We start from the raw sequence: 48,307 nt of genomic DNA on the forward strand, positions 1-48,307 counted from the left end.
CGGCCCTCCAACATGGCCTCACGAAACTTCTTCGACCCGTTGGCGTTGGTCCGCTCACCGATCGCCAGGTAGGAGGTGTCCTGCCGGAACGGGACGTGTGCGTAGAGGGACGAGGCTCCCGGCTCCGACACCGGGCGCCGGTCCAGCACGGCCGCGCCCCGCACCCGCTCCACGATCTCCCGCAGGTGCGCGGGGGTCGTGCCACAGCAGCCGCCCACCAGCGACGGACCGTACTCCCGCACGAACTGCTCCTGGGCATCGGCCAGTTCGGTCGGCGACAGCGGATAGTGGGCCCCGTCGGAGGTCAACACCGGCAGGCCCGCGTTCGGCATGACGGAGATCGGTATCCGGGCGTGCCGGGAGAGGTGGCGCAGGTGTTCGCTCATCTCGGCCGGACCGGTCGCGCAGTTCAGGCCGATCATGTCGATGCCCAAGGGCTCCAGGGCCGTGAGCGCCGCACCGATCTCCGACCCCAGCAGCATCGTGCCGGTCGTCTCCACCGTGACCTGCACGATCAGCGGCAGGTCCACGCCGACCCAGTCCAGCGCGCGGCGGGCGCCGACCACGGCCGCCTTGGTCTGGAGCAGGTCCTGCGAGGTCTCGATGAGCAGGGCGTCCGCACCGCCCCTGATCAGGCCCTCCGCGTTCTGCTGGAAGGCCTCCCGCAGCGGCTCGTAGGCGATGTGGCCGAGGGTCGGCAGCTTCGTTCCCGGCCCCATGGAGCCGAGGACCCAGCGGGGGCGCCCGTCGACGGCCGTGTGCGCGTCCGCCGCGCCGCGGGCGATCCGGGCGCCGGCCTCGGACAGCTCGTACACCTGGTGCTCGATGCCGTACTCGGCGAGCGCGGCCAGGTTCGCCCCGAAGGTGTTGGTCTCCACGCAGTCCACGCCCACCGAGAAGTACGCGTCGTGGACGGAGGCGACGATGTCGGGGCGGGTGAGGTTGAGGACCTCGTTGCAGCCCTCCAGGTTCCGGAAGTCCTCCATCGACGGGTCGGCGGCCTGGAGCATGGTGCCCATCGCCCCGTCGGCGACGACGACCCGCGTCGCGAACTCGTCCCGCAGGGAACGCCTCATGTCAGCCCCCTCAGGTGGGGGACGAGCGTCGCCGTGCAGCCGACGCCGTAGGTGGTCCTGATCCGGTCCAGGAGGACGTCCCGGTGGAGCGGGTACTCCTGCGTCCCCACGTAGTCGAGGACGGTGGCCGCGAGCGCGCAGCCCAGTTGTGCCGCGCACCGCTCCGGCACGCCCCAGAGCGTCCCCGCGAGGAAGCCGGCCCGGAAGGCGTCGCCGACGCCGGTCGGATCGATGACCGCCGGCACCGGGACCGCGGGCACGGCGAGCTGCTCCCGGCCCTCGCCGCGGATGCGGACGCCGGCCTCGCCGTGGGTGGCGACCCAGGTGGTGACCCGGCGCAGCACCTCCGCCTCCGACCAGCCCGACTTCTCCAGCAGCAGTGCCGTCTCGTACTCGTTGGTGAACAGGAACCGGGCCCCGTCCACCAGCTCCCGCACCTGGCGCCCGTCGAGCCGCGCCAACTGCTGCGACGGATCGGCGGCGAAGGGGATGCCCAGCTCGCGGCAGGTCCGGGTGTGCCGGAGCATGGCGCCGGGGTCGTCCGGGGAGACCAGGACCAGCTCCAGTCGGCCGGTGCGCGCGATGACGTCCCTGAGGTCGATCTCGCGCGCCTCGGCCATCGCCCCCGCGTAGAAGGTGGCGATCTGGTTCTGGGCCCGGTCGGTGGTGCAGACGAAGCGGGCGGTGTGGAGCGACTCGCTGACCCGCACCGAGTCGGTGTCCACACCGTGGTCCTTCAGCCAGACCCGGTACGGCTCGAAGTCCGCCCCGACCGCGCCCACCAGGGTCGGGCGCAGGCCGAGGACACCGAGTCCGAAGGCGATGTTCGCTGCCACTCCGCCGCGCCTGACCTCCAGGTCGTCGGCGAGGAACGACAGGGAGACCCGGTCGAGCCGGTCGGCGATGAGCTGTTCGCCGAACCAGCCGGGGAAGGTCATCAGATGGTCGGTCGCGATGGATCCCGTGACAGCGATGCGCATGGTCCTCAGGCCCCTTCGTCCTGTCGGACGGCCTTCTGCAGGGCCTCCGCGCGATCCGTCCGCTCCCAGGTGAACTCGGGCCGTTCACGGCCGAAGTGGCCGTAGGCGGCGGTCGCCGCGTAGATCGGCCGCTTGAGGTCCAGGTCGCGGATGATCGCCGCGGGCCGCAGGTCGAAGACCTCGCCGACGGCCTCCTGGATCCGCTCGTCCGGCACGGTGCCCGTGCCGAAGGTCTCCACGAAGAGCCCGACCGGCTCCGCCTTGCCGATCGCGTACGCGACCTGTACCTCGCAGCGCGTGGCGAGACCGGCCGCGACGACGTTCTTGGCGACCCAGCGCATCGCGTAGGCGGCCGAGCGGTCGACCTTGGAGGGGTCCTTGCCGGAGAAGGCGCCGCCGCCGTGCCGGGCCATGCCGCCGTAGGTGTCGATGATGATCTTGCGGCCGGTCAGGCCGGCGTCGCCCATCGGGCCCCCGACCTCGAAGCGGCCGGTCGGGTTGACCAGCAGCCGGTAGCCGTCGGACTCCAGGGCGACGCCCTCCTCGACGAGCTGCTTCAGCACGTGCTCGACGACGTACTCGCGGACGTCCGGGGCGAGCAGTCCCTCGACGGAGATGTCCGCCGCGTGCTGCGAGGAGACCACCACCGTGTCGAGGCGGACCGGGCGGTCCCCGTCGTACTCGATGGTGACCTGCGTCTTGCCGTCCGGTCTCAGGTACGGCAGGGTGCCGTCCTTGCGGACCTCGGTCAGCCGCCGCGACAGACGGTGGGCCAGGGCGATCGGCAGCGGCATCAGTTCGGCGGTGTCGTCACAGGCGTAGCCGAACATCAGCCCCTGGTCGCCGGCGCCCTGGGCGGCCAGCTCGTCGTCCGTGCCCTCGACCCGGGACTCGTACGCCGTGTCGACGCCCTGGGCGATGTCCGGCGACTGGGCCCCGATGGACACCGACACGCCGCAGGAGGCGCCGTCGAAGCCCTTCGCGGAGGAGTCGTAGCCGATGTCGAGGACGGCCTCGCGCACCAGCTGTGCGATCGGCGCGTACGCCGTGGTGGTGACCTCGCCGGCGATGTGCACGAGTCCCGTGGTGATCAGGGTCTCCACCGCGACCCGCGAGGACGGGTCCTCGGCGAGCAGGGCGTCGAGGACGGTGTCGCTGATCCGGTCGGCGATCTTGTCGGGGTGTCCCTCGGTCACGGACTCCGAGGTGAAGAGGCGACGGCTCATGCCCGGCCCACCTCCACCTGCGCCGTGAAGAAGTGCCGCTCGATGGCGCCGAGGGTGCGGATGGAGTCGACCTCCAGGGTCTCCATCTGGATGGCGGTGCCGCTCTCCTGCTCCAGGAGGAAGACGAACTCGACGAAGGACAGCGAGTCGATGAGCCGGTTCTCGATCAGGTCGAGGTCTGGGGCGATGTCGGTGCGCTCGGGGTGGCGCTCCAGGATCCAGTTCTTCACCGTCTGCAGGCCGTCGGCCATGGTTGCTCTCCTTTTCGCTACTGCTCGGTCGCGTTGCTGGATGGGGAAGGGGTGGGGGCGACGATCGGGGCGGCCACGGCCACCGCGTAGTCCACGTCGTGGCTGATCGACACGGTGATCTCGGTGATGCCGGACTCGGCGGCCATCTCGGCGGCGGTCCGGTGCAGCTCCACGAGCGGCCAGCCGCCCTCGGAGCGGCGCACGACGATGTCCGGCCACGGCAGGAACCTGCCCCGGACCCGCAGGGTCTTGAAGGCCGCTTCCTTCGCCGCGATCCGCCCGCACAGGCTCAGGACGTCGAGCCCGGAGGAGGTGCGGCAGTCGGCGAGCTCGCCGGGGGTGAGCATCCGCTCGAAGAACCGCTCCCCGTACTGGGCGAGGAGCCTGCGGACACGGTTGACGGACACGATGTCCATGCCGAGGTTCGCCCACCCCAGGCCGCCCGCCGGCGGGGCGGCGGGACGGGCCGGCACGTCAGATCACCGGCCCGGCCGCGCCACTCGCACCGGCCGGCACCGGGGCACCGGCTTCGGCCCGCAGCCGGGCGTTCGCGTCGAGGACCGCGCGGGTGGCGGCCTCCCAGCCGCCGTGGCGGCGGGTCAGCACGGACAGCCAGCGCTCCAGGCCGAAGGCGACGCAGCTGGTGAAGGCCGGTCCACCGGTCGACGCCAGGGTGATGTCGCAGCGGTCGCCGAAGAAGTTCCGGTGCGTGTTGACCGAGGCGATCGCCAGGTCCTCGTGGAGGAACTCGTACTTCACCGGGGTGAGCCGCTGGAGGACCGCCTTCGAGCTGCCCCGGTCGAAGAAGGGGTCGCAGGCGGCCTCCTTGCGCAGCGGCAGGTCGAGCGCCGCCGCGAAGGCCTGGATCCGGCGCGTGAAGTCGGCCAGGTGGCCCTCGGCGTGCTCGCGCGCGCCGAGGGCGACGACCTCCCGCATCCGGAAGCCGAGTTGGCGGCGCATGCCCTCGTAGTGGGTCTCCTTGCGGAAGCACCAGGAGCAGATCGTCACGAGCGCGTCGTCGGCGACCCGGGTGCCCCGGTGGTCGAGGTAGACCGCGTAGCAGGAGGCGGAGGGCAGTCCGAGTGCGGCCGGTTCGAGCGCCTCGGCCGGGAAGCGCCCGGTGTCGACGTCGAAGGGCGTGGTCGCACGGCGCTCCAGGTCGAGCGGGGCGGCGACGACGGCCTGGTGGGGGAAGTTGTCGTAGTAGTCGAGCTCGGCCAGGTCGGCGGCCGGGAGCAGCGGGGGCATGGTCATCGGGCGGGCGCCCGCGGTCACGCCCCAGCCCTCGAAGGTGTCGTCGAGGAGCCGCAGCAGGCGGGTCCCCTCCGGGCCGAGCGAGGGCAGGCCCCGGGTGGCGCCCGGGTGGTCGCCCCGTGTCTCGCCCTTGGCGTCCCCGACGGTCGCGGGGGTCGTCACGGTCATGGTCGGTGCACCTCTCGGTAGGGAGGTTCCTGGGGGGCTCAGACGACGGGCAGGACGTCGTCGGAGAAGATCCCGGTCTTCAGGAAGAAGGCGAGCGGCTTGCGGATCGCCTTGCGCTCGTGGGGCCGGCGGCGCTCGTCGGCGACCAGTGCGTTGCGCAGGGCCAGCGGGTCGGGGATGCCGGCGTCGCGGTAGACGTGGGGGTTGTAGAGGGAGTTGACGCTGTAGACGACGTACCGCTTGAGGTACGCCTCCACCTCGCGGACCCGCTCGGCGCTCACGGCCTGGCGCATCCGCTGGTGGAGCAGGGAGACCAGTTCGCGGCCGAAGGCGATGTGCCGGGACTCGTCCTGGTGGTGGATGCGGTTGACCTCGCGGATGGTGTGGCAGAGCGAAGCGTCCTTCGCCATCCGGGAGTTGTAGTGGTCGACGAGCTCCTCGAAGAAGAGGATGCGGGTGAAGACCAGGAAGTTCTCGACCTCGGGTTCCCAGGCGGCGTCGGCGCGCATGGCGGTGGAGCCGTAGATCTTCTGGCCGTAGCGCCGGCAGAACTCGGAGAAGAACCACATGTGTTCGTTCTCCTCGCCGATGAAGTGGTGGAAGAAGTCCGAGGGGACTTCGAAGCCGGGCATGTGGATGCGGCCGACGACCTCGATGAGGAGCTCGCGGATGCCGTGCACATTGAGGCTGTAGAAGTTGACGGACTCCCACTTCGAGAGGCGCTGAAGCGTTTCCTCACCGAGGCTGTCGTAGTGCTCGGTGCCGTAGACGGTGAGCAGCTCCGGAGTCATCCAGAAGCGGTCCTCCTCCAGGCTCTCGGGCCACTGGAAGGTCTGGTACGGGTTGTAGTAGTCCTCGACGGAACGCTCGCTCAGCCGCTCCAGGACCTCCATGAACCGGTCGGTGACGGGCAGGGGGGTGGCGACGCCCATGTTCTCGCTCCTCGCTCGCTGACGGTGGGGTTACGGGCGGACTTCGTAGACCGCGTTGACCGGGGTCTCGGTGGCGCGCCGCCAGCGGGTGAAGCCGGCCTCCTCGGCGATGGCCCGGAAGGCCTTCTCGCCGGAGTGGTTGCCGAGCGCGTGGGGGCCGCGCTGCGCGACCGCGACCGGCAGGCACATCACGGCGGACAGGGCCATGAACATGCGGGCGGCGGGGGTCTGGGCGTCGACGTCCTGCGGGGAGACGTTCGACTCGACGAGCATCCAGGTGCCGTCCGCGTCCAGGGACTTGTGGACGTGCTGGGCGGCGGCGACCGGGTCGCCCATGTCGTGCAGGGCGTTGAAGAAGCAGACCAGGTCGTAGCCGCCGCCCGGGTAGTCGTCGGCGGAGGCGACCTCGAAGACGACCCGGTCGGAGAGGCCCGCCTCCTCGGCGAGCCCGCGGGCGATCGAGATGGCCTCCTCCGAGTAGTCGAAGCCGTGGACGGTGGCGTTCGGGAAGGCCCGGGCGATCAGCAGGGTGGTGTGGCCGACGCCGCAGCCGACGTCGGCGACCGTGCCGCCGGCGGCGAGCTTGTCGGTCACCTCGTGGAGGGCCGGCAGCCAGTCCGGGACGAGCTTGTGCTCGTAGGTGGGCTGGAAGAAGGAGCCCATGCCGGTGTCGAGGGCCGCGTCGTGCTCGGCCCAGCCGACGCCGTCACCGGTGCGGTAGGCGTCGACGAGCAGGTCCTCGGTGGCGTACAGCGCTTTGAGGGCGGTGAAGAAGCCCGCCGCGTAGGTCACCGCCTTCGGGTCGGCGAGGACCTCGACGTGGTCGGCGGGCAGGGTGTACGTCAGGGAGCTGGGGTGCCGCTCGACGTATCCGGCGGAGAGCTGGGCGTGCAGCCACTCCTCGACGTACCGCCCGTTCGTGCCGGTCCGCTCGGCGAGCTGCGCCGAGGTGAGCGGACCGTGCTCGGCGAGGGCCCGGTAGAGCCCGAGGCGCTCGCCGAGGGCCACGGTCAGGCCCCGGACGGCCGCGCCGGCGTCGGTGATGACCTTCTGGTGGAAGTCATGGGCGCTCATGCGGCCTTCTCCTCCTCGTGGGCGGGCAGATCGCAGGTGAACAGGAAGGAGCGGGGGACGCGCGGGACGGAGCGCGCCGGGACCGGGTAGGGCCAGCGGTCGAAGTCGGCACCCGGTTCACCGGGCTGCTTGACCTCCCGTACGGCCCAGCCGCAGTCGGCGAGCAGCGCCTCGGGCTCCTCGGTGCCGAAGAGCCACGGGTTGCCGTCCTCCTTGAGGGCGGCCATGAAGGTGCGGGCGAGCGGGTTCTCCAGGGCGGCCCTGGAGATGACGTCGCCGAGCAGCACCGAGCCGGGCGCGGCATGGGCCGAGAGGGTCGAGATGAGGGTGCGCACGGCCCGCTCGGGCAGGAAGAACAGCAGTCCCTCGACCACCCACAGGACGGGTTCCTCGCTCTTCCATCCCGCTTCCTTCAGCGGGCCGGTCCAGTCCTGGGTGAGGTCGACCGGGACGGTGACACGGGTGCGGCCGGTGGGCTGCGGCTCGTCCTTGAGCATCTCGGCCTTGGTCTCCAGGAGGGCCGGACGGTCGAGCTCGTAGACGGTGACGCCGTCGGGCCAGGGCAGCCGGAAGAAGCGGGTGTCCATGCCGGCGGCGAGGAAGACGACCTGGCGGATGCCGCGCTCCTCCACCGCCTTCACGACGGCCCGGTCGAGGTAGGTGGTGCGGATGGCGAGGAACGGCACGATGCCGCCGCCGTCGTAGCGCGCGAGCAGTTCGAAGCCGATCTCGTCGGCGACGGTGCGCGCGTGCGGATCGGCGAACAGCCGGTCCTCGCGCTCGGTCTCCAGGGCGCGCGCGGCGGCGGTCCACTGGGCGGTGCGGGATACGGCCTCCACAGGAGGTCCCCCCTTCACTTGGTTGCGGAGATTCGGACGGCCGTGTGCAGGGCCCGACGACGGGACGGCTCGTCAGGCGGTCATGGCCGGGACGCAGCTCTTGGCCGGTCGCGCGCAGGCGACGGGGTCCTCGGCCGCGGGCACCGACGACAGGTGGTCGGCCTCGGCGTCGGCGGGGCGCCGGCGGAAGATGCTGTGCAGGACCATGCTGAACACGGCCGTCCCGTCGGCGGCCACGAGCGTGCACCGCGGCTTGACGGTGCCGGTGGCGGGATTGAACGGCGACGGGGTGGCGCCGAGGACCTCGACGCGGGCGGTGAGGACGTCGCCCGGGCGGACCGGGCGGAGGTAGCGGACCTCGTCGATGCCGGGCGAGCCCGTGCAGGCGCTGTAGGCGAGGAGTCCGTCGACGTAGCGCCGCATGAACATCGCCTGGGTGTGGAACCCGCTCGCGATCAGCCCTCCGAACGGGGAGTCCCGTGCGAGCTCGGGGTCCGTGTGGAAGGGCTGCGGGTCGAAGCGCCTGCCGAACTCCAGCACCTCCTCCGCCGTGACGGTGACGGTGCCCAACTCATGGACGTCGCCGGGCCGGAAGTCCTCGAAGTAGCGCATCGCGCGCCCCCCCTGACCTTGAAGTCAACGTTTCCTGGCATCACCCAATCTACGAATCAGTCGTTTATTTTGTCAACCCAAAAGAAGGAGCAACCGCCTTCAGGAAAGGGCCTGTTCGAAGTCGGACCAGAGATCATGAACGGACTCGATGCCCACGGACATCCGCACCAGCCCGGGAGCGATCCCCGCCGTCGCCAGGGCCTCCGCGTCCAGCTCCCGGTGGGAGGTGGACGCCGGATGCGCGACGAGCGTCTCCACGCCGCCGAGCGAGAGCGCGAGCTTGGCGAGCCGCACCCGCTCGATGAACGCCCGCCCCGCCTCCCGCCCCCCGAGCAGCTCGAAGGAGAGCAGCCCGCCACCACCGGACAGCACCTTGCGGGCGGTGCCGTACGAGGGGTGGTCCACGCGCCAGGGGTGGTGCACGGCCGCCACCGCCCGGTGGGAGGAGAGGAGTTCGGCGAGGGCGAGGGCGTTGGCACAGTGCTCGCGCATCCTCAGCGGCAGCGTCGGCACCCCGCGCAGGGTCAGCCAGGCCGCGAACGGGTCGGCACAGGCGCCGAGTTCCACCGTGCGGGGCCACACCCGGCGGCGCAGCCCGTCGTCCGCGAAGACGGCGGCGCCGCCGAGGACGTCCGAGTGCCCGGAGAGGTACTTGGTGGTGGAGTGCACGACGACGTCCGCGCCGAACTCCAGCGGGCGGCACAGGACGGGCGAGGCCAGCGAGTTGTCGACCAGGCTCGTCACCCCGAGGGTGCGGGCGACGGCGAGCAGCCCCGGCAGGTCCGGCACCTGCCCGGTGGGGTTGGCGATCGTCTCCAGGACCAGGAGCCGGGCGGCGGGGTGCGCGGCGACGGCCTCGAACTCGTCCGGGTCGTCACCGGATATCCGGACGACCTCGATCCCGTACCGCTCGGCCAGGTCCGAGAGCACGGCATGGGTGCCGCCGTACAGGCAGCGCTGGGCCACCACCCGGTCGCCGGGCCGCAGCAGGGCGAGCAGCACCCCGCTGACCGCCCCCATCCCGGAGGCGAAGGCGATGGCGCCCTGGCCGCCCTCCAGGCCCGCGAGGGTCTGCTCCAGGGCCCGCACGGTCGGGTTTCCGCGACGGCTGTAGACGTAGCGCCCGTCGGGGTCCGCCATAGCCGCGGCCAGTTCGGAGGCGGAGTCGAAGGCGAAGGCGGAGGACTGCACGAGGGGTACGGAGAGCGGCCAGCTCCCGCTCTGCCAGGGCTCGTTGACGATGTGCACGGCACGGGTGTTCAGCTCCACGACGTTCCTTCCTGTTTCTGCAACGGGCTTCGGAGCCCCGGACCCCGGACCCCGGGGCCGAGCGCCCCGGACCCCGGGCGGGGGCGTCCGGGTACGGGAAAGGGGCCGCCCGACGTCCGGGGGCGGACATCGGGCGGCCCCTTCGGGGCGGGGTCAGGCGGAGACCTTCTCGCCCTGCGGGGCGGGAGCGGCGGCCTCGGCCGCGACCGCCTTGTCGCCCTTCATGACGAGGAGGGTGACGACACCGCCGACGGCGGCGATGATCGCGGCGCCGATGAAGGCGGCCGAGAAGCCGTCGGTCAGCTTCGGCAGGTTGCCGAGCTGGTCGGCGCCCTGCGACATGGCGACGGCGGTCAGCGCGGCGAGGCCGAGCGCGGAGCCGACGTTGTAGGTGGTGTTGACGATGCCGGAGGCGAGACCGGCCTGCTCCTGCGGGGCGCCGGACATGGCCGCGATCATCGCCGGGATGTAGGCGAGGGACATGCCGAGCGCGGCGACCAGCGAGGCCGGCAGGACGTCGATCAGGAAGGTGCCGGTGGGCGGGACGGCGGCGAGCCACACCAGACCGGCCGCGAGGACGAGCAGACCGGTGCCGATGAGCGGCTTGGCGCCGACCTTGGCCATCAGGCGGGCGGTGATGGCCGTCATGAAGATCATGAGGAGCACGGTCATCGGGAGGAGCGCGGCGCCGGAGGCGAAGGCGCCGTAGCCCAGGACCTGCTGGAGGTACAGGTTGAGGAAGTACCACATCGGGATCCAGGCGGCACCGAGCAGCGTCATCGCCAGGTTGGCCGAGCCGAGGCGCGGGACCCGCCAGACGCCGAGCGGCATGAGCGGCTCCCGGACGTTCTTCTGGATCACGAAGAACAGCACCAGGAGCAGGGCCGCGCCGACCAGTTCCAGGACGGTGCCGGCGGAGCTCCAGCCGACCTCGGGGGCACGGACGACCGCGAAGACGGCGAGCGCGAGACCGGCGGTGACGGCGACGGCACCGAGGACGTCGACGGAGCCTCGACGGGACTCGACGTCCGGGAGGAGCCTGGTCGCGGCGAGGGTCGCGAGGCCGATCGGGATGTAGATGATGAAGACCCACTGCCAGGCCGCCCACTGGGTGAAGACGCCACCGAGGAAGACGCCTGCGGTGCCGCCGGCCGGAGCGGCGGCACCGTACAGCGCCATCGCCTTGCCGAGCTCCTTCGGGTCGTGCATGAAGAGCATCATCAGCAGGGTCATCGCGGAGGGCGCGATCAGCGCGCCGCCGACGCCCTGGACGGCGCGGCCGGCGATCTCGACCCAGGCGGTCTGGGCCGCCGCGGCGAGCACCGAGCCGGCGATCATGACGGCCCAGCCGGTGACGAAGACCTTCCGGGCTCCGATGAGGTCGGAGAGGCGTCCACCGAGGAGCAGCAGGCCGCCGAAGACGATCACATAGGCGTTGAAGACCCACTGGAGCTCGCCCTGGGTGAAGCCCAGGTCCTTCTGCATCTCGGGGAGCGCGACCCCGATGATCGAGGTGTCCATGATGACCATGAACTGGGCGGCGGCGAGCACGACAAGTGCCCACCAGCGCCGGGGATTGACGGTTGACATTGCCCTGACCCTTCGCTCGCAACGGCCCCGGAGCACACCCCGGGCATACCCCTAGGGGGTACCTTCGCGGAGCACCGTAGCATACCCATAGGGGGTATGTAAGGGTGAGGTGAGGGGGCGTGGGAAGCACTCCCTCCGCCCGGCCGGCCGGGCAGAATGCCCCCATGACCGCCGAGGAAGACCGCGAGTACGAACCCACCGCCGAGGCCGGGCGCGAGCGCACGACGGGGCCCGCCGCGGAGGGCGGACGCACCCCCGAGGAGGAGGCCGCCGAAGGAACGACCCACGGCGCGGAACCCACCGCCGGGGACGGATACGACCGGGACCTCCTGCTGCGCTGGAACTCCACCCTCCTCGCCGCCCGCGCCGGACACGAGGGCCCCGACCCCACCCCGTACGGCCAGAAGCTGCTGTCCCGCTGGTCCGAGCCGCAGCGCCGCTACCACACGGTCACGCACCTCCGGGCCGTCCTCGACCGCATCGACGAGCTCACCGATCAGGGCGGGGAGGGCGGGGAGTTGGAGCTCGTGCGGCTCGCCGCCTGGTTCCACGACGCGGTCTACCGCCCGGACCGCTCCGAAAACGAGGAGCGCTCCGCGCTACTGGCCGAAAAGGCCCTCACCGAGGCGGGCCTCACCCCGCACGAGGTGACCGAGGTGGCCCGCCTCGTCCGCCTCACCACCAGCCACGACCCGGCCACCGGCGACCTGAACGGCGAGACCCTCTGCGACGCCGACCTCGCGATCCTGGCCACCGATCCAGATACCTATCGGGGGTATACGGCGGCCGTTCGCGAGGAGTACGCCTTCGTCCCCGAAGCCGCCTTCCGCGAGGGCCGCGCCGCGATCCTCCGCCACCTCCTCGACCTCCCCCGCCTCTTCCGCACCCCCTACGGGGCGGCGGCCTGGGAGGAACAGGCCCGCGAGAACCTGGAACGGGAACTGGCCGAGCTCACCGCACCGTCCCCCGAACCCCGGTCGTAGCCCTCCGTAGGACTGGAGCTCGACCAAGCGCCCCGCCGGATCGCGGAGATGGGCGCCGCGCAGGTCCGGCCCCCACCCGGGTCGGTCGGCGGGGGCGACGACAGGCGCCCCGCCGTGCTCCAGACAGCGGGCGAAGCCCCCGTCGACGTCCTCGACGCGGAGCACGAGCACCACGGCGTCCCCGGCCGCCCCGGAGCGGTCGGCCGGGAGACGGTCGGCCGGGAGACGGTCGGCGCCGAGGGTGACGGCCATCGCAGCACGGTCGAAGAGGGAGGACACCCCGGAAGCCGTCCCGCATCGCGAGACGCCCGCCACAGGAGGAATGACAGGAACAAAGCACGGGTTGGCCATGTCATGCCGTCTTCCTCCGCCGAGCCCGTCGCGCCCTCCTCCACCCCCTCCCCCACCACGGCGACTCCCCGCCGCATGCCGCTGGCCGTCTACATCCTCGGGCTTTCCGTCTTCGCGCTCGGCACGAGCGAATTCATGCTCTCCGGACTGCTACCGCCCATCGCGGAGGACATGAACGTCTCCATCCCCCGCGCCGGACTGCTCATCTCCGCCTTCGCGATCGGCATGGTCGTCGGCGCACCCCTGCTCGCCGTCGCAACGCTCCGGCTCCCCCGGAAGACGACCCTGATCACCCTCATCACCGTCTTCGGCCTCGGCCAGGTCGCAGGCGCCCTGGCCCCGAACTACCCGGTGCTCTTCGCCTCCCGCGTGGTGAGCGCGCTCGCCTGCGCCGGCTTCTGGGCGGTCGGCGCCGCCGTCGCCATCGCCATGGTCCCCGTCGGCGCCCGCGCCAAGGCGATGGCCGTCATGATCGGCGGCCTGTCCATCGCCAACGTCCTCGGCGTCCCGGCCGGCGCCTTCCTCGGCGAACACCTCGGCTGGCGCTCGGCGTTCTGGGCGGTCGGCGCCGCCTCCGCGATCGCACTCGTCGGCGTGGCCACCCGCATCCCGCACATCCCCCGCCCCGAGGCCAAGCCCCGCCTCCGGCAGGAGCTGAGCATCTACCGGGACCGCCAGGTCCTCCTCTCGATCACGGTGACCGCGCTCGCGGCGGGCGGCGTCTTCTGCGCCTTCTCCTACCTCGCCCCGCTCCTCACCGACGTCTCCGGCCTCGACGGGGGCTGGGTGTCGGCCGTCCTCGGCCTCTTCGGCATCGGCGCCCTGGTCGGCACCACGCTCGGTGGCCGCATCGCCGACGCCCACCTCTTCGGGGTGCTGCTCAGCGGAATCGCCGGCTCGACCGTCTTCCTGGCCGCCCTGGCACTCCTCGCCCCCCATCCGGTGGTCACGGTCCTGCTGACGTTCCTCCTCGGCGTCTCCGCCTTCTTCACCGCCCCGGCCCTCAACGCCCGGATGTTCAACGTGGCCGGAGCCGCGCCCACCCTCGCCGGAGCCACCACCACCGCCGCCTTCAACCTCGGCAACACCGGCGGCCCCTGGCTCGGCGGCACCGTCATCGACGCCGGCCTCGGCTACGCCTCCACCGCCTGGGCCGGCGCCGCCATGACGACCCTGGGACTGGCCGCGGCAGCGGTGTCGCTGAAGCTCCACCGGTCCCCCTCCCGCGTGGTGATGACGAGCCCGGCCGCACAGAAGCAGGAACGCCCCGCCGAAGCCCCCTGCTGAGCGGCCCGAAAACCAACTGCCGGGCCCCCGCCCGATGCCTAGGCTGACACGGTGCTGACGCGAATGATCATCCTCAACGGCGGCTCCAGCTCGGGGAAGTCCGGACTCGTACGGTGCCTCCAGGCCGTCCTGCCGGAGCCGTGGCTGGCCTTCGGCATCGACTCCTTCGTCGACGCCCTGCCCGCGGCGATGCAGGACTCCGAAGCGGGCATCTCCTTCGACGCCGACGGCGGAGTGGGCATCGGAGCGGACTTCCGGTCCCTGGAAGCCGCCTGGGCCGGAGGCCTCGTGGCGATGGCCCGGGCCGGCGCCAGGATCATCGTCGACGACGTCTTCCTCGGCGGACCCGCCTCCCAGCAACGCTGGCGCGAGGCCCTCGGCGACCTGCCCGTGCTCTGGGTCGGGGTCCGCTGCGAGGAGACGGTCGCCGCGGGGCGGGAGATCGCCCGGGGAGACCGCACCGTCGGAATGGCGGCGCAGCAGGCACGGACGGTGCACGAGGGCGTGCAGTACGACCTGGAGGTCGACACCACGCACACCGAGTCGATCGAGTGCGCCCGGACCGTCGCCGCCGCACTGCGCTGACGCGCCGGTCCCCGCCGCCCGAAAGGCCGCCGGGAACACCGCCCGGGCGAACGCCCCCGGGAACCGGCGGCCGGGATCAGGACGCCGGCCGGCCCTTCGGGCGCCGCAGCCCCGCCTCCGTGAGGCGTCGGAGCAACTCCTTCGAGCCGACCTCGATCGCACCGGCCGCCACCGCGTCCGCGTAACGGTCGGAGGGGATGTCGTAGTGGTCCCGTTCGAAGGCACGGGGCGGAGCACCGATCGAAGCGGCGAAGGCGTGCAGCTCCTCGAAGGAGACGTCGCTGACCAGGTGCGACCACATGCGGCCGTGGCCCGGCCAGGTCGGCGGGTCGATGTAGAGGGTCACGCGCGGGGTCCTTCCGGTCCGTTCACCTGCGGGCTTCCGTCACGCCAGGCCCCCCACCGGGGCCACCACCACGCCCTGCTTGCCACAGACCCAGTGCGGGTCCGGGCCGAGCTCCGGCTCCACGTCGAGGGCGTGCGGGTCGCCCGAGGAACAGACAGGGCAGAGCGGCCAGCGGCCGTACCGTTCCAGCAGGGCGTCCTGCACGTCCTGGGCGACGAGCCCGGCGACGTAGACCACCCCTTCGGGCCACTGCTCGACCCACCAGCGCCGGTGGGTCACCGCGTCCTCCACCATCGACACGACCTCTGCGGCGGCCACCTGCCGGGCCACCAGGTCGGCCAGTACCAGCGCGCGAGCGGCATGGAGCGCCTGCTCCACGGGGTCGATGTCGTCCATGCACTCATTGTCACCCGAGCCACGCACACGACAAGGAAAAGGGTTCGCCCCCTCCGGCACCGGCAACGACGCGGTCTTGTCGCCCCCTCGCGCCGAAAGTACCTTCCAGAGTGTGACCAATGACGTGAAGGAAAGTTTCAGCAGCGAGACGCCCCCCTCCCCCTCGACCCCACCGGCACGGGAGGTCCCGCCACCCGCCGCCCTCGCCGCCAAGGTGCGGACGCTCGCCCCGTCCATGACCCGCTCCATGCAGCGGGTCGCCGAGGCCGTCGCCGGAGACCCGGCCGGCTGCGCCGCCCTCACGGTCACCGGTCTCGCCGAACTCACCGGAACCAGCGAGGCGACCGTCGTCCGCACCGCCCGCCTCCTCGGCTACCCCGGCTACCGGGACCTGCGCCTCGCCCTCGCCGGCCTCGCCGCCCAGCAGCAGTCCGGCCGCGCCCCGTCCGTCACCGCCGACATCTCGGTCGACGACCCGATCGCCGACGTCGTCGCCAAGCTCGCCCACGACGAGCAGCAAACCCTCGCCGACACCGCCGCCGCACTCGACACCGTCCAACTGGGCGCAGCCGTCGCCGCCCTCGCCACCGCCCGCCGCATCGACATCTACGGCGTCGGCGCCTCCGGCCTCGTCGCCCAGGACCTCGGCCAGAAACTGCTCCGCATCGGCCTGATCGCGCACGCCCACAGCGACCCGCACCTCGCCGTCACCAACGCCGTGCAGCTGCGCGCGGGCGACGTCGCCCTCGCCATCACCCACTCCGGCTCCACCGGCGACGTCATAGAACCCCTCCGGGTCGCCTTCGAGCACGGGGCCACCACGGTCGCGATCACCGGCCGCCCCGACGGCCCCGTCAGCCAGTACGCCGACCACGTCCTGACCACCTCCACCGCCCGCGAAAGCGAACTGCGCCCCGCGGCCATGTCCTCCCGCACCAGCCAACTCCTCGTCGTGGACTGCCTGTTCACCTGTGTCACCCAGCGCACCTACGAAACGGCGGCCCCGGCCCTCGCCGCCTCGTACGAAGCCCTCGCCCACCGCCACTCGCCCCGCACCCGCTGACCCACTCGTTCACCGGCGCCGATGACGCCGCCGCACCGAAAGAGCCGCCTTGTCCCACACGTACTCCGCGCTCCGCACCGAACTCGCCGCCCTCACCACCGAGGCGTTCCGCCCCGAGCTCGCCGAGATCGACCAGCTCCCGACCCTGGACATCGCTCGCACCATGAACGGCGAGGACCACGCCGTCCCCGACGCCGTCGCCCGTCAACTCCCCGCCATCGCCGAGGCCATCGACGCCGTCGCCGCCCGGATGGCCCGCGGCGGTCGCCTCGTCTACATGGGCGCCGGCACCGCAGGGCGGCTCGGGGTCCTCGACGCCAGCGAGTGCCCGCCCACCTTCAACACCGACCCCTCGCAGGTGGTCGGCCTCGTCGCGGGCGGGCCCTCGGCCCTGGTCCGGTCGGTCGAGGGCGCGGAAGACTCCAAGGAACTCGCGGTGGCGGACCTCACCGCACTCGGGCTCACCGCCGAGGACACCGTCGTCGGCATCTCCGCCTCCGGTCGCACCCCGTACGCCGTCGGCGCCGTCGAGCACGCCCGTGCGCACGGCGCGCTGACCATCGGCCTCTCCTGCAACGCGGACAGTGCGCTCGCCGCCGCCGCCGAACACGGCATCGAGGTCGTCCCCGGGCCCGAATTCCTCACCGGCTCGACCCGCCTCAAGGCCGGCACCGCCCAGAAGCTCGTCCTCAACATGATCTCGACCATCACGATGATCCGCCTGGGCAAGACCTACGGAAACCTGATGGTCGACGTCCGCGCCTCCAACGACAAGCTCCAGGCCCGCTCGCGACGGATCGTCGCCCTGGCCACCGGAGCCCCGGACGAGCAGATCGAGACGGCGCTCACCGCCGCCGGCGGCGAGGTGAAGAACGCCATCCTGATGATCCTCGCCGATGTCGACGCCCCCACGGCCGCCGAGCGGCTCGCCGGGTCCCGGGGTCGCCTCCGCACCGCCCTCCAGGCCGACGGACGCTCCGACCGCTGAAGGCGGCACCGCCCCGCACCGGGGCCGCCCTCCCCCTCCGGGCGGCCCCTACGGGGGCACGGGCATCGACGCAGGGTTCGACGTGGGCTTCCGCGGTGCGGGAACCCACAGCGCCGTGAACCTCTTCGGCGGCTGCCGGCGTTCCTGCCGAGCGGAGGGGCGGGCGGAGTGGCGGGCGGAGTGGCGGGCGGAGTGGCGGGCGGAATTCCGCCACGCCGCTCTCCGCCGCGGGACCGCAGGAATCCGAGGGAAAGAACCGCGATGCCACGCAAGAATTCTGATGAAACCCTGAACCGAACCTCCCAGAAGGTTTCGCCCTGGCCCCTCACCACCCTCTTCGTGACGGCGGCAGCCGGCCTGATCGCGGCGGACTTCGCCGGCGGATTCGAAAGCGGCCCCCTGACGGGCGCAGCCGTCTCCCTGGGAATCGCCGCCCTCGTCCAGCGCGTGAACGGCTCACGGATCACGCTGCGCGAAGAAAAACTCGTGGTCATCGACCCGCTGATGACGCACACCGCGCCCCACACGGACATCGCCCGAACCTGAGGAGGGGGCGGCGGAACGCTGAAGATCCTCACGCACGGCGGAGGAGAGATCCATGCGACGCCTTTCGGCGGATCCCCGATCGGCAATTTCATCGACTCCACGGACAAGGCGATCGAACACATCACGAAGCGCACCGCCACAAACAGGTCCCGGGCACCCCGCAAACCGACGTCGAAGGAATTCAGAACCTCCCGGATCGCGACGCCTGTACCATCGGCGCAATGATTTGCGGAACGACGGCCGGCCTCCTCGGCCCATGACCCCACATCCGCCGGAGCCCACGGCCGATGCCCCTCGGGAGCGCCCCGGGCCCTGTTCGTCCCCGGGGCCCGGGGACGAACAGGGGGCGCAGGACCACGGCACGGACACCGCGCACCCCCACCGGGGCGGCAGGACGAACGGGGCCGCACCGGTCTCCTACCGGGAGATGGCCGAGGCCGCGGTCAGCCAGGCCGCCTACCGCGGACTGGAGGAACCGACCCTGCGCCCGGAGGCGGACGTCCGACGGGTCGCGTGGTGGCGGGTGCGAGGACTCCACCGGTCGCTGCACACGCTGCCCTACCTCGGCGTGCTCGCCATGAGCGCGTTCGCCGTGGACACCGTGCTCAGGTATCCGGACAACGCCCCCTTCTGGATCGTCTTCCTGCCGGTGGTCACCCTGGTGTGGACGGGGATCTTCCTGGCCGCCGCAAGGCGCACCCGACGCATGGCCAGGGTCGCGCGCCAGGAACCGGGGCGGACGGTGCGGTACCTGCTGCTCCACAGCTACACCTCGGAAGCCCCCTGGCTGGTGTTCTTCCCGCTCGACGGCGGGGACGACGCCGAGCCGATCGGAACGCTGCCCCTGCAGTACGGGCCGATCCGGCACCGTTTCCGGGACCTTCCGGGCCCGGTCGGCGAGGCCGCGCTGTGCGGGGACGCGACGTACCGGTCCGTGACCGTGCCGTGGATCGGCGACCGGGTCGCCTGGCCGTCCGCCGGATACGGCGAGATCGACCTGGACGGCGCGCACGACATGCGCTTCGTCAGGGAACTCATCCGTCCCGAGTGATCCGACCCGTCCGGACGCCACGGGGCCCGTCCCTCCGCCGAAACCACGGTGGAGGGGCGGGCCCCGGTCCGTCCGGCCGTACGGGTTGGCCCACGATCCCCTCGCGGCGACCACATCGTCACACCGCGATCTCCCCGCCCCGATCGAGCCCACCGTGGAGGACCTCCCGGTGAAGGCCGACACGTCCCGGTGCGCCCCGCACGCGGTCGCCCGCCGGTCACGAGTGACTCGCGCCCGATGGCGGAGCCGCCTCCCGGGGAGACCTGGCGGTGCCCTCGCCCCCCTGGCAGACTGACCGATCGTGCCCCTGCCAAGGGAAAGACCCGTACGGTTCCCCCTCCTGTCGGCCGTCGGGGTCAACGCCGGCTGGCACCTGGTCCTGTTCGCCGCCGCGTTCGGCCTTCCGCTCGGTGCCGTCGCCGGTCCGGTCGTGGCCAACCTGGCGGCCTGCATCGTCCCGTTGGCCGTGGTGACGTGGTTCCGGTGGTGGCGGGCGCCCTGGCTCTCGACCCCGTGGCCCCGCCGCCCCTTGCTCCTGCTCCCCGCGTACCTGGTGGTCGGCCTGGAACTGACCCGCGGGGTCACGGGCACGGCGAGCGCCCTGGCCGCAAGCGCGCTGCTGATGGTCTCGGTCGGGATCAGCGAGGAGCTGTACGCCCGCGGCGTGATGCAGGAACTGCTGCGGGCGCTGTCCCCGTGGCGCACGGCCCTCTGGGTCGCCCTGCTCTTCGGCCTCGGGCACGTGCTGTCCGGGCTCGTCTTCGGGCGCGGTCCGGACCACATCGCCTTCCAGGTGCTGCACGCCTCCGTCTTCGGCTTCGTGTTGGCCGCCCTGCGCCTGCACACCGTCTCGATCTGGCCGCTGGCCCTTCTGCACGCGGTGAGCAACTGGGTCAACTCCAACAGCCCGGAGCCGCTCCCGGTCTGGTGGGAAGCCCTCCGTCTCTTCGCCCTCACCGCCTACGGCGTGGTCCTCGTCCGGGCCCGCGCCCGGGAGCGGACTCCACCGCCCGTCCCGACCTCGACCCCGACCCCCTGAACCGGCCGGTACCGGCCCTTCACAGGGTCCGCACGTACGCGGCGAGCCGGTCGTACTGTTCCCGGACCCCCGCCTCCATGCCCGCTGCCAGGGCCTGGTCCCTGATCTCGTTCGAGGGCCAGAAGGAGGTGCTGGTCAGGGCGGTGCCGCCGTCGGGGGTCGCGTCGAAGGTGAGGGTGATGCGGACCGGGTCGTCGCCCGGCATCTGCTCGAAGACCTCCGTGTAGTCGAGCCGTTCCACCGGGACGACGTCCTCGTAGGTGCCGGAGAAGACGATCTCCTGACCGTCGGGGGCGGTCTGTCCCCAGCGCCAGGCACCGCCGATGCGCAGGTCGATGTCGACGACCGAGGTGGTCAGGGTGGCGGATCCGTACCACTGCCGCACGTGCTCGGGGCGCGTCCAGGCGCTCCAGACGCTGCTCGGTGGGGCGTCGAAGGTGCGGGTGACGACCAGCTCGCGGTCGGCCGGCGTGGTGAACAGGGTGACCATGGTTCCGACCCCTTCCCGGAGGAGAGCCGCTCCTTCCAGGATCCGCCGAACGCCCGAGGGCGGCACCCCCTGGTGGGGGTGCCGCCCTCGTTCGCGTTCAGCGATGAACCACCGATCCCGAAGGGATCAGAAGTCCATGTCACCGCCCGGCATGCCGCCCGGGGCGGCCGCAGCGGCCTTCTCCGGCTTGTCGGCGATGACGGCCTCGGTGGTGAGGAACAGCGCGGCGATCGACGCGGCGTTCTGCAGCGCGGAGCGCGTCACCTTCGCCGGGTCGATGATGCCCTCGGCGATGAGGTCGACGTACTCGTTGGTCGCGGCGTTCAGGCCGTGGCCGACGGGCAGGTTGCGGACCTTCTCCGCCACGACGCCGCCCTCGAGGCCGGCGTTGACCGCGATCTGCTTCAGCGGGGCCTCAAGGGCCAGCTTGACGATGTTGGCACCGGTGGCCTCGTCGCCCGTCAGGTCGGCCTCGAGCTTCTCGAAGACGTTCGACGCCTGGAGCAGGGCCACGCCACCGCCGGCGACGATGCCCTCCTCGACGGCCGCCTTCGCGTTGCGAACGGCGTCCTCGATGCGGTGCTTGCGCTCCTTGAGCTCGACCTCGGTCGCGGCGCCGGCCTTGATGACGGCCACGCCGCCGGCCAGCTTCGCGAGGCGCTCCTGGAGCTTCTCGCGGTCGTAGTCCGAGTCGGAGTTCTCGATCTCGGCGCGGATCTGGTTCACGCGACCCGCGACCTGCTCGCTGTCACCGGCACCGTCGACGATGGTGGTCTCGTCCTTGGTGATGACGACCTTGCGGGCGCGGCCGAGCAGGTCGAGGCCCGCGTTCTCGAGCTTGAGGCCGACCTCCTCGGAGATGACCGTGCCGCCCGTGAGGATGGCGATGTCGTTCAGCATGGCCTTGCGGCGGTCGCCGAAGCCCGGGGCCTTGACGGCGACGGACTTGAAGGTGCCGCGGATCTTGTTGACGACCAGCGTCGACAGGGCCTCGCCCTCGACGTCCTCGGCGATGATCAGCAGCGGCTTGCCCGACTGCATGACCTTCTCCAGGAGCGGGAGGAGGTCCTTCACGGAGGAGATCTTGGAGTTGACGATCAGGAGGTACGGGTCGTCGAGCGACGCCTCCATGCGCTCCATGTCGGTGGCGAAGTACGCCGAGATGTAGCCCTTGTCGAAGCGCATGCCCTCGGTGAGCTCCAGCTCCAGACCGAAGGTCTGGGACTCCTCGACGGTGATGACGCCTTCCTTGCCGACCTTGTCCATCGCCTCGGCGATGAGCTCGCCGATCTGGGTGTCGGCGGCGGAGATGGAGGCCGTGGAAGCGATCTGCTCCTTGGTCTCGACGTCCTTGGCCTGCTCGAGGAGGGCGCCGGAGACGGCCTCGACGGCCTTCTCGATGCCGCGCTTCAGGGCCATCGGGTTGGCGCCGGCGGCGACGTTGCGGAGGCCCTCGCGGACGAGCGCCTGGGCGAGGACGGTGGCGGTGGTCGTACCGTCGCCGGCGACGTCGTCCGTCTTCTTGGCGACTTCCTTGACCAGCTCGGCGCCGATCTTCTCGTACGGGTCCTCGAGCTCGATCTCCTTGGCGATGGAGACACCATCGTTGGTGATCGTGGGGGCGCCCCACTTCTTCTCGAGGACGACGTTGCGGCCCTTGGGGCCGAGGGTGACCTTGACGGCGTCAGCGAGCTGGTTCATGCCGCGCTCGAGACCGCGCCGGGCCTCCTCGTCGAACGCGATGATCTTGGCCATGTGAAGTGGTCCTCCCGGACATGGGGTGGATAACGCTCCAGGACCGCGCCGACGCCCGCGACGGACGGCCTCCGCAACTCCGCGTGGTTCCTTGCCCCACCCGGCCGGCGGCCTCGTCTGCTCGGTCCTCGTAGCACTCTCACCTTCCGAGTGCTAACGCCAATGATTAGCACTCGCCCTAGGAGAGTGCAAGCCGTTCCGGAGAACACCCAGGTACGCGGCGGGCCGGGCGGCGGGAAGGTCCGGGCGGCCACCCCGACGGCCGGGGCGGAACGCGTGAGGGGGCCGCACCCCTTCCGGGGTGCGGCCCCCTCGACGGCGTTGCGTCGGTGGCCGATCGCGCCGCGCTCAGACGGCGAGCTTGACCATGTCCGCCTGCGGACCCTTCTGGCCCTGCGAGATCTCGAACTCGACTCGCTGTCCCTCTTCGAGGCTGCGGTAGCCATCCATCTGGATCGCGCTGTAGTGGACGAAAACATCCGCACCACCGTCGACCGCGATGAAGCCGTAGCCCTTCTCCGCGTTGAACCACTTGACGGTGCCCTGAGCCATGCCTAACTCCCCTATTACTGGCCCTTGCGCGGGGCCGCACTTCACGAACCCCGGGTCAGACCCTGCGCCGGAACGCGTCGACCGCGGCTGAATGTATCTGTCCAACTGCCCTCTGCAACAGGTCATTCGACCGAGAATTCTGGGCGCCCCGGAAAGGGGAATTGGGGAGGATCCCCTTTTTTATGGGGCAAGTCGGGCCCGGCAAAGCGCACAGAAGGTACACAACGCACATGGAGTTTGGCTACTTCTTGTCGCGCGGGGACGCATTCTCATATGCGTCCGGCATGCGCGGCCGGGGGGACTTCCCCAACTCTACCGCGCTCAACCATGCAGAATTGCCCCTTCCGCTTATTGGCGCGGAAGGGGCAATTCTAGAAAGACGGGACCCCGGAAGGACGAAGGGACGGCTCAGCAGCCGCCGGCGACCGCCGGGATGATCGAGACGCCCGCACCGGCCGGCGTGGCCGTCTCCAGGCCCTGCTCGAAGCGCACGTCGTCGTCGTTCACGTAGACGTTGACGAAGCGGCGCAGCTTGCCCTGGTCGTCCAGGACGCGGGCGGCGATGCCCGTGTGGTTCTTGTCCAGGTCCGCGATGACCTCGGCGAGGGTCGCGCCCTCCGCCTGGACCTCGGACTGCCCGCCCGTGTAGGTGCGGAGGATGGTGGGGATGCGGACGTTCACGGCCATGTCTTCGTAACCTTTCAGTGCGCCAGGCCGGCGTCGCGGAACGCGTCCAGGCTCGGGCGGATGGTGGCGGTCGCCTGAGAGGTGTCGGCCACCGCGTCCAGGGTCTTGAGTCCGTCGCCGGTGTTGAGGACGACGGTGGTGAGGTCGGGGTCGATCAGACCGGCCTCGACGAGCTTCTTGGCGACGCCGACGGTCACCCCGCCCGCGGTCTCCGCGAAGATGCCCTCGGTGCGGGCGAGGACCTTGATGGCCTCGACGACCTGCTCGTCGTTCACGTCCTCCACGGCGCCGCCGGTCCGGCGGGCGATGTCGAGGACGTAGGGGCCGTCAGCCGGGTTGCCGATGGCGAGCGACTTGGCGATCGTGTTCGGCTTCTGGGGCCGCACCACGTCGTGGCCGGCCTTGAAGGCCGCCGACACCGGGGAGCACCCCTCCGCCTGGGCGCCGAAGATCTTGTAGGGCTTGTCCTCGACGAGGCCCAGCTTGATGAGCTCCTGCAGACCCTTGTCGATCTTGGTGAGCTGGGAGCCGGAGGCGATCGGGATGACGAGCTGGTCGGGGATGACCCAGCCGAGCTGCTCGCAGATCTCGTACGCCAGTGTCTTGGAGCCCTCCCCGTAGTAGGGGCGGAGGTTGACGTTCACGAAGCCCCAGCCCTCGCCGAGCGGGTCACCGATGAGCTCCGAGCAGAAGCGGTTGACGTCGTCGTAGTTGCCCTCGATGGCGACGAGGTCACCACCGTAGACACCGGCCATGACGACCTTGCCCTGCTCCAGGTCGTGCGGGATGAACACGCAGGAGCGGAAGCCGGCGCGGGCGGCGGCGGCGCCCACGGCGCCGGCCAGGTTGCCGGTGGAGGAGCAGGAGAGCGTGGTGAAGCCGAAGGCGCGGGCGGCCTCGATGGCCTGGGCGACGACCCGGTCCTTGAAGGAGTGGGTCGGGTTGCCGGAGTCGTCCTTGACGAAGAGCTTGCCGGGGGCGACGCCGATCTCGCGGGCCAGGTTGTCGGCCTGGACCAGCTTGGTCCAGCCGGGGTTCAGGTTCGGCTTCTCGGCGACGTCCGCGGGGACGGGCAGCAGCGGGGCGTAGCGCCAGACGTTGGCGGGGCCCGCCTCGATCTGCTTGCGCAGCGCCTCGGGGTCACCGGTGGGGAAGTCGTACGCGACTTCGAGCGGCCCGAAACAGAGCTCGCAGGCGAAGATCGGGCCGAGCGGGAAGACTTCACCGCATTCGCGACAGGAGAGCCCGGACGCGGGACCGAGGTCGACGGTGGTGGGTGCGACGGTCTGTACAGCCATGGAGGCGAGGCCCTTTCTCCTCATCTTTCCCATTGACGAGTTTTTCGCCATGAGACGGATTTGGCACCTTCCCTAGCCGGGGACCTCGCGCATGTGATGCGGCGCCCGTCGGACTTCACCTGGATGGTGGTCCGAAGACGGGTGACGAGTGACCGACTGGAGGGTTGCCGGGGCTTCAACGGGCCGTTTCCCTCTGCCCCTCTGGATGAGCGGTATTCGATTGTGAAGCGCGGTGGACTTTCGTTCCTGCGCTCCGACGCGGGTGGGACCCCGACGTGCATCGGGCATCCGCGTTGTTCAAGACTGTAACCGAAGGCCCGGACGCTTGGACCGGCCGTCCGAACCGCGAGATGGAGATCACGTGCTGGAAGAGGTGGAACGCTGGCTGGAGCGGCGGTCGTGGTCCATGGCGGACCGACCGCTGGAGCGGATCCTCGCCGCCAAGCGGAACACGAAGGTCAGCGTCGTCCTGCCGGCGCTGAACGAGGAGGCGACGGTCGGGGACATCGTTTCCGTGATCCGTCGCGAACTGATGACGGCGGCGGTGCCCCTGGTCGACGAACTGGTGGTGGTCGACTCGGGCTCCACCGACCGCACCGCGGAAGTGGCGGCGGCGGCCGGTGCGCGGGTGGTCGCGCGGGACGAGGTCCTCCCCCGCATACCGGCCGTGCCCGGCAAGGGCGAGGTCCTGTGGCGGTCCCTCATGGCGACGAGCGGGGACGTGGTCTGCTTCGTCGACGCGGACCTGCGCGACTTCTCGGCGGACTTCGTGACGGGGATCGTCGGCCCGCTGCTCACCGACCCGGACGTGGACTTCGTCAAGGCGATGTACGACCGCCCCTTCGGCGCCGGAGCCGACGGGCCCGCCCCCGGCGGGGTCCCCGGTCAGGGCGGTCGGGTGACGGAACTGGTGGCGCGCCCGCTGCTCAATCTGCACTGGCCCCAACTCGCCGGTTTCGTCCAGCCCTTGGGCGGCGAGTACGCGGCGCGGCGCTCGTTGCTCGAACAACTGCCGTTCCCGGTGGGGTACGGGGTGGAACTGGGGCTGCTCGTGGACGCCCTGCACACGGTGGGCCTGGACGCACTGGCACAGGTGGACGTGGGGGTGCGCAAGCACCGGCACCAGGACGGGCAGGCGCTGGGCAGGATGGCGGCGGCGATCTACCGGACGGCTCAGGTGCGGCTCTCCCGGGGACACCTGGTGCGCCCGAGGCTGACCCAGTTCGAGCGGGGCGCGGAGGGCTTCGAGCCGCGGACGTACGCGGTGGACACGGAGGAACGGCCGCCGATCGCCGAGATAGCGGAGTACGCGCACCGCCGCGTGGCCTGAGTCCCGAGGGGGTGGTGGCGCGGGCGCCCGGACGGCCCCGCCCCGCGGCCCGAAAGTGCGGCCGGCTCGCGTGGCGCGACCCCCGCGAGGACCGCTTTGCCTAGATTGCCGGTCCATGCGCTTCTCACACCACCACCCGGGCAGAGCCCTCGCGGCCGTGTGCGCCGCGGGCTCGCTGCTGCTGGCGGCGGGACCGGTCGCCGCCGGCGCGGTCGAGCCCTCGGGCCCGCGGCACCAGGGGGCGCCGTCCGGCCGCTCGGCCCCGGCGGACGGCACGGTCACGGGGTGCCCGACGCCTCCTGCGACACCACCGGCACGCTGCGCGGCGCCCCCCTCCGGCCGGGGCCCGGCGGAGGCGGCACCGGGGGCGGAGCGGTCGGCGCCGGTGGGGCGGGGCGGCGCCACGGCCGGCACCGGCGGCGGAGAGCGGCTGTGGCTGCTCGGGGCGCTCGCCGCGGCGCTGGCGGCGGCGGGCCTGGTGGCGAGGGCCGCGGTGCGCGGCCGGCGCGCCCCTGACCGGCCCTGAGCTGCGGCGACCCCGCGTGGCCGGATCCACCCGTCTCGTATACGTACGTTTGAGCGTTTCCGGGACGGGCTAGGTTCGCCACATGGCTACTGTGCTCGTGGCATCCAACCGGGGCCCGGTCTCGTACGTGCTCGGCGAGGACGGCTCGCTCGACGCCCGCAGGGGCGGCGGCGGCCTCGTCTCGGGGCTGAGCTCCGTCTCCTCGCAGGACGCCCTGTGGGTGTGCGCGGCGCTCGGCGAGGGCGACCGCGAGGCCGTGCGGCGCGGGACGGGCGAGCCCGGCGTGCGCATGCTGGACATCGATCCGGAGGTGTACGCCGACGCCTACGACGGCATCGCGAACTCGGTGCTGTGGTTCCTCCACCACCACCTGTACGACATTCCGCGCGAGCCGGTCTTCGACGCGGAGTTCCGGCGCCGCTGGGATTCCTACCGCACCTACAACCGGGCCTTCGCCGAGGCACTGGCGGCCGAGGCCGCGGAAGGCGCGGCGGTGCTGGTGCAGGACTACCACCTGGCCCTGGTCCCGGGCCTGCTGCGGGAGCTCCGCCCCGACCTGAAGATCGGCCACTTCACCCACACCCCGTGGGCGTCGCCCCCGTACCTGCGGATGCTGCCGGACGAGGTCCGGGAAGAACTGCTGTGGGGGATGCTGGGCGCGGACGAACTGGGCTTCCACACCCGGGGATGGGCGTCGGCGTTCCTTGGCTGCGCGGACTTCGACGGCGCGTCCGGGACGGCGTCCCCCGGTTCCCCGGGCGGCGACGGGCGCCGCCGGGTGACGCACCGGCGCCGGACGGGCCCGGAGCGGGCCACCCGGATCGGGACGTACCCCCTGGGCGTGGACGGCGAGGAGCTCCGGAGGCTGGCGTACCGTCCGGAGGTGGACGAGCGCCTGGCGCGGCTCCAGGAGGAGGTCGGCGGGCGCAGGACCATCGTCCGGGTCGACCGCACGGAGCTCTCCAAGAACATCCTGCGCGGTCTGCGCGCCTACCGGGAGCTGCTGATCGCCCACCCGGAGTGGCGCGACCGCGTCGTGCACCTGGCCTCGGCGTACCCCTCGCGCCAGGACCTCGACGCCTACCGCACGTACACGGCCGCGGTGACGGAGCTCGCGGACGAGATCAACGCCGAGTTCGGCACGGCGGACTGGCAACCGGTGCTGCTCTCGGTCGAGGACGACTTCACCCGCTCCCTGGCGGCCTACCGCCTCGCGGACGTGGCCCTGGTGAACCCGGTGCGCGACGGCATGAACCTGGTCGCGAAGGAGATGCCGGTGGTCTCGGAGCTCGGCTGCGCGCTCGTCCTGTCCCGGGAGGCGGGGGCGCACGCCGAGTTGGGCGAGGACGCGCTCACGGTGAACCCCTTCGACGTCACGGAGACCGCCGAGGCCCTGCACACCGCCCTGTCCATGTCGTCGACCGAGCGCGCGGACCGCACGAAGCGCCTGGCGGTCGCGGCCACGGCCCTTCCTCCGCAGCGCTGGTTCCTGGACCAGTTGGAGGCGCTCCGGGGATAGCCGGCGGCGCGGAGGACCCGGCGGGTGCGGGGCGCCGGGTCCTTCGGTCAGCGGTGATCCGGTTCCCGGTAATCGGTACGGACCCCTCCTCCTGAGGGGTCCTCTCGTGCCAGACTCTGCGGCGATCGTTCCCCCAGGCGATCCGTTTTCCCCCATGAGGCAAGCGGAAGGATCGCAAGACACGTGAAAAAGATTGTCGTGGGCATGACCGTCGGGTCCGCGCTCACCGCACTCCTCGCCGCGGGGCTCACCCCCGCCGCCGCACAGGAGGCCCGGGACGCCGCACCGACGGGTGCGCAGGCACACCGGCCCGACAACCGCCCCGGACCACTCACGAAGCAGCGCACCGAACTGCGTCAGAAGGCGATCGACCTGGTGGCCAAGGGCAAGGCCGAGGCGAACGCCGAGGGGGTCGTCGAGGTCGCGCCCGGCAAGTTCGCGGAGACCGAGACCACGACCGCCACCCGCCAGGAGAAGATCTTCACGATCCTCTCCGAATTCGGCGACCAGGGGTCCGGCAAGCTCGGCACCGCCCCCGGCCCGCTGCACAACGAGATACCGCAGCCCGACCGGACCGAGGACAACTCCAACGCCTGGACCGCCGACTTCTCGAAGTCCTACTACGAGAACCTGTTCAACGGCTCCGGCGAGTCCATGAAGACGTACTACGAGCAGCTGTCCAACGGCCGCTACTCGGTGACCAACACGGTCGAGGACTGGGTCAAGGTCCCCGGCAACGCCTCCACCTACGGCGACAACTCCGTGGAGGACTCGGGCGGTTCCTGGGCCTTCATCCAGGACACCGGCAACGCCTGGTGGGACGCCCAGATCGCGGCCGGCAAGACCCCCGCCGAGATCGACGCCCACCTCGCCCAGTTCGACGTCTGGGACCGCAACGACTGGGACCACGACGGCGACTTCGACGAGCCGGACGGCTACATCGACCACTTCCAGGCCGTGCACGCCGGCATGGGCGAGGACGCGGGCGGCGGCGCACAGGGCGAGGACGCCATCTGGTCCCACCGCTGGTACGTCAACGGCGACGACTACGGCCTCACCGGACCGGACGTCTCCGGGACCCAGAACAAGGCCGGCGGCGCCCGCATCGGACAGTCCAAGTACTGGCTCGGCGACTACACCACCGAGGGCGAGAACGGCGGACTCGGCGTCTTCTGCCACGAGTTCGGCCATGACCTCGGCCTGCCGGACTACTACGACACGGGCGGCGGCGAGAACTCCACCGCCTTCTGGACCCTCATGAGCTCCGGCTCCTGGCTCGGCCACGGCGACGCCGCCAACGCCGGCATCGGCACCCACCCGGGCCTCATGGGCGCCGAGGAGAAGCTCTTCCTCGGCTGGCTGGACCACGTCGACGCCCCGCTCGGCAGCAGCGGCACGTACACCCTCAACCCGGCGCAGCTCCAGGTCGCCGGCAAGGCCCAGGCCGTCCGCGTCCCGCTGCCGGACAAGACGAGCAGCACCGCCTACACCACTCCGACCTCGGGCAGCCACGCCTGGTGGACCGGCTCGGCCGACGGCCTCAACCAGGCCCTCACCCGCTCCGTGCCGGCCGCCTCCCGGATCACGGTCAAGGCGAGCGCCTGGTACGAGATCGAGGCCGACTACGACTACCTCTTCGCCGAGTACTCGCTCGACGGCGGCGCCAACTGGATCCGCGCCGGTGCGGCCGTCGACGGTTCCTCCAGCGGCCGGTGGACGACCCTGCGCTACGCGTACGACGCCCAGGGCAAGCCGTCCCTCTTCCGCTTCCGCTACCAGACCGACGGCGGCGTCCACTTCGCCGGCGCCTTCCTCGACGACGTCACCATCGGCTCCGGCGGCACCACGCTGCTGACCGACGACGTCGAGCAGGGCACCAACGGCTGGTCCGCACAGGGGCGTTGGAAGATCTCGACCGGTACCGAGACGGCCAGCCACCCGCACTACTACCTGCTGGAGAACCGCGAGTACGTCGGCAGCGACGCGCTGCTCGCCCAGGGCCCGTACCAGTTCAGCAAGGGCATCACGGCGCCCGACTGGGTCGAGTACTTCGCCTACCAGAACGGCATGCTGGTCTGGTACGTCGACCGCTCGTACGACGACAACAACGTCAGCGCGCACCCCGGCGGCGGCTCGGCCATGGCCGTCGACGCCCGTCCGGCTCCGTTCCGGTACCCCGACGGGACCGCGCCCAGCAACCGGCGCCAGCCCTTCGACGCGACCTTCGGCCTGGAGGCCACCGACCCGGTCTGCCTCCACAAGGAGGTCCTGGTGGGCAAGGGCAAGGCACAGACCGTCGAGACGCAGGCGGCCTGCGCCCCCTCCGTCCCGGGCATCCCGGTCTTCGACGACACCGACCCGAACGCGTACTACGACACCACGGCCCCGCAGGCCAGCGTGAAGGTCGCCGGTCACGGCGTGCGCGTCACGGTCACCGGTGACGCCGGCGACGACCTGACGATCAGCGTCGCCAACCCGGCCGCGCACTGATCCACGGCAGGACCGCGGGGGCGGTGCGGAGGGGCCTCAGGCCTCCCGCACCGCCCTCGCCAGTTCCGCCAGGAACGCGACCACGCCCGTCGGACCCGGCACCGACAGGTCCGCGCGCTCGGCCAGCTCCGGGACCTCGGTGGAGCCGCTGCACACCAGGACGCCCGGGGTGCCCTCGGAACGGAGCTTCTCGACCGCGGCGAAGGCCGGCAGGTCACCCAGGTCGTCGCCCGCGTAGAGCACGGACCCGGCACCCACCTCCCGTACGTACGCGGCGAGCGCCACGCCCTTGTCCATGCCCGGCGGTCTGAGCTCCAGGACCATCCGGCCGGGCTCCAGGACCAGCCCGTGGGCCACGGCCAGATCGCCCAACGGGCCCTTGAGCGCCTCGAAGGCGCCCTCCGGGTCCTGGGCGCGCCGGGTGTGGACGGCGACGGCACGGCCCTTCTCCTCGATCCAGACCCCCGGCCAGGCACCGGCCCGGTCCAGGAAGCCGGGGAGTTCGGCCCGGACGGAGGCCACGCCGGGATGGGGGGCGGCTGCCCGGACGGTGCCGGTGACGGCGTCCCAGCGTTCGGCACCGTAGTGCCCCAGGACCACGAGGTGTTCGAGGCCGGGGACGCCGGCGAAGCCGCCGTAGCGGACCGCGACCCCGGCGGGACGGCCGGTCACCACGGCGATCGAGGCGACCTCCGGGGCGAGGGCGGCCAGGGCCGCCACGGCGTCGGGGTGGGCGCGGGCGGATTCGGGATCGGGGACGATCTCGGCGAGGGTCCCGTCGAAGTCGAGGGCGATGACGGCCTTCGCGGGCCGGGCGAGGATCTCGACCAGACCGTCACGGCCGGCGGAAGGAGGGCTCCCGAGCAGTGCGGAGAGCCGGGGAAAGGTCGGTTGCGGGAGGCTGACCATGCTCCCGACCCTACCGACGCGGGGCGACGGCGTCAGCGTGGTCGGGGTCACGCATCCCTTCTCTTCCGCTGCTCCTCGCGGACCCGGCGGAGCCGGTTGATCGTCACCGGATCGTGGGCCAGGGCGCGCGGATCGTCCAGGAGCGCGTTGAGGAGCTGGTAGTAGCGGGTCGGGGAGAGGCCGAGCCGCTCGCGAACGGCCCGCTCCTTGGCTCCGGGGCCGGGCCAGGAGCGGCGCTCGACGGCGAGGAGCGCCCGCTCGCGCGCGCCGAGTCCGCCGTCGTCGCCCTCCGTCTCGTCGGTCATCCCACCAACCTATTACTCGGCGTTCTCCGCGGTCGTCGCCGCGCGGCCTATCCGACCGAGGACTTCGGCGGGGCTGCCGCCCGGGGTGACGGCCTTGCCGATGTTCTGCTTGATGTCCTCGCTGACCTTGGCCCAGGAGGTCTTGCCGACCGGCGGGAGCTGCGCCTGGGGAAGGACCGTGAGGAAGACCCGCAGGTTGGCGTGGTCCGGATCGGTCTCCATGTGGGCGGAAGCGCTGACGGTGACCGGGAGGAGGTCGTTGTCCCCGGCGAACTTCAGTACGTTTTCGTCGCTGAAGACGAAGTTGAGGAAGTCCCCGATCTCCTTGCGGTGGCCGTTCTGCTTGAAGCCCATGATCCAGTCGGCGACGCCCATGGAGGTCTTCGACGGGCCGTCGGGCCCGGGGAGGGGGACCTGGCCCACCTGCACGCCCTTCTTCGCGGCCTCCTTGAGGAGCGAGGGGTGGCCGTTGAGCATGCCGACCTCGCCGTTCGCGAAGGCGGCGAAGGCGGCCTTGCGGTCGAGCTTGCCCGGGGCGATCGAGCCGGTGAGGTCCTTGCCGACCAGGTTCCCGCGGAGCCACTCGAAGGTGCGCACGTTGGCTTCGGAGTCGACGGAGTAGCGGTCGGCCGCGTCCGTCCAGCCGCCCCCGCCGCTGAGCAGCCACATCAGGGCCTCGGCCTGGGCCTCCTCGGGGCCGAGCGGCAGCGCGAAGGGGGTGGGGACGCCCTTGGCCTTGAGCTTCGTGGCGGCGGCGGCGAGCTCCTCCCAGGTGGTGGGCGCCTCGATGCCGGCCTCCTGGAAGAGGTCCTTGTTGTAGAAGAGCGGCCGGGTGGAGGCGACGAAGGGCAGCCCGTACTGGACGTGCTCGTTCTCGCCGGCATCGGCGAGCCCCGGGAGGAAGTTGGACTGGACGGGGATGGAGAGGAGGTCGTCGGCGGCGTAGAGGTGCCCGTCGGCCGCGTAGTCGGCGTAGGCGCCGATCTGTGCGACGTCGGGGGCCTGGCCGTTCTTGACCATCTCGGCGACCTTGCGGTCGACGTCGTCCCAGGACTCGATCTGGACCTCGACCTTGATCCCGGGGTGCTTCGCCTCGAAGGCGGTGACGAGGTCGGCCCAGTACTTCTTGGTGGTGTCTCCGCCGGTGAGGTCGTAATCGGCGGCGACCAGCTTCAGGGTCACGTCACCGGAGTCGCCGCCCAGAGAGCTGCAGCCGCTGACCGTCGCGGCCAGTCCGAGGGCGGCAGCGGCCGCGGTCAGTCCAAGAAATCGTCGCCGCTCCACGGCTTCATCCACCTTTTGCTCGTCGTTGAGCTGCTATTCCGCTGCGATGAGCTGAGTATTTGCTCCTCTACGGGCCGTAAGTCTGCCCCGAGCCCCGGCATGAGGTCTACACCACTTGGGTATCACTTCCGCAACTGCGGCGGGACGATGGGCGCATGGCGGACTCCGAATTTGTATCCGTACGCAACAATCCTCGGCAGTGGACTAGACCTTTTGGGTCTTCCCGCGACACACTGTCCCCCGTGAGACACGTCATCGCCCTGGATGTGGGCGGCACCGGCATAAAGGCCGCCCTCGTCGGGGCGGACGGCACCCTGCTGCACGAGGCCCGCCGCGCCACCGGCCGCGAGCGCGGCCCCGAAGCCGTGGTGGAGACCATCCTCGGCTTCGCCGAAGAGCTCCGCGCGCTCGGCCAGGAGCGGTACGGAGAGCCCGCCGCAGCCGCCGGAGTCGCCGTGCCCGGCATCGTCGACGCGGAGAACGGCATCGCCGTCTACGCGGCCAACCTGGGCTGGCGGGACGTTCCCATGCGCGAACTCCTCAGCCGCCGCCTCCACGGCGCACCCGTCGCCCTCGGTCACGACGTGCGCACCGGCGGCCTCGCCGAAGGCCGCATCGGCGCCGGCAACGGCGCCGACCGCTTCCTCTTCGTTCCCCTCGGCACCGGCATCGCCGGAGCCATCGGCATCGGCGACCGCATCGAGGCCGGCGCCCACGGCTACGCGGGCGAGATCGGCCACATCGTCGTCCGCCCCGGGGGCACCGACTGCGGCTGCGGCCAGCGCGGCTGCCTGGAGCGCTACGCCTCCGCCTCCGCCGTCTCCCTCGCCTGGGCCGCGACCAGCGGCGACCCCGAGGCCGACGCCGCGGACTGCGCGAAGGCCGTCGAGTCCGGCGACCCCACGGCCGTACGGATCTGGCAGGACGCCGTCGACGCACTCGCCGACGGCCTGGTCACCGCGCTCACCCTGCTGGACCCCCGGACGCTCATCATCGGTGGCGGTCTCGCGGAGGCCGGGGAAACCTTGTTCACACCACTCCGGGCCGCCGTGGAGGAACGCGTCACGTTCCAGAAGCTGCCCGCCATCGTCCCGGCGGCCCTCGGGGACACCGCCGGATGCCTGGGCGCGGGCCTCCTCGCCTGGGACCTTCTCTCCCTCGACTCGGAGGTTTCCGCCTGATGGCCGATCAGCAGGTTCTCGCCGGCGCACACGTCGTGCTGCCCACCGGAACGGTCGAGAACGGACGCGTGATCGTCGACGGCGCCCGCATCGCGGGCAGCGCCCCCGAGAACGCCCCCGTCCTCGACCTGAGCGGCCACTGGCTCGTCCCCGGCTTCGTCGACATGCACAACCACGGCGGCGGCGGCGCGTCCTTCACCTCCGGCACCGTCGACGAGGTCCTCAAGGGCGTCCACACCCACCGGCTGCACGGCACGACCACCGTCGTCGCCTCCTTCGTCACCGGCGAGATGGACTTCCTCACCCAGCGGGCCGGCCTGCTCTCCGAGCTCGCCGAGCAGGGCGAGATCGCCGGCCTCCACTTCGAGGGCCCGTTCATCTCCCCCTGCCGCAAGGGCGCCCACGACGAGACGCTGCTGCGCGACCCGGACCCGGCCGAGGTCCGCAAGCTGATCGACGCCGCCCGGGGCCGGGCCAAGATGGTCACCCTCGCCACCGAACTGCCCGGCGGCCTCGACTCCGTGCGCCTGCTCGCCGAGCACGGCGTGATCGCCGCCATCGGCCACACCGACGCGACCTACGAGCAGACCCGGGCGGCCATCGACGCCGGTGCCACCGTCGCCACCCACCTCTACAACGCGATGCCCGGCCTCGGACACCGCGCCCCCGGCCCGATCGCCGCGCTCCTGGAGGACGAGCGGATCACCGTCGAACTCATCAACGACGGCACCCACCTCCACCCCGCCGCCCTGGAGCTCGCCTTCCACCACGCCGGCCCCGAGCGGGTCGCCCTCATCACGGACGCCATGGACGCGGCCGGCTTCGGGGACGGCCGCTACATGCTCGGCACCCTTGAGGTCGAAGTGAAGGACAGCGTCGCCCGGCTCGTCGAGGGCGGCTCCATCGCCGGCTCCACCCTCACCCTGGACCGCGCCTTCAAGCGCGCCACCACCATCGACGGCATCCCCGTCGAGTCGGTCGTCGAAGCCATCTCCGCCAACCCCGCCCGCCTCCTCGGCGTGTACGACCGCGTCGGCTCGCTGGAACCCGGCAAGGACGCCGACCTGGTCGTCCTGGACGCCTCGTTCGACCTCAAGGGAGTCATGCGCAAGGGAGAGTGGATCGTCGACCCGGCGGTCTGATCAGGAGTCATACCGAAGGGCGGTGGGCCGGGGGGCTGGGCCAACCGCCTTTCCTTTGGCATGATCGGTCCCCGTCGGAACGCCCGTTCCGCAGGACTTCACACGGCGTACGGGGAGTGGACAGCTTGTGATCCTCACGGTCACTCTCAACACGGCACTGGACCTGACCTATCGGGTTCCCGCCCTCACCCCGCACGCCTCCCACCGGGTCACCCAGGTCATCGAACGGCCCGGCGGCAAGGGGCTCAACGTCGCACGGGTCCTCGCCGCCCTCGGGCACGAGACCGTCGCCACCGGCTTCGCGGGCGGCGCCACCGGAGCCGTGCTGCGGGAGCAACTCGCCGCGACCCCGGTGCGGGACGAGCTCGTCGAGACCACCGGGCCCACCCGCCGCACCGTCGCGGTCGTCGACACCGCGAGCGGGGACACCACCCAGCTCAACGAACCCGGACCGACCGTCACCCCCGCCGAATGGGCCGCCTTCCGGGCCCGTTTCACGGAACTCCTCGACGGGGCCGCGGCGGTCGCCCTCTGCGGCAGCCTCCCGCCGGGCATCCACGTCGGCGCGTACGGGGAACTGGTGCGGCTCGCCCGCGCCGCCGCCGTACCCGTCCTGCTCGACACCAGTGGCGAACCCCTGCGCCGGGGCATCGCCGCCCGCCCCGACCTGGTCAAGCCCAACGCCGAGGAACTCGCCCACCTCACCGGCGCCCGGGAACCGCACCGGGCCACCCGTGACGCACGGCGCCGCGGCGCCCGCGCCGTGGTGTCCTCGCTCGGCCCCGAGGGCCTGTTCGCCGTCACCCCCGAGGGCCTCTGGCGGGCGGCCCCGCCCGCCGCGGTCAAGGGCAACCCCACGGGCGCGGGCGACTCCGCCGTCGCCGGCCTCCTCTCGGGCCTGGTCGACGACGTCACCTGGCCCGAGAGGCTCACCCGGGCGGTCGCCCTCTCGGCGGCCACGGTGCTCTCCCCGGTGGCCGGCGAGTTCGACGCACCGGCGTACGAAGAGCTGTTGCCCCGGGTGCAGGTGACCCGGCTCGAAGCGGTCGAGACGCCCTGAGCCGCTGCCCGACGGGGTCCCGGAGGATCACGTACCGGTGTGCCCGGCCTCCAGGTAGACCTGGTCGAGGATCGCCTCGCAGGCGTCGCCCGCCTCGCAGGAGAGCTTGAGCGTGTTCGCGCCCTTGTTCAGGTTCACGTAGGCGTAGGTGTAGGTCCAGCCCTTCTCCCAGTCGCCCCCGGCGGCCTTCGCGAAGTTGGACATGCGCACCTCACGGGGCGCCTCGCCGTTGACCGTCAGGGACGTCCTGGCGTCCTTGCCGGGCACGCTGTAGGTGATGCGGAGCGTGTACTCGCCCTCGTTCGGCACGTCGACCGACCAGCTGGCGGAGCTGCCCACCCCGTTGAAGCGCACGTAGGCGCCGTTCGCGCCCTTCGCACCCTTCACTTCGGTGCCCGTGGTGGCCGTGCCGCCCAGGGTCAGCGTCGCCGCGTCCTGCTTCGGCAGCTCCCCCGGGGTCGGGTCGGCGCTCGGCTCGGTGCTCGGGGCCTCGGAGACCCGGGTGGGGGCCGTCGAGGCCGTGCCGCCCGCCCGGTCCTTCTTGTCGGCCGGGTCGCCCGAGTTGTTGATCAGGGCGACCGAGATGCCGATCACGACGACCGCGACGACCGCGATCGCACCGGCCAGCAGGCCCTTGGTGTTGGGGCCGCGACCGGAACCGCCGCGCTGGGGCGGCATCGGGGCCGGATGGCCGTGCTGCTGACCGCCGTAGGCTCCGCCCCGCTCCGCCTGCGCACCGTTCCTGAGGTTCGGGGGCAGGGCCTCGGGCGCGGAGTACTGCGCCTGCGGCTGACCGTACGGGGCCTGCTGCGGCGGCACGTACGGCTGCTGGGGTCCGCCGTACTGGCGCTCGCCGACCGTCCTGACCTGGTTGTACGAGGTCCGGGGCACACCGGGCTGGGCGGGGCTGGGATAGCCGTAGCCGCCGCCCTGCGGGGCCTGGGCACCCGCTGCCTGACCGTCCGCGTACAGGTAGCCGAACGGATCGTCGTCCTCGGGCTTGCTCGCGCCGTCGTTACCGGCAGCCATCCGGGTCATCCTCTCCATGCTCGCCAGCCGTCGCCGACCGGGCGAGCCTACCTCGAACAGACCAGCGCACGACTCAGCCCGCCCTGCGGTGGACCTTCGCACGAGAGCGCTTCTCCACGTACATCCGCTGGTCCGCGGAGTTCAGGACCTCTTCCACGGTCATTCCGCACTCGGCCCAACCGATGCCGAAACTCGCACCGACGCGGACCGCCCGCCCGTCCACCCGGATCGGCGGGATGATCGCATTGCGGAGGCGTAGGGCCAGATCGGCGGCATCGGCGGCGCCCAGGCCGTCGGCGAGGACGACGAACTCGTCACCACCGAGCCGGGCGACGGTGTCGCCGTCCCGCACTCCGGTGGTGAGCCGACGCGCGACCTCGATGAGGACGGCGTCCCCCGTGTGGTGCCCGAAGCGGTCGTTGATCGACTTGAAGCCGTCGAGGTCGCAGAAGAGGACGGCGAGCCCCTTGGTGCCGTCATCGGTCTCGCCGCCCGTGGGGGCGACGGTGTGGACGTGGTGGTCGTACGGCCCGGCGCTGCCCACCGGCTCGAAACCGAAGCCGTGCTCGTGCTCGTACGCCGACGGCTCGTAGCCCGAACCCTCGCGCTCCGCACCGTAGCCGCCGTCCCGACGCGAGTCGTACCCGCCGTACGCGGCGTCGCCTGGCCCGAGTGCCGCCGGGCGCTCGCAGAGGCGGGCGGACAGTCGGGAGCGCAGCTCGGCACTGTTGGGGAGGCCGGTGAGCGCGTCGTGCGAAGCGCGGTGGGCGAGCTGCAGCTCGTGCCGTTTGCGCTCCTCTATGTCCTCGACGTGGGTGAGGAGGAAGCGGGGGCCGTCGGCGGTGTCGGCGACGACCGAGTTACGCAGGGAGACCCACACGTAGCTGCCGTCCCGCCGGGCGAGGCGTAGTTCGGCCCGGCCGCCCTCCGCGGAAGTCCGGAGCAGGGTCCCGATGTCCTCGGGGTGGACCAGATCGGCGAAGGAGTAGCGCCGCATGACGGAGGCGGGGCGGCCGAGGAGCCGGCACAGGGCGTCGTTGGTGCGGAGCAACCGGCCGTGCTGGTCACCACCCATCTCGGCGATGGCCATGCCCGAAGGGGCGTACTCGAAGGCCTGCCGGAAGGACTCCTCGCTGGCCCGGAGCGCCTGCTGCTCCCGTTCGAGCCGGACCAGGGCCCGCTGCATGTTGGAGCGGAGGCGGGCGTTGCTGATGGCGATGGCCGACTGCGAGGCGTACATCTGGAGCGCCTCCTGGCCCCAGGGGCCCGGGTGCCGGCCGTTGCGCGGGCGGTCGACGGATATGACGCCGAGGAGCTCGCGACCGGAGCCCGGTGCGGCTCCGCCCGGGCGGGCGGAGCCGACCCTGGGGGCGTACATCGGGGCGTAGAGCCGGTCGTGCGGGTGCCACTCGTCCTCGAAGCGGGGCGCGGGGCCGTCGGTGTGCCACTGGGGGACGTCGTCCTCCATGAGGACCCAGCCCTCGGTGTGCGGGATGAACCGCAGGTCGCCCCAGGCGACCCCCATGGAGAGTCGCCGCTCCCAGGAGGCCCTGGAGCCGACCCGGCCGGTGATCAGCGCCTCGGCCGCGGAGCTTCCGGCGAAGGCCGCGACGACCAGGTCACCGTCGGGGCGAACGAGGTTGACACAGGCAAGCTCGTAGTTGAGACCGGCGACCACGCCGTCGGCGACGGTCTGCAGGGTGTCCGCCAAGCTGCGGGCAGTGTTGAGGTCCGCCACGACCTGGTGCAGCTGCCGCAAGGTCGAGAGACGGACATACGGCTCCGACTCGGTCTCCATCGCTCGCTCTCCCCGAGACCTCGACAGCAACTCCAGGGTTCTCATCGGTTTCGTATTGCACTGTCACCGCCACTGAATCACAGCGAGCTGCGCACCCGGTACACAGGGTCAGCAATTACTGGCCTCTGTGACTCAAGTCACAGCAGGTCGTGGCGGGTTGCGGCGCACCCCGCGGAGGTCCTAGGTCCGCCGGGGGTGCCGGTCTGGTCCCCGGGCCCGATGTCGGACGCAGGGGGTCCGGATTAGCGTGCCGGTGTGCTGCAGAAGACTCCCGCCCCGTGCCCCGTGTCCGATCTGGCCATCCCCCATGCTGGGGGAGTGAGCAACGAAGAGTTCCGGGCCGCGATGTCCCGCCTGGCGGCGGGCGTGGTCCTGGTGACCGCGCACGACCCCGACGACGGTCCCCGCGGCGAGGACGTCGGCATGACCGCCACCGCCTTCGTGTCGGTCTCCCTCGACCCGCCGCTCGTCCTGGTGAGCCTCCGCAACGGCTCCCGCATGGACGACCTGCTCGCCGACGTCCCCGTCTGGGCGGTGTCGGTCCTCGCCGAGGACCAGCGACAGGTCGCCGGACGCTTCGCCATGAAGAACCGCGTCAGCGACCGGCTACTCTTCGCCGACCTGCCGCACACCCGCGGCGAGGAGAGCGGCGCCCCGCTCGTGGACGGCGCCCTGTCGGTCCTGGAGTGCCGCACCGAGAGCCGCGTGGTGGCCGGCGACCACACCCTGGTCGTGGGCCGGGTGCTGACGGTCGGCCTGGGCCCGGGCGGCGGCGAGCCCCTGACGTACTTCCAGGGCAGGTACCGCAGGCTGGGCTGACCCCGGAGGGGCGCCGCCGCACCGCCCCCGGAACCGCACCGCCCCGGCCGCAGCAGCACGGACCGCCGGCCCCGGAGGCCGGTCAGCCCCAGTCGCGGGACCGTCGGATGCGCTTGGTCTCCGAGCGCTGCTTCTTCTCGCGCAGCCGCCGCTCGTTGATCCCGCGGGGGATCTTCGTCGGCCGGCGGGGCTTCGGCGGCGGGGCCGTCGCCTCGGCGAGGAGCGCGGCCAGACGGACCGCCGCCGTCTCGCGGTTGCGCCACTGCGAACGGTGCTCCGAAGCACGGACCGCCACCACGCCGTTGACCAGCCGGGGGGCGAGCCGTTCCAGGGCACGCGCCTTCCACACCTCGGGGAGCGCCTCCGTGGCCGCGAGGTCGAAGCGGAGCTCCACCTGCGAGTCGCTGGTGTTGACGTGCTGACCGCCCGGCCCCGACGACCGCGAGAAACGCCACTGGAGCTCGGCCTCGGGCAGCGAGACGGAGCCGCGGATGGGATAGGGACCGGACATGCCCCCCATGTTCCCCGCAGCGGGCCGGAGGAGTCATCCTGATTTTCGCCCGAGCCCCGGGCGGGCGGTCGGGCCCCACCTCGGACGGCCCCCGCGCGGACGGGGTTCCCCCGGGCGGGGGCGCTCGGGAACCGCCGGCGGCCCCGACGCGTTTCTCCCAGCGACGACATCACGATGAAAGGGACTTTCCATGGCTGTGAGCCTGTCCAAGGGCGGCAACGTCTCCCTGACCAAGGAGGCCCCGGGCCTCTCCGCCGTCACCGTGGGCCTCGGCTGGGACGTTCGCACCACCACGGGCACCGACTTCGACCTCGACGCCTCCGCGATCGGCGTGGACGCCGCCGGACGGGTCGCCTCGGACGCCCACTTCGTCTTCTTCAACAACAAGTCGACGCCGGACCAGACCATCGTCCACACCGGTGACAACCGCACCGGCGAGGGCGGCGGCGACGACGAGCAGATCAACGTCAACCTGGCGGCCCTCCCGCCGAACGTCGAGAAGATCGTCTTCCCGGTCTCCATCTACGACGCGGTCTCCCGCGCGCAGAACTTCGGCCAGGTCCGCAACGCCTACATCCGCATCGTGAACCAGGCCGGCGGCACCGAGCTCGCCCGCTACGACCTCTCCGAGGACGCCGCCGTCGAGACCGCCATGGTCTTCGGCGAGCTGTACCGACACGGCGCCGAGTGGAAGTTCCGCGCCGTGGGCCAGGGGTACGCCTCGGGCCTGGAGGGCATCGCCCGCGACTTCGGCGTCAACCTCTGACCCATCGGGTCCCGGGCCGTGGGGCCGCACCGCCGGTCCCCCGCCCCACGCCCCGACCGTCGCGTCCGGGCACCCTCTCCTGAGCCCCGTCCGGCCCTCGACCGCCGGACGGGCCCGCCGCGACACGGCACCGGAGCCCCGGCCGGGACACCCCGCCGGGGCTCTAGCCTGTCCGCGTGATCGTCGAAGCCCTCGCCCCCAAGGTTCTGGAGGACGGCGCCGCCCTCCCCGGCGCGCTGCTCACCGAGCTCACCGCGCTCTACGCCTCCGACGAGGAGTTCCAACAACTCAGCGGTGACTTCCCGGACCCGTCCGACATCCGCCCCGAGCAGGTCGCCGCGGTCCTCGCCGAGGAGCTCGCCCGGCCGACCGCCGAGGTGCTCCTGGCCCGCTCCGAAGGCCGGCTCGTCGCCGTCGCCGTCACCCTCGGCCGCCATCCCGACCCGGCCGATCCCGACCCCTGGTTGGGCCTGCTCATGGTCCACGCGGACGAGCGGGGAGCAGGGCACGGCCGTCGGCTCGCCAGCTACGTGGAGGACCGGTTCCGCGCCGCCGGCCGCACCGGTCTGCGGCTCGCCGTCCTGGAGGACAACCCGGCGGGGCTGGCGTTCTGGACCGCGCTCGGGTACGAGGAGACGGACCGCCGCCCGGACCGCGCGCGCGGTCGCCCGTGCGCGGTGCTGCGCAAGGAGCTTGCGCCCTAGGCGCATCGCCCCGTGAGGTCTTCGATCCGGATCATCGGGGCGTGCAGGTGGAGACCGGCGCGGCGGCCGTCGGGAGCCTTGTCGCACCGGGTGTCGCACCGTCCCGGTTCCGGCCTCCCGGTACGTCACGCTCTGGGGCGGGTGAGGCTGGTGGAGCCGACGTGAGCCGGCCGGCGCACTGATGTCCGGGCGGGGACCGAGGGGACGCGGCCCGCCACCCGGCTCAGGTTCCGGGGAGGATGCGGCGCGTCTCGTAGGCCCACATCGCGATCTCGACCCGGTTGCGGGCGCCGAGTTTGGCCATCAGGCTGGCCAGATGCGTCTTCACCGTGCTGAGGCTGATGTGCAGTGCATCGGCGATCTCGGTGTTGGTCAGCCCGCGAGCGACCGCGAGGAGCACCTGCTCCTCGCGGGCGGTGACGGGGGAGACCGGCTGGACCACGGGCCGGCCGGCGGGCAGGTCCGCGAATGCCCGGAGCAGACGGACGGTGACGCTCGGCGCGATGAGCGCCTCACCGTCGGACGCCGACCGCACGGCCTGCGCCAGAAGGTCCGGTCCCGTGTCCTTGAGGAGGAATCCGCGGGCGCCGGCACGCAGTGAGCCGTAGACGTACTCGTCGAGGTCGAACGTGGTGATGACGACCACGGCCAGCGGGTCGGCGACCCCCGGGCCGGCGACCCGCCGGGTGGCCTCCAACCCGTCGAGTACGGGCATGCGGATGTCGAACAGGCAGACGTCAGGGCGTAGTTCGCGGGCCAGACGTACCGCTTCCCGCCCGTCGGCGGCCTCGCCGACCACCTCGATGCCGGGCTGGGCGTTCAACATGATCCGCAACCCGGTGCGGATGATCGTCTGGTCGTCAGCGACGAGGACGCGAATGGACACCGCTCTCGCTCCTCGCTCTCGGCAGTTCGGCGTCGACGTGCCAGCCCCGGTCGTTACCCGGGCCGGCTCGTAGCGTGCCGCCGAGCAGGGTCGCGCGCTCGCGCAGTCCGGTGAGTCCGTATCCGTCGCGACCCCGGCCGGTGCGCCGACCGTCGTCGCGCACGCTCACCCGGACCGTGTGCCGTTCCGCGGCGACCCGGACGACGAGCTCGGTCGCGTCGACCGCATGGCGCAGCGCGTTGGTCACCGACTCCTGCACGATCCGGTAGACGGCCGCGTCCACGGCCGGGGGCAGCGCGTCCAGTTCGCCGTCGAGCCCCAGGTCGACCCTGAGACGACCCCCCGGGGTGTGCACCAGGCGCTCCAGGTCCGCGACTCCGGCGGGGGGCGCCAGCTCGGCGCCGACCCCGCGGTCGCGCAACGCGGCGACCATGGCGCGCATTTCCTCCAGCGTGCGCGCCCCTTCCTCCTCGACCCCCTCCAGCGCCTCGACGGCGGCGGACGGGGCGGTGCCCGCGAGCACCCGGCCCGCCTGGGCGATGATCACCATGGCCGACACGTGGTGGGCCACCGTGTCGTGCAGTTCCCGGGCGAGCTGCTCGCGCTCGCGGGAGCGCACCTGGTCCAACTGCCGCTCGCGAGCGGTCACCCGGAACCGCACCGCAGCCCCGACCACGCCGGGCAGCAGCCCGAAGACGAAGCCCACGACCTTTTCGACGACCGGGGTCTCGTCCGGGACGACACACAGCGCGCACGCCGCGACGATCACCGCGCCGCCCAGCACGATCTCCCGTCCCGATCCCCACCGGGGCAGCGCGTACACCAGCACGAGCACGACCGCGCTGGTGTACAGGCCGACGGGCTCGCGCGGTGCGGCGACGAGCGAGGCCAGCTGAAGCAGGATCACCGAGCCGAACGCCAGCGTGGCCATCGCCAGCGGGCGGGTCCGACGCCACAGGGGCAGCAGGCACAGCCATACGGCGAACACCACCGCCACCGGCCGCCACACGACGTCCTCGCGCAGGGTGGCCTCCAGCACCACACCGCCCAGGCCCGCGGCGAGCAGCGCCCAGTCCCGCCGCACCCGGGCGGGCGCGTCGGGCGGCCGGGGTTCGGTCCACAGGGTTCGCAGGTCGTCGCGCAGCACGGTTCTCAGCCTAGGGACCGCGGCGCGCCGCGCATCGGCCGAAAGGACGGGTCGTCACTCGGCCCCGGGGCCGACGCATCCGCGGCCCGCGGGCCGATGCCGCGGAACGCCGTGGCGACGAGCCTCGACATCGGCGGCCGTACAAGGACGGTCGACGAGGTGGTTGGAGGACCCGATGCTCTCGAAAGCCCTGTTGCGCCTGGGCACAAGCGCCGCCCGCCATCCCTGGCGGGTGATCGCGACATGGCTGGTCACCGCCACGCTCGCCGTCCTCGCCGCCGTCGCCTTCGGCGGGCGGACCGCGGACTCGATGACCGCTCCGGGACTGGACTCCCAACGGGCCGCGGAACTGATCGAGCGGGCCGGCACCGGCCAGGAGGGGATGACCGCCCAGGTGGTCGTCACCCCCCGCGACGACGGTGCGACGTTCTTCGACGACGCCGGCCCGCGCACCGCTCTCACGCGGCTGCAGACCGAGGTGGGGCGGCTGCCGCACGTGCTCGGAACGAGCGACCCGACGGGGGCGCTCGACGCGGGCGGGGACACCGCCGTGCGCGGCGGCCTCGTTTCGGCCGACGGGCGGATCGCGGTCGTCCGGGTGCAGTACCCCGACCAGAGCCGGCTGTCGGCCGAGGACCTCGACGCCCTCGTCGATCTCGGCGACCGGCTGCGCGCCGAGATGCCGCTGCGCATCGAGATGGGCGGGAACCTCTTCTACGTCTTCTCCGACCCCGACGGCGGCGCGAGCGAGCTGATCGGCCTCCTCGCCGCGGCCGCGATCCTGTTCCTGGCGTTCGGTTCGCTCGTCGCCGCCGCGCTGCCGATCGGCATGGCGGTCTTCGGGCTGACCGTCGGGGTCGCCACGATGACGGTACTGGCGGGGGTGACGGAGGTCCCCACCTTCGCACCGGTCCTGGGCAGCATGGTCGGGCTCGGAGTGGGCATCGACTACGCGCTGTTCGTGCTCGCCAGGCACCGGGAACACCTCGCACACGGGCTCGGTCCCCGCGAGGCGGCGGGGCGAGCGGTGGCCACGGCGGGGAGGCCCGTGGTCTTCGCCGGCGGCACCGTCGTCGTGTCGATCCTCGGCCTGGCGGTCGCGGACGTGCCGTTCATGACGGTGGGCGGGGTCGCCGTCTCGATCGTCGTCCTGACGATGGTGCTCGCGTCGGTGACGCTGCTGCCGGCCTTCCTCGGCGCGGCGGGCCCGCGACTGGCCCGGGCCGGCCGGATCGGCCGGGCTCTGCAGACCAGGAGGCCGGGCCGACTCGCACGGCGGCCGGACCCGGCGACGGGCGCCGCCCGCGCCGCCGGGTGGCGTCGCTGGATCGGACACGTCAACCGGCACCCGGTGCCGTACGCGGTCGGCGCGGCGGGGTTGCTGCTGACCGCGACGCTGCCCGTGCTCGGCCTGCGCGTCGGCCTGCCCGACGACGGCTCGCTGCCTCACGGCCGTACCGAGCGCCGGGCCTACGACCTCGTCGCCGAGGGGTTCGGCCCGGGCACCAACGGCCCCCTCGTCATCGCCGCGGACCCCACCGGTGATCCGGGAGTGCTGGACCGACTCGTCGGGGCGGTCGCGGCGGATCCGGGCATCGCGTCCCTCGCACCGCCCCGCGTCGATCGGGCCACCGGCATCGCGACCCTCGTGGTGTTCCCGACCACCGGCCCCCAGGACAAGGCCACGGCCGACACCATCGCCCGGCTGCGCACCGACGTGCTGCCCACGGCGATCGGGCGCGGCCCGGCCAGGGCCCACGTCGGCGGCGCCGCCGCGAGCCTGTCCGATGTGGGCCGACGCACCAGCCAACGCATGCCTGTGTTCGTCGCCGCCGTGCTGGCGATGTCGTTCCTGCTGCTGATGCTGGTCTTCCGCTCGGTGCTCGTACCGCTCAAGGCGGTCCTGCTGAACCTGCTGAGCATCGGCGCGGCCTACGGCGTCATGGTCGCGGTCTTCCAGTGGGGCTGGGGAGGCGCGCTCATCGGGCTGGAAGCGACGGTTCCGATCGTGTCGTTCATCCCGATGTTCCTCTTCGCCATCCTGTTCGGCCTGTCGATGGACTACGAGGTGTTCCTCCTCTCCCGCGTGCGCGAGGAGTACCTGCGCACCGGTGACAGCGGCACGGCGATCGTCGAGGGCATCTCGCGCACCGCCCGGATCATCACCTCGGCCGCCCTCATCATGGTGGCGGTCTTCCTGTCCTTCGCCGTCGCCGAGGACCCCTCCACCAAAATGTTCGGGCTCGGCCTGGCCACCGCGATCTTCATCGACGCCACGGTCGTACGCATGGTGCTGGTACCGGCGACCATGACGCTCCTCGGCCGGACCAACTGGTGGCTGCCGAAGTGGCTGGACCGGATGCTTCCCCGCGGCCCGGTCGGCACCGACGACACCGGCGCGGAATCCACGGGTGAGGCACCGCGTGCACGGCTGGTCGACCGTTGACCCCGCTCCTGCGCGCCCTTGGCGTCCGGCGGCTCAGGGCATCGCCCGGGCATGTCGAGTCGTGATCGTCGAACGGTCCCGGTGAGGTCCTCGATCCGCATCGTCGAGGCGCGCAGGCAGGGCCCGCAGCTTGATGACGACCCCATGCCCTCCCTAGGGCCGGTCCGGCTTCTCGTCGCCGTACAGCCAGACCTCCCACAGGTCGCCCAGGTCACGGCCGGCCACGCCCTCCGCGTAGGCCGTGAAGTCCTCCGTGGAGGCGCTGGCGTGACGGTACTTCGCCGACCAGCCGCGCAGGATCTCGTCGAAGACGCGGTCGCCGACCGTCTCCCGCAGCTCGTGCAGGACCATCGCGCCCCGCTGGTACACGGGCGGGTCGAAGAGGTTCTCGGCCGTGGGGGGTGCGGCCGGCGGGAAGGCCCAGTTGGCGTCCTGGGCGAAGGCCCGCTCGAAGTGGGTCCGCGCGGGCACCTGCTCGTACTCCTCGCTGTACAGCCACTCCGCGTAGGTCGCGAAGCCCTCGTTCAGCCACAGGTCGCGCCAACTGCGGGGGGTGACCGAGTTGCCGAACCACTGGTGGGCCAGTTCGTGCACGAGGGTGGTGCGGTCGAAGGAGGCGGCCGGGAACACCGGCCGGGTCTGGGTCTCCAGGGCGTAGCCGAGGGTCCCGTCCGCCAGGACCACCACCCCCGCGGCGGAGAAGGGGTAGGGGCCGAAGCGCTTCGCCTGACGGTCGAGGATCTCGGGGACCTCGCCCCGCAGCGCGGCACTGCCCGGCGCCACCGACGGTTCGGCGGCGGTCAGGACGGGAACAGAGCCGAGGGCCGTCGCCGTGCCCGTCTCGTAGCGGCCGATGACGACCGTCGCGAGGTAGCTCGCCATCGGCTCGGCGGTGTGCCACACGGTGGTGACGCGGCCGTCCGGCTCCGTGCGCCGTGCGGTGCGGACCCCGTTGGAGAAGCCGTCGACTCCGGCCGGGAGGGTGAGCGCGAGGTCGTAGAGGGCCTTGTCGGAAGGATGGTGGTTGCCGGGGAACCAGGTCATGGAGCCGGCGGGTTCGCCGACCGCGACCGCTCCGCCGGGCGTGCGCAGCCAGCCCTCCGCGGAGCCGTCGGCATCCGTGAGCGGCTCGGGCACGCCCGCGTAGGTGACGGTGGCCCGGAACTCCTCGCCCTCCGGGATCTCCTCGCCCGGGCGGAGCGTCAGCTCGTTCCCGGCCCTGTTGTACGCGGCGGGGGCGCCGTCGACGGTCGCGGCCCGCACGGTGAGCCCGGACAGGTCGAGGTTGAAGGCGCTGAGGTCCTGGGTGGCGCGGGCGGTGATCTCGACGGTGCCGTCGAGGCGCCCGTCGGCGGGGTCATAGGCGAGGGACAGGCCGTAGTGCTGGACGTCGTACCCGCCGTTGCCGAGCTTCGGGAAGTACGGGTCGCGGAGTCCGGAGGCCCCCGGGGTGCCGCGGACGCCGCCGCCGACCTCGGCGCAGCCGCCCGCGAGCAGCGCGAGGGCCGTGAGGACGGCGGCGAGGACGGCGGATCGGGTCCGGTTGTGCTGGGCCACGCATCGATCTTAAGAGGCCGGCCCGACCGCTGCCGAAGAGCCGCGGCCGGAGCGGTGGGGGTGGTGTCCGGGGAGGGGTCCGGGTGCCACCGCCGGTGGGGGTGGTGGCCGGGTCACTTGGTGAGGGAGGCGACGCCGATCCGGGCGAACTTCTCGTCGAGGTCGCCGGAGGGGGCGCCGGCGACGCCGATGCCGGCGATCGGGGCGCCC

At 72.0% G+C, this 48,307-nt stretch carries 47 protein-coding genes, 1 pseudogene and 1 riboswitch; of the genes and pseudogenes, 19 read left to right on the forward strand and 29 right to left on the reverse strand.

Annotated elements, in window-relative coordinates:
• The 12 genes from ACFW2Y_RS12190 to ACFW2Y_RS12245 form a co-directional block, all read right to left on the reverse strand.
• The coding region (locus ACFW2Y_RS12190) for a homocysteine S-methyltransferase family protein (RefSeq protein ID WP_384876900.1) at positions 1-1,076 on the reverse strand (1,076 nt) is incomplete at its 3' end.
• A complete protein-coding gene (locus ACFW2Y_RS12195; RefSeq protein WP_384876902.1) occupies positions 1,073-2,056 on the reverse strand; it encodes a carbohydrate kinase family protein in 984 nt (327 codons plus the stop codon). The genes ACFW2Y_RS12190 and ACFW2Y_RS12195, both read right to left, overlap by 4 nt.
• A 5-nt stretch (positions 2,057-2,061) precedes the next feature.
• Positions 2,062-3,282 (reverse strand): methionine adenosyltransferase, encoded by a 1,221-nt coding sequence (metK, locus tag ACFW2Y_RS12200; protein WP_384876904.1) that lies wholly within the window; start codon positions 3,280-3,282, stop codon positions 2,062-2,064.
• Positions 3,279-3,533 (reverse strand): phosphopantetheine-binding protein, encoded by a 255-nt coding sequence (locus ACFW2Y_RS12205; protein ID WP_384876906.1) that lies wholly within the window; start codon positions 3,531-3,533, stop codon positions 3,279-3,281. Before ACFW2Y_RS12205 ends, metK begins: the two co-directional genes overlap by 4 nt.
• A gap of 17 nt (positions 3,534-3,550) precedes the next feature.
• Positions 3,551-4,006 carry a holo-ACP synthase gene (gene acpS / locus ACFW2Y_RS12210; protein ID WP_384876908.1) on the reverse strand — a complete coding sequence of 152 codons (456 nt, stop codon included), beginning with the start codon at positions 4,004-4,006 and terminating at the stop codon, positions 3,551-3,553.
• Position 4,007: 1 nt separating this feature from the next.
• Positions 4,008-4,955: a hypothetical protein gene (locus ACFW2Y_RS12215; protein ID WP_384876910.1), complete on the reverse strand. Its 948-nt coding sequence runs from the start codon at positions 4,953-4,955 to the stop codon at positions 4,008-4,010.
• Positions 4,956-4,993: 38 nt separating this feature from the next.
• Entirely contained in the window at positions 4,994-5,887 is an 894-nt protein-coding gene (locus tag ACFW2Y_RS12220) for a diiron oxygenase (protein WP_384876912.1), read from the reverse strand.
• A gap of 30 nt (positions 5,888-5,917) precedes the next feature.
• A complete protein-coding gene (locus ACFW2Y_RS12225) occupies positions 5,918-6,961 on the reverse strand; it encodes a methyltransferase domain-containing protein (RefSeq protein ID WP_384876914.1) in 1,044 nt (347 codons plus the stop codon).
• Complete coding sequence (locus ACFW2Y_RS12230; RefSeq protein ID WP_384876916.1) at positions 6,958-7,800, reverse strand: class I SAM-dependent methyltransferase; 843 nt, start codon at positions 7,798-7,800, stop codon at positions 6,958-6,960. The genes ACFW2Y_RS12225 and ACFW2Y_RS12230 overlap by 4 nt, the downstream gene beginning before the upstream one ends.
• Positions 7,801-7,872: 72 nt before the next feature.
• Positions 7,873-8,412 carry a MaoC family dehydratase gene (locus tag ACFW2Y_RS12235; protein ID WP_384876917.1) on the reverse strand — a complete coding sequence of 180 codons (540 nt, stop codon included), beginning with the start codon at positions 8,410-8,412 and terminating at the stop codon, positions 7,873-7,875.
• Between the two features lie 99 nt (positions 8,413-8,511).
• Complete coding sequence (locus ACFW2Y_RS12240) at positions 8,512-9,681, reverse strand: trans-sulfuration enzyme family protein (RefSeq protein ID WP_384876919.1); 1,170 nt, start codon at positions 9,679-9,681, stop codon at positions 8,512-8,514.
• Between the two features lie 153 nt (positions 9,682-9,834).
• Positions 9,835-11,271 carry an MFS transporter gene (locus ACFW2Y_RS12245; protein WP_384876921.1) on the reverse strand — a complete coding sequence of 479 codons (1,437 nt, stop codon included), beginning with the start codon at positions 11,269-11,271 and terminating at the stop codon, positions 9,835-9,837.
• Between the two features lie 164 nt (positions 11,272-11,435).
• Between ACFW2Y_RS12245 and ACFW2Y_RS12250 the strand changes: the two genes are divergently transcribed.
• The 3 genes from ACFW2Y_RS12250 (at position 11,436) to cpt (ending at position 14,477) form a co-directional block, all read left to right on the forward strand.
• Positions 11,436-12,254 (forward strand): hypothetical protein, encoded by an 819-nt coding sequence (locus ACFW2Y_RS12250; RefSeq protein WP_384876922.1) that lies wholly within the window; start codon positions 11,436-11,438, stop codon positions 12,252-12,254.
• A gap of 426 nt (positions 12,255-12,680) precedes the next feature.
• Positions 12,681-13,892 carry a Cmx/CmrA family chloramphenicol efflux MFS transporter gene (locus ACFW2Y_RS12255; RefSeq protein WP_384876982.1) on the forward strand — a complete coding sequence of 404 codons (1,212 nt, stop codon included), beginning with the start codon at positions 12,681-12,683 and terminating at the stop codon, positions 13,890-13,892.
• 63 nt (positions 13,893-13,955) lie between these two features.
• Positions 13,956-14,477: a chloramphenicol phosphotransferase CPT gene (gene cpt, locus ACFW2Y_RS12260; protein ID WP_384876984.1), complete on the forward strand. Its 522-nt coding sequence runs from the start codon at positions 13,956-13,958 to the stop codon at positions 14,475-14,477.
• A gap of 76 nt (positions 14,478-14,553) precedes the next feature.
• On the opposite strand, the gene ACFW2Y_RS12265 is transcribed toward cpt, so the two are convergent.
• Both ACFW2Y_RS12265 and ACFW2Y_RS12270 read right to left on the reverse strand, forming a co-directional pair.
• Positions 14,554-14,823 (reverse strand): DUF4031 domain-containing protein, encoded by a 270-nt coding sequence (locus tag ACFW2Y_RS12265; protein ID WP_384876924.1) that lies wholly within the window; start codon positions 14,821-14,823, stop codon positions 14,554-14,556.
• Positions 14,824-14,862: 39 nt separating this feature from the next.
• Complete coding sequence (locus ACFW2Y_RS12270) at positions 14,863-15,219, reverse strand: hypothetical protein (protein ID WP_384876926.1); 357 nt, start codon at positions 15,217-15,219, stop codon at positions 14,863-14,865.
• A 112-nt stretch (positions 15,220-15,331) separates the two neighbouring features.
• Here ACFW2Y_RS12270 and ACFW2Y_RS12275 point away from each other — a divergent pair, with 112 nt between their 5' ends.
• The 5 genes from ACFW2Y_RS12275 to ACFW2Y_RS12295 all read left to right on the forward strand — a co-directional run bounded on the left by ACFW2Y_RS12275 (position 15,332) and on the right by ACFW2Y_RS12295 (position 19,906).
• Positions 15,332-16,282, forward strand: coding sequence for a MurR/RpiR family transcriptional regulator (locus ACFW2Y_RS12275; protein ID WP_384876928.1), 951 nt, complete (start codon positions 15,332-15,334; stop codon positions 16,280-16,282).
• Positions 16,283-16,331: 49 nt separating this feature from the next.
• Positions 16,332-17,270 carry an N-acetylmuramic acid 6-phosphate etherase gene (gene murQ / locus ACFW2Y_RS12280; RefSeq protein ID WP_384876930.1) on the forward strand — a complete coding sequence of 313 codons (939 nt, stop codon included), beginning with the start codon at positions 16,332-16,334 and terminating at the stop codon, positions 17,268-17,270.
• Positions 17,271-17,531: 261 nt separating this feature from the next.
• Positions 17,532-17,816 carry a hypothetical protein gene (locus tag ACFW2Y_RS12285; protein WP_384876932.1) on the forward strand — a complete coding sequence of 95 codons (285 nt, stop codon included), beginning with the start codon at positions 17,532-17,534 and terminating at the stop codon, positions 17,814-17,816.
• Between the two features lie 256 nt (positions 17,817-18,072).
• Positions 18,073-18,867 (forward strand): hypothetical protein, encoded by a 795-nt coding sequence (locus ACFW2Y_RS12290; protein WP_384876934.1) that lies wholly within the window; start codon positions 18,073-18,075, stop codon positions 18,865-18,867.
• Between the two features lie 301 nt (positions 18,868-19,168).
• Positions 19,169-19,906 (forward strand): CPBP family intramembrane glutamic endopeptidase, encoded by a 738-nt coding sequence (locus tag ACFW2Y_RS12295; protein WP_384876936.1) that lies wholly within the window; start codon positions 19,169-19,171, stop codon positions 19,904-19,906.
• 19 nt (positions 19,907-19,925) lie between these two features.
• On the opposite strand, the gene ACFW2Y_RS12300 is transcribed toward ACFW2Y_RS12295, so the two are convergent.
• The 5 genes from ACFW2Y_RS12300 to thrC all read right to left on the reverse strand — a co-directional run bounded on the left by ACFW2Y_RS12300 (position 19,926) and on the right by thrC (position 24,712).
• Positions 19,926-20,396: an SRPBCC domain-containing protein gene (locus ACFW2Y_RS12300; protein ID WP_384876938.1), complete on the reverse strand. Its 471-nt coding sequence runs from the start codon at positions 20,394-20,396 to the stop codon at positions 19,926-19,928.
• A 126-nt stretch (positions 20,397-20,522) separates the two neighbouring features.
• Positions 20,523-22,151 (reverse strand): chaperonin GroEL, encoded by a 1,629-nt coding sequence (groL, locus tag ACFW2Y_RS12305; RefSeq protein WP_384876940.1) that lies wholly within the window; start codon positions 22,149-22,151, stop codon positions 20,523-20,525.
• A 348-nt stretch (positions 22,152-22,499) separates the two neighbouring features.
• Positions 22,500-22,703 carry a cold-shock protein gene (locus ACFW2Y_RS12310; RefSeq protein WP_015035246.1) on the reverse strand — a complete coding sequence of 68 codons (204 nt, stop codon included), beginning with the start codon at positions 22,701-22,703 and terminating at the stop codon, positions 22,500-22,502.
• A gap of 408 nt (positions 22,704-23,111) precedes the next feature.
• The gene (locus ACFW2Y_RS12315; protein ID WP_367826555.1) at positions 23,112-23,390 is read right to left on the reverse strand and encodes a MoaD/ThiS family protein; all 279 of its coding nucleotides are present in this window, start codon (positions 23,388-23,390) and stop codon (positions 23,112-23,114) included.
• Positions 23,391-23,404: 14 nt separating this feature from the next.
• Complete coding sequence (thrC, locus tag ACFW2Y_RS12320; RefSeq protein WP_384876942.1) at positions 23,405-24,712, reverse strand: threonine synthase; 1,308 nt, start codon at positions 24,710-24,712, stop codon at positions 23,405-23,407.
• Positions 24,706-24,900: riboswitch (SAM riboswitch) on the reverse strand. It overlaps the preceding gene by 7 nt.
• Before the next feature lie 149 nt (positions 24,901-25,049).
• Here thrC and ACFW2Y_RS12325 point away from each other — a divergent pair.
• The 4 genes from ACFW2Y_RS12325 to ACFW2Y_RS12340 all read left to right on the forward strand — a co-directional run bounded on the left by ACFW2Y_RS12325 (position 25,050) and on the right by ACFW2Y_RS12340 (position 30,553).
• Positions 25,050-26,018, forward strand: a complete 969-nt coding sequence (locus tag ACFW2Y_RS12325) for a glucosyl-3-phosphoglycerate synthase (protein ID WP_384876944.1) — start codon at positions 25,050-25,052, stop codon at positions 26,016-26,018.
• A gap of 115 nt (positions 26,019-26,133) precedes the next feature.
• Entirely contained in the window at positions 26,134-26,544 is a 411-nt protein-coding gene (locus ACFW2Y_RS12330; RefSeq protein ID WP_384876946.1) for a hypothetical protein, read from the forward strand.
• Positions 26,545-26,626: 82 nt separating this feature from the next.
• Positions 26,627-28,063 carry a trehalose-6-phosphate synthase gene (locus ACFW2Y_RS12335; RefSeq protein WP_384876948.1) on the forward strand — a complete coding sequence of 479 codons (1,437 nt, stop codon included), beginning with the start codon at positions 26,627-26,629 and terminating at the stop codon, positions 28,061-28,063.
• A gap of 183 nt (positions 28,064-28,246) precedes the next feature.
• The gene (locus ACFW2Y_RS12340) at positions 28,247-30,553 is read left to right on the forward strand and encodes an immune inhibitor A domain-containing protein (RefSeq protein ID WP_384876950.1); all 2,307 of its coding nucleotides are present in this window, start codon (positions 28,247-28,249) and stop codon (positions 30,551-30,553) included.
• A gap of 36 nt (positions 30,554-30,589) precedes the next feature.
• Here the strand turns inward: ACFW2Y_RS12340 and otsB are convergent, their stop codons facing one another.
• The 3 genes from otsB to ACFW2Y_RS12355 are packed head-to-tail and all read right to left on the reverse strand — an operon-like array spanning position 30,590 to position 33,063.
• A complete protein-coding gene (gene otsB, locus ACFW2Y_RS12345; RefSeq protein WP_384876951.1) occupies positions 30,590-31,462 on the reverse strand; it encodes a trehalose-phosphatase in 873 nt (290 codons plus the stop codon).
• Positions 31,463-31,509: 47 nt separating this feature from the next.
• Positions 31,510-31,767, reverse strand: coding sequence for a DUF3263 domain-containing protein (locus ACFW2Y_RS12350; RefSeq protein WP_384876953.1), 258 nt, complete (start codon positions 31,765-31,767; stop codon positions 31,510-31,512).
• Between the two features lie 12 nt (positions 31,768-31,779).
• Positions 31,780-33,063 (reverse strand): extracellular solute-binding protein, encoded by a 1,284-nt coding sequence (locus ACFW2Y_RS12355; RefSeq protein ID WP_384876955.1) that lies wholly within the window; start codon positions 33,061-33,063, stop codon positions 31,780-31,782.
• Positions 33,064-33,293: 230 nt separating this feature from the next.
• Here ACFW2Y_RS12355 and ACFW2Y_RS12360 point away from each other — a divergent pair, with 230 nt between their 5' ends.
• The 3 genes from ACFW2Y_RS12360 (at position 33,294) to ACFW2Y_RS12370 (ending at position 36,434) form a co-directional block, all read left to right on the forward strand.
• Positions 33,294-34,232 (forward strand): ROK family protein, encoded by a 939-nt coding sequence (locus ACFW2Y_RS12360; RefSeq protein ID WP_384876957.1) that lies wholly within the window; start codon positions 33,294-33,296, stop codon positions 34,230-34,232.
• The gene (gene nagA, locus ACFW2Y_RS12365) at positions 34,232-35,374 is read left to right on the forward strand and encodes an N-acetylglucosamine-6-phosphate deacetylase (RefSeq protein ID WP_384876959.1); all 1,143 of its coding nucleotides are present in this window, start codon (positions 34,232-34,234) and stop codon (positions 35,372-35,374) included. Before ACFW2Y_RS12360 ends, nagA begins: the two co-directional genes overlap by 1 nt.
• A 127-nt stretch (positions 35,375-35,501) precedes the next feature.
• Positions 35,502-36,434, forward strand: a complete 933-nt coding sequence (locus tag ACFW2Y_RS12370) for a 1-phosphofructokinase family hexose kinase (RefSeq protein WP_384876960.1) — start codon at positions 35,502-35,504, stop codon at positions 36,432-36,434.
• 27 nt (positions 36,435-36,461) lie between these two features.
• Here the strand turns inward: ACFW2Y_RS12370 and ACFW2Y_RS12375 are convergent, their stop codons facing one another.
• Together ACFW2Y_RS12375 and cdgB are read right to left on the reverse strand one after the other, a co-directional pair.
• Positions 36,462-37,463 carry a CBM35 domain-containing protein gene (locus ACFW2Y_RS12375; protein WP_384876962.1) on the reverse strand — a complete coding sequence of 334 codons (1,002 nt, stop codon included), beginning with the start codon at positions 37,461-37,463 and terminating at the stop codon, positions 36,462-36,464.
• A gap of 73 nt (positions 37,464-37,536) precedes the next feature.
• Positions 37,537-39,261, reverse strand: coding sequence for a diguanylate cyclase CdgB (cdgB, locus tag ACFW2Y_RS12380; protein ID WP_384876964.1), 1,725 nt, complete (start codon positions 39,259-39,261; stop codon positions 37,537-37,539).
• 255 nt (positions 39,262-39,516) lie between these two features.
• Here cdgB and ACFW2Y_RS12385 point away from each other — a divergent pair, with 255 nt between their 5' ends.
• Complete coding sequence (locus ACFW2Y_RS12385) at positions 39,517-40,080, forward strand: flavin reductase family protein (RefSeq protein ID WP_384876966.1); 564 nt, start codon at positions 39,517-39,519, stop codon at positions 40,078-40,080.
• Between the two features lie 82 nt (positions 40,081-40,162).
• On the opposite strand, the gene arfB is transcribed toward ACFW2Y_RS12385, so the two are convergent.
• Positions 40,163-40,600, reverse strand: coding sequence for an alternative ribosome rescue aminoacyl-tRNA hydrolase ArfB (gene arfB, locus ACFW2Y_RS12390; protein WP_384876968.1), 438 nt, complete (start codon positions 40,598-40,600; stop codon positions 40,163-40,165).
• Between the two features lie 181 nt (positions 40,601-40,781).
• Here arfB and ACFW2Y_RS12395 point away from each other — a divergent pair, with 181 nt between their 5' ends.
• Both ACFW2Y_RS12395 and ACFW2Y_RS12400 read left to right on the forward strand, forming a co-directional pair.
• A complete protein-coding gene (locus ACFW2Y_RS12395) occupies positions 40,782-41,357 on the forward strand; it encodes a TerD family protein (RefSeq protein ID WP_384876970.1) in 576 nt (191 codons plus the stop codon).
• A 176-nt stretch (positions 41,358-41,533) separates the two neighbouring features.
• On the forward strand, positions 41,534-42,061 hold the full coding sequence (locus tag ACFW2Y_RS12400) for a GNAT family N-acetyltransferase (protein WP_384876972.1): 528 nt from the start codon (positions 41,534-41,536) through the stop codon (positions 42,059-42,061).
• 223 nt (positions 42,062-42,284) lie between these two features.
• On the opposite strand, the gene ACFW2Y_RS12405 is transcribed toward ACFW2Y_RS12400, so the two are convergent.
• Complete coding sequence (locus tag ACFW2Y_RS12405; RefSeq protein WP_384876974.1) at positions 42,285-42,947, reverse strand: response regulator; 663 nt, start codon at positions 42,945-42,947, stop codon at positions 42,285-42,287.
• Positions 42,922-44,094 (reverse strand): sensor histidine kinase, encoded by a 1,173-nt coding sequence (locus ACFW2Y_RS12410; protein ID WP_384876976.1) that lies wholly within the window; start codon positions 44,092-44,094, stop codon positions 42,922-42,924. The genes ACFW2Y_RS12405 and ACFW2Y_RS12410 overlap by 26 nt, the downstream gene beginning before the upstream one ends.
• Before the next feature lie 175 nt (positions 44,095-44,269).
• Here ACFW2Y_RS12410 and ACFW2Y_RS12415 point away from each other — a divergent pair, with 175 nt between their 5' ends.
• A complete protein-coding gene (locus ACFW2Y_RS12415; protein ID WP_384876978.1) occupies positions 44,270-46,540 on the forward strand; it encodes an MMPL family transporter in 2,271 nt (756 codons plus the stop codon).
• Positions 46,541-46,693: 153 nt separating this feature from the next.
• On the opposite strand, the gene ACFW2Y_RS12420 is transcribed toward ACFW2Y_RS12415, so the two are convergent.
• Both ACFW2Y_RS12420 and ACFW2Y_RS12425 read right to left on the reverse strand, forming a co-directional pair.
• Entirely contained in the window at positions 46,694-48,097 is a 1,404-nt protein-coding gene (locus ACFW2Y_RS12420) for a M1 family metallopeptidase (RefSeq protein ID WP_384876980.1), read from the reverse strand.
• 113 nt (positions 48,098-48,210) lie between these two features.
• Positions 48,211-48,307: pseudogene (locus ACFW2Y_RS12425) on the reverse strand (heme-binding protein); the annotation flags it as partial.

This window comes from Streptomyces sp. NPDC058877 (genome assembly GCF_042742855.1).
GTDB lineage: Bacteria > Actinomycetota > Actinomycetes > Streptomycetales > Streptomycetaceae > Streptomyces.

Coding starts and splice junctions, on each gene's coding strand:
- ACFW2Y_RS12195 (WP_384876902.1), bottom strand. CDS start 2,056: ATGCGCATCGCTGTCACGGGATCCATCGCGACCGACCATCTGATGACC.
- metK (WP_384876904.1), bottom strand. CDS start 3,282: ATGAGCCGTCGCCTCTTCACCTCGGAGTCCGTGACCGAGGGACACCCC.
- ACFW2Y_RS12205 (WP_384876906.1), bottom strand. CDS start 3,533: ATGGCCGACGGCCTGCAGACGGTGAAGAACTGGATCCTGGAGCGCCAC.
- ACFW2Y_RS12215 (WP_384876910.1), bottom strand. CDS start 4,955: ATGACCGTGACGACCCCCGCGACCGTCGGGGACGCCAAGGGCGAGACA.
- ACFW2Y_RS12220 (WP_384876912.1), bottom strand. CDS start 5,887: ATGGGCGTCGCCACCCCCCTGCCCGTCACCGACCGGTTCATGGAGGTC.
- ACFW2Y_RS12225 (WP_384876914.1), bottom strand. CDS start 6,961: ATGAGCGCCCATGACTTCCACCAGAAGGTCATCACCGACGCCGGCGCG.
- ACFW2Y_RS12235 (WP_384876917.1), bottom strand. CDS start 8,412: ATGCGCTACTTCGAGGACTTCCGGCCCGGCGACGTCCATGAGTTGGGC.
- ACFW2Y_RS12245 (WP_384876921.1), bottom strand. CDS start 11,271: ATGTCAACCGTCAATCCCCGGCGCTGGTGGGCACTTGTCGTGCTCGCC.
- ACFW2Y_RS12250 (WP_384876922.1), top strand. CDS start 11,436: ATGACCGCCGAGGAAGACCGCGAGTACGAACCCACCGCCGAGGCCGGG.
- ACFW2Y_RS12255 (WP_384876982.1), top strand. CDS start 12,681: ATGCCGCTGGCCGTCTACATCCTCGGGCTTTCCGTCTTCGCGCTCGGC.
- cpt (WP_384876984.1), top strand. CDS start 13,956: ATGATCATCCTCAACGGCGGCTCCAGCTCGGGGAAGTCCGGACTCGTA.
- ACFW2Y_RS12270 (WP_384876926.1), bottom strand. CDS start 15,219: ATGGACGACATCGACCCCGTGGAGCAGGCGCTCCATGCCGCTCGCGCG.
- ACFW2Y_RS12285 (WP_384876932.1), top strand. CDS start 17,532: ATGCCACGCAAGAATTCTGATGAAACCCTGAACCGAACCTCCCAGAAG.
- ACFW2Y_RS12290 (WP_384876934.1), top strand. CDS start 18,073: ATGACCCCACATCCGCCGGAGCCCACGGCCGATGCCCCTCGGGAGCGC.
- ACFW2Y_RS12300 (WP_384876938.1), bottom strand. CDS start 20,396: ATGGTCACCCTGTTCACCACGCCGGCCGACCGCGAGCTGGTCGTCACC.
- groL (WP_384876940.1), bottom strand. CDS start 22,151: ATGGCCAAGATCATCGCGTTCGACGAGGAGGCCCGGCGCGGTCTCGAG.
- ACFW2Y_RS12310 (WP_015035246.1), bottom strand. CDS start 22,703: ATGGCTCAGGGCACCGTCAAGTGGTTCAACGCGGAGAAGGGCTACGGC.
- ACFW2Y_RS12315 (WP_367826555.1), bottom strand. CDS start 23,390: ATGGCCGTGAACGTCCGCATCCCCACCATCCTCCGCACCTACACGGGC.
- thrC (WP_384876942.1), bottom strand. CDS start 24,712: ATGAGGAGAAAGGGCCTCGCCTCCATGGCTGTACAGACCGTCGCACCC.
- ACFW2Y_RS12330 (WP_384876946.1), top strand. CDS start 26,134: ATGCGCTTCTCACACCACCACCCGGGCAGAGCCCTCGCGGCCGTGTGC.
- ACFW2Y_RS12335 (WP_384876948.1), top strand. CDS start 26,627: ATGGCTACTGTGCTCGTGGCATCCAACCGGGGCCCGGTCTCGTACGTG.
- otsB (WP_384876951.1), bottom strand. CDS start 31,462: ATGGTCAGCCTCCCGCAACCGACCTTTCCCCGGCTCTCCGCACTGCTC.
- ACFW2Y_RS12350 (WP_384876953.1), bottom strand. CDS start 31,767: ATGACCGACGAGACGGAGGGCGACGACGGCGGACTCGGCGCGCGCGAG.
- nagA (WP_384876959.1), top strand. CDS start 34,232: ATGGCCGATCAGCAGGTTCTCGCCGGCGCACACGTCGTGCTGCCCACC.
- ACFW2Y_RS12375 (WP_384876962.1), bottom strand. CDS start 37,463: ATGGCTGCCGGTAACGACGGCGCGAGCAAGCCCGAGGACGACGATCCG.
- cdgB (WP_384876964.1), bottom strand. CDS start 39,261: ATGGAGACCGAGTCGGAGCCGTATGTCCGTCTCTCGACCTTGCGGCAG.
- arfB (WP_384876968.1), bottom strand. CDS start 40,600: ATGGGGGGCATGTCCGGTCCCTATCCCATCCGCGGCTCCGTCTCGCTG.
- ACFW2Y_RS12395 (WP_384876970.1), top strand. CDS start 40,782: ATGGCTGTGAGCCTGTCCAAGGGCGGCAACGTCTCCCTGACCAAGGAG.
- ACFW2Y_RS12415 (WP_384876978.1), top strand. CDS start 44,270: ATGCTCTCGAAAGCCCTGTTGCGCCTGGGCACAAGCGCCGCCCGCCAT.